Origin of the sequence: Cohnella zeiphila (genome assembly GCF_014212055.1) — a bacterium.
Taxonomy (GTDB): domain Bacteria; phylum Bacillota; class Bacilli; order Paenibacillales; family Paenibacillaceae; genus Cohnella; species Cohnella zeiphila.
The window spans coordinates 1-57,671 of sequence record NZ_JACJVO010000016.1 but is presented as its reverse complement, the minus strand read 5'-3'; the positions used below and the strand labels follow the sequence as shown (position 1 = coordinate 57,671).

At 56.0% G+C, this 57,671-nt stretch carries 51 protein-coding genes (1 of these 51 running past the window's edge); 48 read left to right on the top strand and 3 right to left on the bottom strand.

The window, feature by feature from the left end; translation table 11 throughout:
• From H7C18_RS13290 to H7C18_RS13225, 14 genes are all read left to right on the top strand, one after another.
• A protein-coding gene (locus H7C18_RS13290) for a hypothetical protein (RefSeq protein WP_185129561.1) crosses the window boundary here: on the top strand, nt 1–37 show its 3' end. The gene continues 254 nt to the left of window position 1, outside the view; only the last 37 of its 291 coding nucleotides appear in the window; the start codon falls outside the window, past its left edge; the stop codon is at nt 35–37.
• Nucleotide 38: 1 nt separating this feature from the next.
• Nucleotides 39–629 carry a phage adaptor protein gene (locus tag H7C18_RS13285; protein WP_185129560.1) on the top strand — a complete coding sequence of 197 codons (591 nt, stop codon included), beginning with the start codon at nt 39–41 and terminating at the stop codon, nt 627–629.
• Between the two features lie 3 nt (nt 630–632).
• Nucleotides 633–2,255, top strand: coding sequence for a hypothetical protein (locus H7C18_RS13280; protein ID WP_185129559.1), 1,623 nt, complete (start codon nt 633–635; stop codon nt 2,253–2,255).
• 9 nt (nt 2,256–2,264) lie between these two features.
• Entirely contained in the window at nt 2,265–3,383 is a 1,119-nt protein-coding gene (locus H7C18_RS13275) for a hypothetical protein (RefSeq protein ID WP_185129558.1), read from the top strand.
• Between the two features lie 11 nt (nt 3,384–3,394).
• Complete coding sequence (locus H7C18_RS13270; RefSeq protein ID WP_185129557.1) at nt 3,395–3,733, top strand: hypothetical protein; 339 nt, start codon at nt 3,395–3,397, stop codon at nt 3,731–3,733.
• A gap of 1 nt (nt 3,734) precedes the next feature.
• Nucleotides 3,735–3,893, top strand: a complete 159-nt coding sequence (locus tag H7C18_RS13265) for a hypothetical protein (protein ID WP_185129556.1) — start codon at nt 3,735–3,737, stop codon at nt 3,891–3,893.
• The gene (locus H7C18_RS13260; protein WP_185129555.1) at nt 3,883–5,502 is read left to right on the top strand and encodes a GumC domain-containing protein; all 1,620 of its coding nucleotides are present in this window, start codon (nt 3,883–3,885) and stop codon (nt 5,500–5,502) included. Before H7C18_RS13265 ends, H7C18_RS13260 begins: the two co-directional genes overlap by 11 nt.
• A 12-nt stretch (nt 5,503–5,514) precedes the next feature.
• A complete protein-coding gene (locus H7C18_RS13255; protein ID WP_185129554.1) occupies nt 5,515–9,462 on the top strand; it encodes an LPD38 domain-containing protein in 3,948 nt (1,315 codons plus the stop codon).
• A gap of 64 nt (nt 9,463–9,526) precedes the next feature.
• A complete protein-coding gene (locus H7C18_RS13250) occupies nt 9,527–10,135 on the top strand; it encodes a hypothetical protein (protein ID WP_185129553.1) in 609 nt (202 codons plus the stop codon).
• A gap of 474 nt (nt 10,136–10,609) precedes the next feature.
• Nucleotides 10,610–11,179: a hypothetical protein gene (locus H7C18_RS13245; RefSeq protein WP_185129552.1), complete on the top strand. Its 570-nt coding sequence runs from the start codon at nt 10,610–10,612 to the stop codon at nt 11,177–11,179.
• A gap of 14 nt (nt 11,180–11,193) precedes the next feature.
• Nucleotides 11,194–12,072: a peptidoglycan recognition protein family protein gene (locus H7C18_RS13240; protein ID WP_185129551.1), complete on the top strand. Its 879-nt coding sequence runs from the start codon at nt 11,194–11,196 to the stop codon at nt 12,070–12,072.
• A gap of 218 nt (nt 12,073–12,290) precedes the next feature.
• Entirely contained in the window at nt 12,291–12,452 is a 162-nt protein-coding gene (locus H7C18_RS13235) for a hypothetical protein (protein WP_185129550.1), read from the top strand.
• Entirely contained in the window at nt 12,449–12,679 is a 231-nt protein-coding gene (locus H7C18_RS13230; RefSeq protein WP_185129549.1) for a hypothetical protein, read from the top strand. The genes H7C18_RS13235 and H7C18_RS13230 overlap by 4 nt, the downstream gene beginning before the upstream one ends.
• Complete coding sequence (locus H7C18_RS13225; protein ID WP_185129548.1) at nt 12,676–12,927, top strand: hypothetical protein; 252 nt, start codon at nt 12,676–12,678, stop codon at nt 12,925–12,927. The genes H7C18_RS13230 and H7C18_RS13225 overlap by 4 nt, the downstream gene beginning before the upstream one ends.
• Nucleotides 12,928–12,934: 7 nt before the next feature.
• Here H7C18_RS13225 and H7C18_RS13220 read toward each other — a convergent pair whose 3' ends face one another.
• Nucleotides 12,935–13,336, bottom strand: coding sequence for a YhjD family protein (locus H7C18_RS13220; RefSeq protein WP_185129547.1), 402 nt, complete (start codon nt 13,334–13,336; stop codon nt 12,935–12,937).
• Between the two features lie 94 nt (nt 13,337–13,430).
• On the opposite strand from H7C18_RS13220, the gene H7C18_RS13215 reads away from it, so the two are divergent.
• The 24 genes from H7C18_RS13215 to H7C18_RS13100 all read left to right on the top strand — a co-directional run bounded on the left by H7C18_RS13215 (nt 13,431) and on the right by H7C18_RS13100 (nt 45,679).
• Complete coding sequence (locus tag H7C18_RS13215) at nt 13,431–13,883, top strand: hypothetical protein (RefSeq protein ID WP_185129546.1); 453 nt, start codon at nt 13,431–13,433, stop codon at nt 13,881–13,883.
• Entirely contained in the window at nt 13,880–15,286 is a 1,407-nt protein-coding gene (locus H7C18_RS13210) for an ATPase, T2SS/T4P/T4SS family (RefSeq protein WP_185129545.1), read from the top strand. Before H7C18_RS13215 ends, H7C18_RS13210 begins: the two co-directional genes overlap by 4 nt.
• A gap of 10 nt (nt 15,287–15,296) precedes the next feature.
• Nucleotides 15,297–16,220, top strand: coding sequence for a type II secretion system F family protein (locus H7C18_RS13205; protein ID WP_185129544.1), 924 nt, complete (start codon nt 15,297–15,299; stop codon nt 16,218–16,220).
• A gap of 20 nt (nt 16,221–16,240) precedes the next feature.
• Nucleotides 16,241–17,131, top strand: coding sequence for a hypothetical protein (locus H7C18_RS13200; RefSeq protein WP_185129543.1), 891 nt, complete (start codon nt 16,241–16,243; stop codon nt 17,129–17,131).
• A 43-nt stretch (nt 17,132–17,174) separates the two neighbouring features.
• A complete protein-coding gene (locus tag H7C18_RS13195; protein WP_185129542.1) occupies nt 17,175–17,324 on the top strand; it encodes a hypothetical protein in 150 nt (49 codons plus the stop codon).
• Nucleotides 17,325–17,625: 301 nt separating this feature from the next.
• Complete coding sequence (locus H7C18_RS13190) at nt 17,626–17,772, top strand: hypothetical protein (protein WP_185129541.1); 147 nt, start codon at nt 17,626–17,628, stop codon at nt 17,770–17,772.
• Nucleotides 17,769–18,194: a hypothetical protein gene (locus H7C18_RS13185; protein WP_185129540.1), complete on the top strand. Its 426-nt coding sequence runs from the start codon at nt 17,769–17,771 to the stop codon at nt 18,192–18,194. Before H7C18_RS13190 ends, H7C18_RS13185 begins: the two co-directional genes overlap by 4 nt.
• A 37-nt stretch (nt 18,195–18,231) precedes the next feature.
• A complete protein-coding gene (locus tag H7C18_RS13180) occupies nt 18,232–18,714 on the top strand; it encodes a hypothetical protein (protein ID WP_185129539.1) in 483 nt (160 codons plus the stop codon).
• A 58-nt stretch (nt 18,715–18,772) separates the two neighbouring features.
• On the top strand, nt 18,773–19,975 hold the full coding sequence (locus H7C18_RS13175) for a M24 family metallopeptidase (protein ID WP_185129538.1): 1,203 nt from the start codon (nt 18,773–18,775) through the stop codon (nt 19,973–19,975).
• Between the two features lie 450 nt (nt 19,976–20,425).
• Entirely contained in the window at nt 20,426–21,370 is a 945-nt protein-coding gene (locus H7C18_RS13170) for an ABC transporter permease (RefSeq protein WP_185129537.1), read from the top strand.
• 13 nt (nt 21,371–21,383) lie between these two features.
• The gene (locus tag H7C18_RS13165; RefSeq protein ID WP_185129536.1) at nt 21,384–22,313 is read left to right on the top strand and encodes a carbohydrate ABC transporter permease; all 930 of its coding nucleotides are present in this window, start codon (nt 21,384–21,386) and stop codon (nt 22,311–22,313) included.
• Nucleotides 22,314–22,370: 57 nt separating this feature from the next.
• Nucleotides 22,371–23,909, top strand: coding sequence for an ABC transporter substrate-binding protein (locus H7C18_RS13160; protein ID WP_337913439.1), 1,539 nt, complete (start codon nt 22,371–22,373; stop codon nt 23,907–23,909).
• A gap of 131 nt (nt 23,910–24,040) precedes the next feature.
• On the top strand, nt 24,041–25,798 hold the full coding sequence (locus H7C18_RS13155) for a sensor histidine kinase (protein WP_185129535.1): 1,758 nt from the start codon (nt 24,041–24,043) through the stop codon (nt 25,796–25,798).
• Nucleotides 25,773–26,534 (top strand): response regulator transcription factor, encoded by a 762-nt coding sequence (locus H7C18_RS13150; protein WP_185129534.1) that lies wholly within the window; start codon nt 25,773–25,775, stop codon nt 26,532–26,534. Before H7C18_RS13155 ends, H7C18_RS13150 begins: the two co-directional genes overlap by 26 nt.
• A 6-nt stretch (nt 26,535–26,540) precedes the next feature.
• Nucleotides 26,541–28,073 (top strand): ABC transporter substrate-binding protein, encoded by a 1,533-nt coding sequence (locus H7C18_RS13145; RefSeq protein WP_185129533.1) that lies wholly within the window; start codon nt 26,541–26,543, stop codon nt 28,071–28,073.
• Nucleotides 28,074–28,219: 146 nt separating this feature from the next.
• On the top strand, nt 28,220–30,034 hold the full coding sequence (locus H7C18_RS13140) for a sensor histidine kinase (protein WP_185129532.1): 1,815 nt from the start codon (nt 28,220–28,222) through the stop codon (nt 30,032–30,034).
• A 9-nt stretch (nt 30,035–30,043) separates the two neighbouring features.
• Nucleotides 30,044–31,645: a response regulator gene (locus H7C18_RS13135; protein ID WP_185129531.1), complete on the top strand. Its 1,602-nt coding sequence runs from the start codon at nt 30,044–30,046 to the stop codon at nt 31,643–31,645.
• Between the two features lie 124 nt (nt 31,646–31,769).
• On the top strand, nt 31,770–33,143 hold the full coding sequence (locus H7C18_RS13130; protein WP_185129530.1) for an ABC transporter substrate-binding protein: 1,374 nt from the start codon (nt 31,770–31,772) through the stop codon (nt 33,141–33,143).
• Between the two features lie 11 nt (nt 33,144–33,154).
• Complete coding sequence (locus tag H7C18_RS13125; RefSeq protein WP_185129529.1) at nt 33,155–34,039, top strand: carbohydrate ABC transporter permease; 885 nt, start codon at nt 33,155–33,157, stop codon at nt 34,037–34,039.
• A 24-nt stretch (nt 34,040–34,063) separates the two neighbouring features.
• Nucleotides 34,064–34,891: a carbohydrate ABC transporter permease gene (locus H7C18_RS13120; protein WP_185129528.1), complete on the top strand. Its 828-nt coding sequence runs from the start codon at nt 34,064–34,066 to the stop codon at nt 34,889–34,891.
• Nucleotides 34,892–34,906: 15 nt separating this feature from the next.
• Complete coding sequence (locus H7C18_RS13115; RefSeq protein ID WP_185129527.1) at nt 34,907–36,568, top strand: S-layer homology domain-containing protein; 1,662 nt, start codon at nt 34,907–34,909, stop codon at nt 36,566–36,568.
• Nucleotides 36,569–36,583: 15 nt separating this feature from the next.
• Nucleotides 36,584–40,834 (top strand): discoidin domain-containing protein, encoded by a 4,251-nt coding sequence (locus H7C18_RS13110; RefSeq protein ID WP_185129526.1) that lies wholly within the window; start codon nt 36,584–36,586, stop codon nt 40,832–40,834.
• Nucleotides 40,835–41,057: 223 nt separating this feature from the next.
• Complete coding sequence (locus H7C18_RS13105; protein ID WP_185129525.1) at nt 41,058–45,029, top strand: discoidin domain-containing protein; 3,972 nt, start codon at nt 41,058–41,060, stop codon at nt 45,027–45,029.
• A gap of 275 nt (nt 45,030–45,304) precedes the next feature.
• Nucleotides 45,305–45,679, top strand: coding sequence for an ATPase (locus tag H7C18_RS13100; RefSeq protein WP_185129524.1), 375 nt, complete (start codon nt 45,305–45,307; stop codon nt 45,677–45,679).
• Between the two features lie 70 nt (nt 45,680–45,749).
• Here H7C18_RS13100 and H7C18_RS13095 read toward each other — a convergent pair whose 3' ends face one another.
• On the bottom strand, nt 45,750–46,835 hold the full coding sequence (locus H7C18_RS13095; protein ID WP_185129523.1) for an EAL domain-containing protein: 1,086 nt from the start codon (nt 46,833–46,835) through the stop codon (nt 45,750–45,752).
• 186 nt (nt 46,836–47,021) lie between these two features.
• Between H7C18_RS13095 and gatC the strand changes: the two genes are divergently transcribed.
• From gatC to H7C18_RS13055, 8 genes are all read left to right on the top strand, one after another.
• A complete protein-coding gene (gene gatC, locus H7C18_RS13090; RefSeq protein ID WP_185129522.1) occupies nt 47,022–47,309 on the top strand; it encodes an Asp-tRNA(Asn)/Glu-tRNA(Gln) amidotransferase subunit GatC in 288 nt (95 codons plus the stop codon).
• Nucleotides 47,310–47,368: 59 nt separating this feature from the next.
• Nucleotides 47,369–48,817 carry an Asp-tRNA(Asn)/Glu-tRNA(Gln) amidotransferase subunit GatA gene (gene gatA, locus H7C18_RS13085; RefSeq protein ID WP_185129521.1) on the top strand — a complete coding sequence of 483 codons (1,449 nt, stop codon included), beginning with the start codon at nt 47,369–47,371 and terminating at the stop codon, nt 48,815–48,817.
• Between the two features lie 18 nt (nt 48,818–48,835).
• Nucleotides 48,836–50,278 carry an Asp-tRNA(Asn)/Glu-tRNA(Gln) amidotransferase subunit GatB gene (gatB, locus tag H7C18_RS13080; protein WP_185129520.1) on the top strand — a complete coding sequence of 481 codons (1,443 nt, stop codon included), beginning with the start codon at nt 48,836–48,838 and terminating at the stop codon, nt 50,276–50,278.
• 172 nt (nt 50,279–50,450) lie between these two features.
• The gene (locus H7C18_RS13075; protein ID WP_185129519.1) at nt 50,451–50,933 is read left to right on the top strand and encodes a GNAT family N-acetyltransferase; all 483 of its coding nucleotides are present in this window, start codon (nt 50,451–50,453) and stop codon (nt 50,931–50,933) included.
• 81 nt (nt 50,934–51,014) lie between these two features.
• Complete coding sequence (locus tag H7C18_RS13070; protein ID WP_185129518.1) at nt 51,015–51,716, top strand: MgtC/SapB family protein; 702 nt, start codon at nt 51,015–51,017, stop codon at nt 51,714–51,716.
• Nucleotides 51,717–51,756: 40 nt separating this feature from the next.
• A complete protein-coding gene (locus H7C18_RS13065; RefSeq protein ID WP_185129517.1) occupies nt 51,757–52,395 on the top strand; it encodes a DUF6677 family protein in 639 nt (212 codons plus the stop codon).
• 111 nt (nt 52,396–52,506) lie between these two features.
• On the top strand, nt 52,507–52,938 hold the full coding sequence (locus H7C18_RS13060) for a Fur family transcriptional regulator (protein WP_185129516.1): 432 nt from the start codon (nt 52,507–52,509) through the stop codon (nt 52,936–52,938).
• A 204-nt stretch (nt 52,939–53,142) separates the two neighbouring features.
• Nucleotides 53,143–54,885 carry a glycosyl hydrolase family 18 protein gene (locus H7C18_RS13055; RefSeq protein ID WP_238357685.1) on the top strand — a complete coding sequence of 581 codons (1,743 nt, stop codon included), beginning with the start codon at nt 53,143–53,145 and terminating at the stop codon, nt 54,883–54,885.
• 85 nt (nt 54,886–54,970) lie between these two features.
• On the opposite strand, the gene H7C18_RS13050 is transcribed toward H7C18_RS13055, so the two are convergent.
• Nucleotides 54,971–55,351 carry a YgzB family protein gene (locus H7C18_RS13050; protein WP_185129514.1) on the bottom strand — a complete coding sequence of 127 codons (381 nt, stop codon included), beginning with the start codon at nt 55,349–55,351 and terminating at the stop codon, nt 54,971–54,973.
• Between the two features lie 171 nt (nt 55,352–55,522).
• On the opposite strand from H7C18_RS13050, the gene H7C18_RS13045 reads away from it, so the two are divergent.
• Nucleotides 55,523–56,416, top strand: a complete 894-nt coding sequence (locus H7C18_RS13045; RefSeq protein ID WP_337913434.1) for a nucleotidyltransferase-like protein — start codon at nt 55,523–55,525, stop codon at nt 56,414–56,416.
• A gap of 134 nt (nt 56,417–56,550) precedes the next feature.
• Nucleotides 56,551–57,360, top strand: coding sequence for a hypothetical protein (locus H7C18_RS13040; protein ID WP_185129513.1), 810 nt, complete (start codon nt 56,551–56,553; stop codon nt 57,358–57,360).
• Nucleotides 57,361–57,671: the final 311 nt, after the last annotated feature.

Here is a 57,671-nt window from a genome sequence, read left to right as displayed (position 1 = left end):
ACTAAAGAAGCGCGGTAGACCGGCTAAGGGGGCATAACATGGGACGCACTCCTATTTCTGGCCTGATTGCAAGAGGTCAGAATCAAAACTCCTATAACAATTCCGGTATTGATACGCCGGCCAAGTGGGTGGACAGCTTTAACGCAGCTCTCCAAGACTTGGTTCAGGATATCGGGCTAAGGGCTATGGTGGAAATCCCCTACGTACCTGGCACGACATCCTATCAACTTCCTGATGACTTCTTCGAAGTCGAACAGGTTTGGGACAACTTCTGGTGCCGGTTCTATCCGCGTCAGGACATCGATCCTGCTATCTGGAATTATGGTCCGTACGGATTCGATATCTCGTTCGATGGAACGCATCACAACATTGATTTTGGGACGGATATCTCATCGACTACGTTCAGAGTATACTACATTCGATACCCGGCGCTACTTACGACATCAAACATCAACGTAGATACACCAGAAGTTCCAACGATTGGTGAGAATGCGTTGATCCTTTATGCGATCGCAAAGGGATTGCGCAACAATAATCAACCGGGCCAAGCCACAAACTTGGAGCAGATGTACGAGAACGAGCGAAAGAAGATCAGGGATGAAGCACAGCGAAGGCGGATCGGGGGATAAGGTATGGGACGGATGGATATTAACGGCAGTCCAACTGTAACGATGGAAATCAACGGTTTCAAGGGGATTAACAATGCGACGCAATTCAGCCAAATAGACATCCGTCAGTCCCCCAAGATGCTGAATCTGCTGCCAGGTAAGGTTGGAGGACTGCGTAACCGTGATGGTACAAGGCCGCTAACGTTTTTCCCTACGCCTGGACTGAAACGGATGGGACGATTGAGGAAGAATCAATCAACTACTATCGTAGCCGCAGCGAATACAACGCTTTATGAATACTTGTCAAATTCCTGGACTCCTGCGTTCATGAATGTGTTCCTTGATAGTCCGGATATTGATACGGTGCAGTTTAGGGATTCTAGTGCAAATGAAGTGCTTATTATCACTGATGGCGGAGGATTGAAATATTACGATGGTATTTCAGTTTCACTGGTTCCTCCTGCCCCTAACGATCCGTCGCCAAATCCAGTGAATGACCTTCCGAATATTAATACAAATAATCCACCAGTAGGCATCACTACACACAACAATAGATTAGTTATTTGGCCAAACAACAAAGATATCATTTTTCATTCGAGGCCTGGATATTACGATTACTTTCCCGCGAACGCGTTCCAGCGCTTCGTTAACGATAACGATACCATTCAGACGTGTATATCGTTCGGTTCATCGCTTCTTGTTTTCATGCGTCGCTGTATCGGCGTACTGTTCGGAGACGGATACTTAGGGACCGATCAGGATTGGTATCAAGACTTTCTAGACACCACAGACGGATGCGTAAACGGTCGTAGCGTTCAGATCGTGGTATTCCCTAACGGGGAAGAGAGAGTGTTCTACCAGACCGACAAGGGTGTCTCAGCGGTATATAACGTGGACACTAAATCACTTGATAACTCAACCCGTCTGGCTACCGTAAGCATGACGGATACAAAAATAGATTGGAATGCGCTCGGCATTACAAAGGCCGAATGGATGGGTGCTGTATCGTACTTCTATCAGGGACGATATTGGCTTATCTACAAGCAAGGAACAACCTATCAAGGACTAGTGTACGACACGACATCCAACGAATGGTTCCCTGTCAATAACATCGATGCCAACGATTTTTATGGGGGCACGATTGACTCAGATACAAGCGACGATTATTTGTGGTTCATTACGGAAGCCGGACATCTGAAACGATTCCAAGACTTCCCGGCTATTGGCGTTGCAAACTATGACTATCAGGACATCAACCTTTTAACGGGAACGCCGGTCCAATGGGAATGGTATTCGAAACTCATGAATCCACAGATAACCGGGTTTGATCACTTTTGGGACATTCTCATGATCGAGGCCCAGCAATTCGAATATGACTCCGTGATAAACGTCGAGGTCAATACATTTAACGACCGGTTCACACAGCTACGAGCGGTTAAGACGGAAATCATGATTGTGAACGTATCTGTAATCGGACAGGCACAGATCGGAAACGACAACCTTACAGACATCATCAATAACGCCAAGCGCATAAGGGCATTCGTCAAGGGCCAATACGCGCAAGTGCGGCTATGGAACGATGATGGAATGCCAGCAGAAGTATTTGATATTCGGTTTGAAGTCAGGCCACAAACTGCATACGGATGAGGTGATGAGATGCCCGCAGGACCGGTCAATAGAACATTGTTAGAAAGTTATTATCAGAATCCCGGACAAATCTACGATGACACCATGACAGAAGGGGCATATGGTGTCCTTGCTGATCAGATTGACCAGAATTATTACCAACTTTCGAGTCTGATAAATTCCGGTGTTTTGTCTCCATACCTAGCCAACATGAACGCACAAGGATTTATGAACTCTAATTTCGATATCTGGCAGCGTGGAGACAGTTTCACGGGGACAAATATTTATACTGCGGATCGCTGGGTAATCGGTAATGGTGGGGGAACTACAACAGTAACGAAAGTTTCTGTCACTCCAGGAGATGCGTTCAGCCCATATAAATACTTCCTCAGGTTCAGTCAAACATCGGCAGGAACATCAAGTCCCACTTTGGCACAGCGTATTGAATCTGTTCGAACATATGCAGGAATGACGATTTCCGTCCGTGCAAGAATTCGATCCGTTGGTGCTGGACCATATACAGTAGGGGTATTTGCGATTCAATATTTTGGCACGGGCGGGAGTCCGTCATCTGCGGTAAATACGCATATTGGTGACATCGTTGTGACAAATGATTTACAGGATTTAGTAGTTAGCGCTACTTTACCAACAGTTGTTGGTAAGACAATCGGGACAGACAGAAATGATTATTTGGCAATTCAATTTAACATGCCTTCTAACTTTATTTTTGATATGGATTTTGCCTACGTCCAAGTGAATATCGGTGAGTCTGCACTACCTTATCAACCGCGAAGCATCGGAGAAGAGTTACTACTGTGCCAAAGGTTTTACGAGAAAAGCTATGATCTATCAACTAAACCCGGAACTGCTGTTTCGCTCGCTGGATCTGACATGGGTGGGGCCCTAGATACAGCGTCGCTAACCTTTAGCACTCCATTTAAGGTTAGGAAGAGGACTAGCCCCACAATACAGGTATATGCAGACGACGGAACCGCGGGAGCGATTAGAAACGTATCTACGAGTTCTAACGTTACGTCGGCGGTAATTGGCCAATATAACGAAAAATCATTCAGAGTGTTCTTCAATACCTCTGTCCTGACTGCCGGAAACTTGGTGGGTTATCACTGGACAGCAGATGCCGAACTGTAGGGAGGGCCAACATGGACGGAAACAAGTTATATATCCGAATTGACAATCAACAACGGATCATAGACGGATATGCGGAATGGCAGACAGAGAAACGAAACGATGATGAGATACTGATTACCGAATCCGGACCTCGTCAATTTAATCTTTATTGGGCAGATTCGTTGTACGTTGAGGATGGAAAGTATAAAGGACAATACCGGTTTAAATGGACGGATGGACAACGAGTGGAGAGGACGCAAGAAGAATTGGACGCAGAATGGGCAGCGCGTCCGCCTGCTCCTCCTTCACTTCAAGATCAGATCAACCAAATAACGGTCACGCTCGGAGACTTCATCTTAGGGGGAATGTGACATGTCATTTTGGGCGCAATATGTAGTCGCTAAAGAGGAACAAGGTGTCAGTCGGGCCGATTCGCTTGCGAAGATTGAAGCGAAATACGGCGCGGAATTCCGTGCGTCAATAGAAGCAGAACTCCCTAAGCCGGAGGAAGGTGTAACGGATGGCAATTAGCTCTACAATTCAGGCTGAACTCCAACGTAAAGCCGCTGCGGGAATACCGCTCACAAACCCTACAGCAGAAACAACGGCGGCCTATAACGCCGCTAAGGCCAAATTAGCGCCAGTCAATAACACAACTACCAATACCAACAATGTAGCGGTTAAACCGGCTCCTACGGCCCCTATAGCTAATGCTGCGACGGGCGGAACGGCAAGTGCTACAGGATACGGCGGGGCTACGTATGGAACAAATGGCGCTACTAACGCGGCCATTCTTGCGAATCAGAACAAGTTGGCGACCGATAAGAACTTTCTACAGTCCGAAATAGATCGTACCCTACAGACCATCAAGGACCGGGAAGCGCAGGGGCTTGATACTTCGGCACAATATAAATACCTGAATCAAAACTTGGGATACAACAATACAACGGGAACTGGCGTAGGAAGCCTGAATGGAACGAACATTTTCAATCCTGGATCCTATGGCGGCTACGATCCAACAGCCGAAGAACAAGCCTATCTTGCCAATCAGATTGCAGCTTACAACGGACAATCGGATGCCGCTAAGCTCGCCGCACAATATGGGATCGATCAGAACAACGCCGCTTTGAATGAACAGTTAGACAAACTCAATCAGCAAAAGGCAGTAGACACGAACGCAGCTCAGGAGCTTCAAAACAGGCGCGGCGGATTCTATAGCGGGGGCCTTGATACGCAATTGGCGTCTATCGATTCGGGCTATGCCAATAACGTGAACACGCTGACCAGGGACGTAGCAAGCCGCAATCAACAATTGTTGGACCAATATGGTAATATGGCTAATACGATTGCGGAACAGATCAACAACTTACAGCAGAACGCGCCGGATATTCTGCGTTCGAGGATCCAAGATTGGATCAATAACGAGCGCAATTATGGATTGGACTACGCCAACACATTCGGCAGTTTGAACGGGAAGCAGACGCTAGGGGCGGAGGAACAGCAGTTTAACCAAGATCTTGCGAACCGTCAGCAAGACCTAAACGAGCGGCAACAGGATTTGACCGAGACGCAAGTAATGGCAGAACTGACCGGGAAGCTTCCGGACGGAACGCCCACGAATCAGTATCAACAACAACAGTTGGAGAATTACTGGACCGTTGCGGATCAGACGGGGGTTATTCCGAACGTGCTGGCGGATATGTATGGATTGCCACACGGTACATCGACATTTGAAGCAAAACAAGCAGCTATTCAGAATGCGCAACAACAGCAACAAATCGGAATTTCTGCACAAAATGCCCGTACATCTTCCGCCAGTGCAGCTAATTCTGCTTCTAACGCTCGTTTCAATCAGCTTATGGACGTTTGGCAAGCGACAGGCAAGGCACCAGCGGGATTAGAACAGTATGGGATTCAGGCAGGTCAGGCGTTGCCGACAGAATCTAAACCAACACCGCAATCATCTCTTTCGAACAAGCAATCTACGGATAATCTAAACCAAATCCTAGATGACTTAAGTGATCCAAACATCACGAAAGCGGAGGCGCGACAACTGCTAAATGCAAATGCCGCCAACCTAACCGATTCGGATTACAAGAAATTGAGCGATGAAATAAATTCACGCACCTTTAAACAATAGGCGGTGAATAGAATGGTTGTACGTCTTAAAGATATACGGACCGGTACGGACGAGGAGCAAAATAACAGAGGCCTCGTCCGTCTTTCTGATATCAGGACTGAGGAAAACCGAGCAGAATACAAGCAGAAAAGCGATAAGTTAAAATCCGTCGGCCTGGACAACGCGAGCGTGATGAATTCGTTCAAGAACATGGCCGCGAATCCAAGTGCGATTAAGGCGCCTACTACAAAGACAGAAGCAACGACGACCAAGAAGTCATCCGGCATAAAGGGACTTGCGGATAAGATCGGACTGACAAAAGATTTGAAGCTCCTAGGACAGGCTGCAAGCGACGTATTTAACGCTCCGGGAAATCTGATTAGGTCGGCCGACAAGTCCGCTCAGAACCTCGTTACGAAGCTGCCAGGGGCCAATAAAGGTAAACCTTTGTATGATAATGGTGAATCAATTGGCCAGCATCTGCAAAGCACGATCGGAAAGACGAATATTCCGGGTGTTACGAATGGGCCAGTTGCAAACTTTATACGTGGCGCGGCGGATGCTTCCGACTTTGGCGTAGGTCGTGCTCTTGATGAAGTATTGGGCAATCAACAGGCATTGCAGGGGCGCAACACAAAAGCAGCTCGGGTCGGCGAAATCGCGGGTACGGTTGCTCCGCTGGGTGCTCTCGGTGCTAGTCTAGTTTCCAAGGGCGTAAAGGCGGCAGCGAATAGCCTTAAGGGAACGCTTGAAGATGTAACGAGGAATCAGCTTCAAGCTCTTAAGGCGGCGAATGTGAAGGAAATCCCATCACGTCTTACGGTTCCTGGCGCACAGCAACAACTTGATAAGGTCATGGAAGAGATTCGACCAATCGTCACGGAACGGATTACGCCGCCGCTGGAGAATGAAAATGAACTTGCAAAATGGGTGCGGACGAACTTCGATCCGAATATCTCGTTGAACGAGGTTCGCAAGCTCACTTACAACGACCTTCATGACATGGCTTCCGAGTTGGCAAAGCGTCCGGACTTCACCTATAACGAAGCCGTCAGAGTCGCCGGAGAGCGCGGATACGACTTGCCCGCATTGTTGGAGGGGAAAGGGAATACGATCGCTCAGAAAGGCGCACAGATACGAAGTCAACGCGCATACGGGGTACGTATGGATGAACTTCCAAGTGTTCGACGGAATGGCCCGAATCTCACGCTTCCGGAAGTACAAACGCAGCCCAATAACATGAGTTGGTTTCAACGTTTATTTGGTAATCAGGGGTTAGGTATCACGGCTGGCGGTGGTACTGTAAAAATCGGTACGCAACAGCAGATTGTAGGAAAAGCAATCAAGAACGATACTGAAGGCATTACGAACGCCGTTAAAACCGCCGGGCGTAACACATATCAAACACTCGTTGACTCGCTCAGTCCGATTAAACGTGTATTCGGCCAACAAGCCTATGACATCGCCATGGATTCGAACCGTGCAAGCAATCTTGCAAACACGATTATTCACGATAAATTCGTGGATCCGGAAGGCAATGTACTCGGAAAAGGGATGTCGGAGATATTTAAACAGATTCCGCGCGGACTGGATAATGAGGCGGTTGATTACCTTATCCTCCGAGACGCTAAAGACCGGGTAGGGCGCGGAGAGAAAGTCTATGAAGATCGTCTTGGCATGAACGATGTCACGAAGATCAATCAACGGATTGCAAACTATGAGGCTAAATATCCAGCATTGAAGAACCTTGGGACTGATTGGGACGACTTTACACGGAATATCCGCCAAGTGTACGGGCTTGATTCTGGATTGTTAAACGCTGATCAAGTCGCCGCAATGGAAGCAGCTCGCCCGAATTACGCGCCGATGCGGCGGCAATTCAAACTTTCTGAACGTGTTAAACGTTCATTTGGTGGAACGAATACCGGATTCAGCGGACAAAAAGCACCGATTCAAGCAGTATCTCCAACCGGTTCGGCTCGTAAGATCGTGGATCCGCGTCGGACAATGATGGAAGCAACCCAAAAATGGGTTCAAAACAGCATGAACAACCGGGTCATGCAATATATCGGTGATGAAGTTATGGCAAATCCCGACGCCTTAAAGGACATTGCAGAAATCGTTCGGACGGAAACAAAGACGGCCCCCAAGCTTGCTAAGGCTTTTGCAGATGCAGACGAACTGAAGGATGCAATTGCTAACGGTAATGAGGAAGAGTTCCTAGATGACCTTTCGAAACAATTCCGGAAGCTATTCGATAAGTCTAAAGCCGGCGACGATACGGTTCTAACGTACATGAAGAACGGTCAACCGGTGGCGATTCGAATCAAGGATCCGGAGTCTATTCGGGCACTTGCTTCTCTTGGTCCGCAACAAACCGGAGTAATCGTAAAGGCGCTTGGCGCACTTAGCAACCTTACGAAACGATCGGCTACCGGACTGCTGGCTCCGCTATTTGCGGTCCGTCAGCTTACCGTAGACTTACCGCAAGCATTGATCCAATCACCTAATGCAGTTGCACATTTGGGCGACTATGCTCATGCATTAGTAAGCAGTATGGTTGAAGCAATTCCAGGACTCAGAAAGACGAAATTAGCCGATCTTGCGAACGATTTCCGGCGTACTGGTGGCGTCTATTCATCTCTTCTCAAAACGGAAAAAGGCGTAAACAAGAGCATGAAGTCCTTGAAACGTAACGCCTTTCTTTCGCCTGAAGGAATCGCCCAAGGAGTGACATCAGCCGTTAAGGCTCCGTTTAAGGCTTTGGAGAAATTCGGGGATGTTGCAGAGAATCTGAATCGTATGGCAGCTTTCAAAGGCTCTATGCGCTCAGCAGGAGGTGTCAGGACACCCGAGAATGTACGTGATGCTATTACAGCGGCTAGGGAGATAACAACGAACTTCTCTCGTAAAGGAACCGCGGCGAAAGAACTGGAAAGCCTGATTCCTTATAATAACGCTGCTGTACAAGGTCTGAGACGCTTCCTGACGGCCTATAAGAATCATCCGATCAAAGCGACGATTGGTACACTATCGCTTGCTGTAGCGCCGAAAATGCTTGAATACGCAACGTTCGGAAATGATCCAGACTATCAAAATATTCCGGCTCGCGACCGTTACCGCAAATTGTTCATTGCCAAACGTCCGGATGGTTCTTTTGTAAGTCTCCAGATGCCGCCAGAGTATAACGCAATAGGCGCTTTCACAGAAGACCTGATGCGCCGATTTATCGGAGACGATCCACAGTCCATGAGAGGCGTTGCAGACGCCTTAATGAACGCTTATACACCTCCTGCGGTGGCTGGACTGGCGCAAGGTATTACGCAAGGTGGCGGACTCGATCAAAGCATATGGGGCGGAATCAATGCCACATCGCCGGGAGCCATAATTGGAACGGCAGCAAACCAATCCTTTACCGGTTCTCCAATCGTTCCGCAATCCATGCAAGACGTTTCGCCACAATTTCAATACGATGAAAAGACGACAGCGGCGGCGAAAGAACTTGGAAAGGCGCTTAACTGGTCACCCAAGAAAATCGATTATCTGCTCAGGCAGTACACGGGTGATATTGGCCGCTATATCCTGCCTCTTACGTCTACAACCGGCAGTGCAGATACGGTTAAGTCGTTGGCAAAGAACTTCATCACGGATCCGGTTTATACGAATACTTTAGCAGATCAGTATTATCGTGCTAAGGATCTTGTAAGCAGAGTAGAGGCCGATAATAAAGCAGTTGGTAAGGCGCTGCCGTCCTGGTATTCAGACAATATCCATAAGCTGATATCATCTACCGCTAAGGGAACAACGGGTGCACAGCTCAAAGAACTGAATACGCAGAAGAAAGCACTTAATGCCGATAATACGATGAGTATTGACGAAAAGGCTCGGAAGCTTCGAGATATCCAAATGCAAATCAATAGCATTTATACGGACATTTTATCTCAATTAGAGGAGGCAAAAGTACCAATAACCGGAAGATAACTATTGACACTTCCTGTCACACGTGCTAAGTTCAAGCCAAATGACGAAGAAAGGAACGGTTTGGATGAAAAAGAAAATTTTATTCGTAACCCTCCTTAGCTTCCTCGTGGTCGGATCAGCACAAGCAGGGTCCATATGGGGGCAGTTTAAGGGAAATCCTATCGTTAATCTTAAACTAAACGGCAAGGAAGTTGGGAGCGACAAAGTACCGGCAATCGCAATAGATGGACGGACGTATGTACCACTCGTTACGATCGGTGACTTGGGACTGTCTTATAGCTACGACGCTACGACGCAATCGGTTAACGTTGTGAATCCGGCAGCGGATACGACGGAACCTACGCCTACGTCGACTCCTGATCCAACAGGTTCACCGGAGCCGACACCGACACCAGATCCGACTGCTACGCCAACACCAACGCCGAGCCCGACACCGGATCCAGAAGCTACTCCAACGCCGACACCATCGCCCACTCCGACACCTACGCCGACTCCAAGTCCGACGCCTACGATTCCGCCGATCAATGATACTCCGGAGCTTAAGGATGCGGCGTGTCAGCAAGCTAAGGCAGATTCTGAATGGGCGCTGGAACAATACCGTGAGGGCAAAATTACCTATACAAATTATTCGAAATATCAAGACCGAGTAATTATGGTTTGCCCCAAACAGTAATCGAATTGCACGTCTAAACACGCTATGTTATGCTTATAATGAATCAGAGGACGGCGCCACCCGTCCTCCTGCAACAGACTTGGGCAGTTGCCCCCATATGCACGGAAGCCAACCCGCCTGGCCGTCAAACCTTGGGCGGGTTACTTCTTGTTCCGGAACGTAAGCACAGCAACAACTAGCATCGCAAATGCTATAACGTCTTGGAAAGAGAAGTTAGCCATACGCATCACCCCCTTTCGAGAGGCAATGCGGCCCAAGTGTTGCTAGACCATTATACCATTTTTAGCCTCCTATCAGGGGGCTATTTCTATTTCAGGAAGGAGACCTACAAATGATATCCATGGTGGTGAAACTATGCCGCTGCTGCGACGAAGAAGTAGACAAATGCAGATATATCACACGCCTCCGTAAGTTTGGAATCGGACCAGACAACGACATCATAAATGCACTCTCATATGAGGTAGTGGTGCCATCATGTACGAATTCTACGAATGGATCCGGGATCACCGGCACAATCCCTTAACATGGGCCGCATTGGTGCCGCTCATTATCATCATTGCCGATAAGCTTGGCCGGGAGTTTATAACCGATCAGTTTAAGAAGCTGCTGCATGTGCAGGGTAAAGCAGATTTCAAAGAATATATCGCCAATCAGAAACGGATTGAAAGGAAGGTAGATCAAATTGCTTATTACCTTGGGGTGCCGGAATGGAATGTAGAAGAGACAGTTTATACAGAAAATACGGCAAAGAATTCGTCGATCTTATCACGCTTGGGGCGATTAAATGCCCTGTATGCAAGAAAATCCACTATGCAGAGGAGAAGAACAATGAACAACACATCCATTAACTATGTAACGCTGGTTGTCGCTTTATTGGGTGCCGCTAAGATTATCTTGGAATCTTTCGGAATTACAGTCATTACCGACGATGTTATCGACCAAGCTTCTAACGCTGTAGCTGGGATTGTAACCCTCTTAGGCGTAATCATGAGCCACCGTAAGAAAGAAAACATCAAGGACGTTACGATTCAATCAGAGGCATGATTGGGGTGATAACATTGGATAGCATATTGAAAGCAGAACATCCGGCAATAACGCCAACTGAACTGCGTAGCGTGCCGATCATCGACTTGAGGGGAAAGACGCCTACGAACGCCAAGTATACGTGGTCTTCTCTAAAGGGATTCCGGGATATGAGTACGGTCACAGACATCATAATGCACCATTCAGGGATGTCTAAGCTATCTTCTGTCGCTTATGACGATATTACTTGGATCAATCGGATAGCTACCGCTCATATCAATAGCACCAAGAACATCCCCGGAGGCGATCCCGGCTTTCCATATGCGCTATTTGTCCGAAACGGAAAGCTGTATGTCGTCAATGATGTGAATTACCTGACCTATGGCGTTTCTGATCACAACGTACAGAGCGTTCATATTTGCGTGGATGGGGACTATGCCAATTACGATAAGCTAGCTGATCAAGACAGGAAGGCGCTATACGCTGCATATTTCGTCGTTAAGGCTGCACTTCCAGCGTTTAAAAATCTGTTCTCTCATAAGGAACTCGCCCCGACCTCTTGTCCTGGTTACGATATGGCCCAGGTTAGATCGTATATCGACAATGTTGAAGAACAAATGGACTATAACGCCTCTCAAAGCGCCGACAGGGTTACAGCCTACGCCTTCGCCGAACGCGTGGATGACCTAGGCAAACGCCTAACCGACCCCAAATGGGGCCCAGAAGCGCGGCGTAAGGTCATGCTGCTTGCTCCTGCGATTAAAGAGACAGCGGGAGATGCAAGAACCGCAGAATCGATTGTAGCGCGTGTGACGGACTTGTACAAAAAGGCGCTGAGCGGTAATTTTGCGGATGAGGCGACGCGGAAACTGCTCATATGCGCGGATGCGGGGAAAGAATTCGGCTTGATTTAAACCATTCACTTTACAGTTTTGCTGTTTTTCCTTAATCTGCTTTACATCGTAGGTGTAAAGTGAATTACGGATAATCTTCAAAAGTGTAAAGTGAAGTGGTATAATAAAGATGCGCGACGGACCCGGTGTGTGCAGGATAATCCGCCGCGCTTTTAATTTGCCCATAATTATAGTCATATGACTAAAAGAATGTTATAATTAGGTAAAGGAGGTTTATCATGATACGCAATAAAACGATAAAATTTAACCTTGATAAACCGGAAGAACGGGAGCTATGGGTATGGCTTAGTAAGTTGCCGCATGGTGAATTTAGTACAGAAACGAAAGAACAATGGAGACAGGTAATGTTGTGGCAGAAAGAAAAGGAGGAACACAAATGAAATTAGAGGACATTTTAAAATCATATAATGCTGAATTGAAATACCCAGAAATAAAACCAAATGAAATGGAACTGCTACAATACTTGCAGGAAAAGCTCATGGATCGCTCTATTCCAGAAGAAAATAAAGTTGACATTAGAAAACAATATGAAGAACTCGTCCGACTTATTGCTATTAATATGCCAATGCCACATATTGTCCTTACTCCTAAGGAGGAACAGAAGTGAGCATAATAGACGAGATAAGGGATACACATAAATGGGTGAAGAATATAAACGAAAATGAACCACAGAAAAACGAAACTGCTCAATATTGGACTGAAAGATACATCAAGGACGTTCAATATCTCTTATCTAAACTAGAGATTGCGGAGAAGGCATTAAAAGAAATATCAGAATTTGATAATGACAGGCCTGATTGTTATCCATTGTACAGAATTGCAGATGCAGCATTAGAGAAATTAAAAGAGGGATGAATCAACGTCATCCCTCTCTTTGTACCTTCGGAATCTTATATGATGTAGGAATAACCTTATCCTTTTCCTTCATATAGGCTTCAAACATCTTAGAAATTTCATCATCAACGATACTGCGCTTAATGCCGAATACTTCCTTGGCCCCGCGTTGATTAACGTGGGCGTATAATACATCGTCTTTATCCTCGATCCAAAGCGCTATACCCATTTTCCGCAGCTCCAAACCAATTTCCTTCAATCGGTCCCGGAATTCGCGACCCATACCCTTTATCATCATGACAATCATGTCTCGGAGCGCTACACGCGCCTCCTTAAGCTCCGGTAAAGCATCATTCTTTAACCCCTCGATAAACACGTTAACGTACACATACTCCCTTATTAGGTTAGTGGTCTGTTCGTCGAGTTCCATGGGGATCACCTCAACGACATTATAAAACAGGAACATTCGTTCTGCAAATGGCCAATCATCGTTAAATTATCCGCATAAGTAAACATTTACGGACGTGAGCGCTTATTGGGATAATGCGGCGACCGTGTGCGCCATGCGCGAAGCGGACCACCGATGTCTCGTGACGACGGGCAACCTGTCGCATTTCCAGGAGGACGTGAACCGGTGGACCGGGCAAGTCGGCGGCCAGTTCGGTTTGGCGCAGGAGCAGTTCCAACTCGTGCTGATGAGCGGCTATTATCCGCATACGGGAGGGTTTGGCATGAAGGAGATTCGCAAAGAGACAGGCATCTTGTCGTTCACGGAGCTGAAGCTGAAGGAAAGTCTTCATCTCCAATTGGATAGCGGCCGGTTGGACGAATGGCTGGCAGCGGAAGAGCGTCACGCCGCTTTGTTCGACGAAGTGGCGAATCCGCTGCTCAAGCGGCTCAATTGGATGGATCGCCTGCAGAAGACGGACCGGCCGTGGATTCGCAGGCTGATGCTGCATCGTAGGAGGAACCGGTGAACCGGGCGGAAGAAGCCCCCCGGCGTTTCTCTCCGAACGCTTATGCCGCCCGGCTGCTGGAAAGCCGGGAGACGGATCGGCCGGAAGAGCAGGCGGCGGAGAGCGGCCGCGAGGATTTGCAGGCGCTGATCGAAGAGGCGCGGCAGACGCTGGCAGCCCCGCGGGGATGGAACGATGAAGAGCGGAAGCAATATGCCGAGAAGCTGAACCGCGCGGTCATCGGGTTCCCCCAAGAACGGGCGGAACTGCTGGCGGTTCTCTCGGATTGGGTGATCAAGAAGAGACTGCAGCACTCTCCCTACGGCATACAGCCTTACGCGACGCTGGCCGAAGCGCTTTTCGCCGAGGTGATCGGCCTCAACGTGCTGGAGCTGGTTCTCCGCAACCGGGACGGGCTGGAGGAAGTGCAGGTCGTCGGCACGCGGATCTTCGAAGTTCGCGATGGCCGCGCGGTGCCGTCTCCGTTCCGGTTCGACGATGTAGCGGAATTGGAGCGAATCCAGCAAAATCTGGTTCTGTTCAATAACGATCGCATCAACCCGCGAAAGCGGTGGGCCGAAGTTCAATTGCTCGACGGGTCGCGCGTCACGATGACGGGGTTCGGATTTACCGCCGTTCCGACGCTGACCATTCGTTTCTATACGGTTCGCCGTTTCGAGCTTACTACGCTCTGTCGTCCGGAATATCGGACGATCGATGCCGACGTCCGCGAGGTTCTGCTCGCCATCGTGAAGGCGAGGTTCAATATGGTCGTAATCGGAGCGACCAATACGGGCAAGACGCACCTTATCAAGGCGCTGATCGCCGCCATGCCGGACGAAGAGCGGATCGTCACGATCGAGAACCGGTACGAGCTGCGGCTCGGACGGGATTTTCCGGACAAGAACGTCATTGAGTACGAGGCGGACGAAGAGGATCCGGTACATGGGCCGAGGCAGGCGTTCAAGCTTGCGCTTCGGCAGTCGCCGCAGCGGATCTGCCACGCCGAGATTCGGGACGAGGATGCGAACATTTACGTTCGGGCCTGCACCCGGGGACACGAGGGAAGCATTACTTCGGTGCACGCGAACGCGCTGGAGGACGTGCCGGAGACGATTACCGATATGTGCATGTTGGACGGCAGAGGCATGAACCCCGTTCGTCTGACCCGGCGCATCGCGGAGCTTGTCACCCAGATCGGCTTCGAGATGAGGCTGATGGGCGACGCGCGCAGACTCGTGCGGGTAGGAGAATTTGCTTGGGAGAACGGCGAGGTTGTCGTTCGGGATTTGGTTCGCTACGACGAGGACCGGCACGCATGGCGGCTGCCGCTCGATTTCTCCCCGAGGGCATGGGAACGGCTGCGTCGCAGCAATCCGGAGGACTTCGAGAGGCTTCGCCGGAAGGGAGGGATTTCGCATTGAGACGAAGGCTTTGACGATTGCGGCTGCCGCCGTCCTGTTCCTTCTGCTGTTCGTGCTGCTGCGCGCGCTGCTGCGCGCCGGTTGGGGGCGGTCCGATCGGCGGAGAAGGCTCAACGTTCATCGGCAGCCGTACTGGACTCGACTGGCGGAACGCGTGCTGTCCCGCTTCGACAAGCCGTACCGGCACGTGACGGATTTGCTCTCCGCTGCCGGCTGGAAAATGGAGACGCCGTCGTTTACCGTCCTGTCGATGCTGCTTGGATTAGCAGGGGCGGCTGCTGGCGTCGTTCTGTTTCGCTCGTTCCGGCCGGTGCTGCTGCTCACCGCGATGCTGGCGCTTATTCCCTATTGCCTTTTGCGCTTCCGGCTGCTCAACCGGCAGATGGCATCCCGGCTCGATTTTCTACCGGCGCTGGAATGGTTTTACCAGTGTTACTTGGTCACCGGGAGAAGGCAGATTCGCGCCGCGCTGCAGAGGACCGTGGAGGAGGGAAGGCTGTCTGGAGAAATTCAAGCCGTTTTCGACCAGTTGTACCGCCACTTGTCCGTCAAGGGAGACGACGAAGGGAGCCTGCGAAGGTTCGCGCTCGCGGTCGGGCATGTATGGGCCGAATACTTCGTCAATATGCTGGGAGTCGCTCTTTCGGAAGGGAATGACATTTCGGATAACTTGAAAGAGCTGATCCAGGATATGCGCAAGTCCCGAATGGACGATCAGGCGGAGAGGCATCGGCTCCTGGAGATTCGACTGGCCAACTTTTCCCCGCTTCTGTTTCTGGCGATTTTTCTCACCGTCAACTTTCGGATGAGCCCGGAGGACAGCTTCCGCTATTATGTCGCCGATCCGGTGGGCCGGGGAATGCTGCTCAACGCGCTCGCGCTCATTTTCGTGTCGCTGCTGATGGGGCTCTATTTGTCCCGCCGCAAATTGTGACGACGTGGGGGAATGGCTTTGTGGACTACGATTTAGGCCTGTACCAGTGGCTCGGATGGACGGTACAGTTCGCGCTGGCGGCAACGGCAATCTTTTTCCTGCTCCGCGCGTTAAGTGCCCGTTCGCCGCGCTTTCGAATCTCGCGCCGGCTGATGCGCAATCGGCAGCCGCCGCGCTGGTGGCTGCGGAGCATGGGAGCGGATCGCGATTCGCCGGCGCTTCGCGAGCGGGCCTCGCTGCTGGCGGGATGCGGAATTCGCCTCGCGCCGGAAGTTTACCTCGCCGCCCGTCGCAGCCTGCAACTGTTGCTGCCGGCGATTGCCGTCGCCGCCTACGGGCTCGAAAGGGCGGGGGCGTTGGCCTCGCTGGATTTCGGCTACACGGCCGCCGTGATGGCGGCAGGTCTGCTGCTGCTCTTCTGGGAGCGAATGTTTTTGGAAGCTTACCGGCGCTTCCGTGCGGACCGAATTCGCAAGGAACTCGTCATCGTCAGCAGCCAATTGCTGTATTACTCGGGATCGCGGCTTCATCTTCACGGCAAGCTGACCCGATGCTTGCCGTTTACGAAGCTGATGCGATCCGACCTGCAGCTGCTGCTTAACGAATGGTATCATCGTCCGGACTCGGCGTTGGCCCGATTTCGGGAGCGGCTCGGCACGACCGACGCGTACGGTTTCGTCGAGACGATCCGAACGCTGCGGCTGGGCGAGAGCGAAGAAGTATACGACATGATGCGGGAGATGGCCAAGGAATACAAGGCCAAGATCGAACTGGCCAAGGCGGGGCGCAAGGAGACAGTCTCGTACGTTCTGTTTGTCCTTGCCGGCATTCCGATTCTCTACACGTTCCAAATCTTCCTTTACCCCTGGGTTCAGCAATCCCAGCGACTGTTCGACCTGTTGAATTCCTAAGCCATAATCCGGTCAGTGGATGCGAAAGAGAGGAGGTGGGGAGATGCGCAATATTCTGATTACGGTCATGATGCTCATCGTTGTCGCCTTGATTTTCACCAACGTGATCGCCCAAGACACGACGGGAACGAGAGCGAGGATCGAAACGCAAGGAACGACGACCAATACGGCGCTTAGCACGCTCGCCCCATGATCCGGCCGGAAGGCGGTCGCAGACCGGAAGCGGCGGCCGAATCATAATGCAGGCAAGTCTGCCGTCGTCCCCCGAAAGGCCGACGGGGCATGCAAGCATCGGACCGCCGACAGGGCCGGCATCTTTGTTACGATTCCCAGTCGGGATCCTGGGGTCCCCGTATTGGTACGACGATGGAGTCCGGCGCCGCGGCTTGGTTCGCAAACGACGATACCCGCGCCTCTGTATCGGCCGCCGAGAATGCCGGCATGCCGGTTCGATTCGGCCGGACGACGGTCCTGCGTGGAAGGAGGCTGATCGCGTGAGGCAAATTTTGATGACGGTACTGCTCATCATGACCGTCGTGTTGATCTATATGAGCGTTGTGAAGGGGAGCGGGGGCACGAATGAGCAAATCCGCAACTCCGGGTCCGCTATGGCGGAAGCCATCTCGCGAATCAATCCATGAAGCAGATTCTCGTCTTTTTATTGTTCGCCGCCATGTTCTGCTGGCTCATGTTTTCGCCGGTCTATAAACATGTGGTGGTCATTCGGCAAGCGCTGCTGCAACAGGAAGTCGACTACCTGCTTGAAGTGGGAGCAAGCGGCCGATACGGCTATATTGACGGCGCGATGGTCAACGATTCGAAAAGCCGACTGGAGCAGAGAGGCTTTACTGCGTCGCTGTTAAGCTATTCGGTGGTCTCCACCTCCGGAGCCGAAGCGGATCAAGCTTCCCGGCCGCTGCCGAGGGGCGTCGGCATCCAGCTGACGATCCGTTATCCGTACGAAGGAATGATGGATATCGATCGGCTGATCGGCCTTGCTCCGCCTTCTTCGTCCGACACTCTCTCGGCGTCCGGCATGAAAATGAGCGAATACGTGCCCTGAAACAGAGCGCCGAAAGGGAAGGAACGGGGGGAGAACGATGCACAAGCTCGTGTTCGCCGCGCTGATGATCGTCGTCTGGTGGATGCTGCAAGCCTTGCAGATGGACGAGGAGGCGGCGATGGGCACGCTGCATGAAGGGAAGCGAGCGATTGATCGCGCCGTTCATGCAGCCGCCCAGCAGACGGACCGGGCGAAGCTGGAGTTGGGCATCCTGTCGATCGACAAGGCGTTGGCGCGGGCAGCTGCGGATGAGTACCTGCAGGCCAATTTAAGGTTGAAGACGGATAACACGCCTCGCGACGATGCTTTTCTGAGAGAAAGCGTAGAAGTGGAGGTGTTCGAGGTCATCGACGAGACGGAGACGTTTCCTTATGTTTATCGGAACCCCCGTTACGACTACGAAGTGACCTTGAACCGCCCGGGGGTCGTCATGATCGCCCATTTGAAGTATCCCCGTGCCTTCAACGTGCTGGATCCGGTGGAATGGGACTTGAAGGGTTCCGCGGAGATGGTCTATTAGCGGTTGACGCGCGTCCCGTTTCTTTGCTGTAATGGGAGAAACGGAAGGAGAGACGCGAATGAGCGAAGCGTTGAGAGGTGAGACGGCGGCGCGGCGTGAACGTCTGCAGCAGGAGCTTGTCCGCCACGGGTTAAGCGGCTGTCTCGTTACGCAGAATGTCGGCATCTATTACTGGACGGGCTCGATGCAGACCGGCTATCTGTTTGTGCCCGCCTCCGGCGAGGCAACTTACTATGTGCGCCGAAGCGTCGTACGGGCGCAAGCCGAGTCGACGGTACGGACGGTTGAGCTAGGGTCGTTTCGCGGCTTCGGCGCCAAGCTGGCGGAGGATTACCCCGCCTGTTTCCGCTTCGGGACGCGAGCGGTACTGGGGGCCGATCTGGACGTGATGCCGGCCCAATTGTATTTGCGGCTTCGGGAGCTTCTGCAGAACGCGGAGTTGACGGATGCTTCCGCCCTGCTCAGGCGTGTTCGCAGCGTCAAGTCCCCCGGGGAAGCGGATGCGATTCGTAAAGCCGCACAGGTGGCGGCAGTCGCACTGGACGAAGGGCTGCGGCAGCTGCGTGAAGGAATGACGGAACTGGAATTGATGACCGTGATCGAACATGAGATGCGCAAACAAGGCCATGTCGGCTTGATGCGGATGCGGGGCTACAACCAGGAGATCATGATCGGCATGATCGCGGCGGGCGCCGCAGCGGCGGAACCATCTTACTTTGACGGCCCGGCCGGGGGAAGAGGCCTTACCGCAGCGGCGCCGCAAAGCGCGTCGACTCGTCCGATCGGCCGAAACGAGCCGATTCTGATCGACATCGGCTGCTGCATCGACGGTTACGTGATCGATCAGACGCGCACGGCCGTCATTGGGACGCTTCCGCCGGAGCTGGCTCGGGCATACGAAGTCTCGGTCGAGATTCTCCGGCGCACCGAGCGCGACCTGCGCCCCAGCATCAGCCCGGAGCAGCTGTATGCGCAAGCGCTCGAAATGGCCGAACAGGCGGGGCTCGCCCGACATTTCATGGGCTACGGAGCGGACCAGGTCCGGTTTCTCGGCCACGGAATCGGGCTGGAGATCGACGAATGGCCGGTCCTTGCCAAAGGCTTCGCGGATCCGCTGGAGCCGGGCATGGTGCTGGCCGTGGAACCGAAGTTTACGTTTCCGGGGCTTGGTGTTGTCGGCATCGAGAATACGTACCTTATCCGCGAGTCGGATTGCGAGTCGCTGACCGTCAGCCCGGAGAAGCTGTTCGTTCTTCCCTAGAACCGCGGTGAATTCATTTCCGAATGAGCAGTATCCAATCCTTTAGCGCGCATAGAGAGGCCGACGCGCTGGAGGATTGTTTGCCGTTGCCAAGTTATTGCTTTCCGCCACTTATACTCGCCCCAACAGCCGACTATGCGCCAAGTTATTCCTTTCCGCCACTTATTCCCGCCTTTACCGCCGACTGCGCGCCATTTTGCGTCCACTGACACCGAAAAATACGATTTCTTCAGAAAAATCTAACGTTTTTTGACTGCGGTCTCATGTTTGTTGTCTGGATGGAAGCGGGGAAGTTTTTTTACAATGTCATCAACCGAATCAAATTGTTCGCGCTACACCTGGAAGCCCTTCCATTTGGATACTGCCTTGGGCGGCAGCGTTTGCTTAATGTCTTAATGAAGGGTTGAACGAATGGAAAGCGCACCGAAAACAACGCAGAGGAGGAAGGACATGAATGCGCAGACCGGCCGGAAGCGCTTGAGAACGCGCTGGCGCAAGCAGGATACCGAATTGACGCTGTTGGCGCTGCCGACCACCGTCTGGTACGTGCTGTTTTGTTTCTTGCCGATGTTCGGCGTTATTATCGCTTTCAAAAACTTCAAGATCTACGGAGGGTTCCTGAGCAACGTATGGAACAGCTCGTGGTCCGGCTTCAAAAACTTCGAATTTCTGTTCAAGTCCAATGACGCCTGGGTCGTCATCCGCAATACGCTCGGGTACAACTTCCTGTTCATCATCCTGAACATCGCGGTGCCCGTCGCGCTGGCGCTCATCATCGGCCAGCTGCACAGCCGCAAGGCGGCCAAGGTTTATCAGACGATGATGTTCCTGCCTTACTTCCTGTCCTGGGTGGTCGTATCCGCCGTCGTCTGGGCATTCCTGAGCTTCGACAAAGGGATTGCCAACCAATGGCTTGCCGGGCTGGGACATGATCCCGTGAACTGGTACATGGAGTCGGGTTTTTGGCCTTATTTTCTCGTTTTCATGAACTTGTGGAAAGGCGTAGGCTACGGCATGGTCGTCTACCTGGCGACGATCGCCGGGATCGACGGATCGTATTACGAGGCCGCCGTGATCGACGGCGCGTCCAAATGGCAGCAGGTGCGGTACATTACGCTGCCGCTGATGAAGCTGGTCATCGTCATGATGTTCATCCTGGCGGTCGGCCGCATTTTCTACACGGATTTCGGCCTATTCTTCCAAGTGCCGCGGGATTCCAACTCCCTGTTCAATGTGACGACCACCATTGACGTCCTTGTGTACAAGCAGCTCAAGACGGCGACGGTAGGGATGGCTTCCGCTTCGGCTTTCGTACAGTCGGTGATGGGCTGCGTGACCATACTGCTGGCTAACTGGGTCGTTCGCCGTGTCGATCCGGATAGCGCGATGATGTAGAGGAGGCGGATCCATGGCAACGAGAGCAAAGGAAGGGAACGGCCTGGACCGATTCAATCGAATCAGTGCGGGAGCGAACGTCCTTTTCCACCTTCTGTTTATTGTGCTGGCGCTTGTCTGTCTCATTCCGGTGCTGGTGGTGCTGTCCGTGTCTCTGTCGAGCGAGGACTCCATCCGTCAATCCGGCTATCACATTTTTCCGAAAGTGTTCTCCGGCGAGGCTTACCACTATATCGCCGGGCAGGGGGCGATGATCGTGCGGGCGCTCGGGGTCTCCGTGCTCGTCACGGCCGTCGGCACCGCGCTGGGCGTTCTGCTGACCGCGTCCATGGGCTTCGTCATCTCCCGTCCCAACTACAAGTTGAAGGGATTGCTAACCTGGATTGTCTTCATTCCGATGGTGTTCAACGGTGGCTTGGTGTCCAGCTATTACATCAACGCGAATCTGCTGGGACTGAAGGACACGGTGTGGGCGCTCATTCTGCCTCTGGCGGTATCTTCTTTCAACGTCATTATCTGCAAAACGTTTTTCAAAAGCACGATTCCGGACGGTTTGATCGAATCCGCCGAGATCGACGGGGCGAGTCAGCTTCGCATCTTTTTCTCGATCGTGCTGCCGATCTCCCTGCCGCTGATCGCGACCATCGGGCTCTTTCTCTGCTTCGGCTACTGGAACGACTGGTTCCAATCGATGCTCTATATCGACAACCAGAAGCTTTACTCTCTCCAGGCACTGCTGAACAGCTTGATGAGCAACGTGGACGCGCTCGCGAAGAACGCTTCCAGCATGGGCGTCAGCTATGCGACGCTGGTCGCGACGATGCCCAAGGAATCCGCGCGCATGGCGGTGGCGATCATCATCGTGGTGCCCGTGGCGTTCGCTTACCCCTTCTTCCAGAAATACTTTATTTCCGGTTTGACGGTGGGCGCCGTGAAGGGTTGATCCGGACTTTCCCGGGTTCCCTATAGATAACACAACATAAAAGGGAGGAACTTGTTTGTGAAAAGAACCATGAAGCTCTCATCCGCTTTCTGTACCGCGGCACTGCTGGCAACCGCGCTGGCGGGCTGCAGCTCCTCGAACTCGAATTCTTCGAACTCCTCGAGCTCCCCGCAAGGCTCCGCCTCGACATCCGCATCCGCTCCCGCCTCTCAGGCGGCGGCGTCGGAATCGAGCAAGCCGGCCGATTCGGCCGACATCCCGACGCTCGTCTGGTGGACGATCGGCGGCCAGATTCCCGCCAACTTCGACAAGGCGATCGCGGCGATGAACGATTACACGGCCGAGAAGATCGGCGTGAAAGTCGACATCAAAGTGGCGAGCTGGGGCGACTGGGACACCAAGATCAACACGATCGTCAACACCGGCGAGCCGTTCGACATCATGTTCACGAATAACAGCAAGTACAGCCAGCAGGTAGCGATGGGCGCGTTCGCCGACCTTACCGATCTGGTGCAGAGCCAGACGCCCGATCTGTATAAGCTCATTCCGGAGAAGGTGTGGGACGGCACGAAGATCGGCGGCAAGATCTACTCCGTTCCGACGTACAAGGACTCTTCGCTGACCCAATATTGGGTGTTCGACGACAAGTACGTGCAGAAATACGGCATCGATACGAGCAAGATCAAAACGCTTCAGGATCTCGACAAGCCGTTCCACGACATGAAAGCCGGCGAGGGCAAGAGCTTCTATCCGCTTTCGCTCACCCAGGGCGACGGATTCAACGGCTTCTTCAACGGCTACGACGATATGACGCTCGGCCTTCCCCCGGTCGGAGTCAAAGTCGACGACGCGTCCCGGAAAGTCGTCTCCGTCCTGGAGCAGCCGGACGTCATGGCGGGCCTGAAGCAGCTTCATCAGTGGTATCAGGACGGCATCATCAACCCGGACGCTCCGACCAAGACGGAAGCGGACAAAGGCCGCCCGTTCTTCGCCGCCCAAGCGTTCCCCGGCGCGGAAGCGAGCTGGCAGATCAACGAAGGCGTCGAGAAGTACGACATGTTCCAGATCTTCGGCCCCATCTATACGACCAGCACGATTCAAGGCTCCTTGAACGCGATCTCCGCGAACTCCAAGCATAAGGAAGAGGCGCTCAAGTATCTGCAGCTGGTCAACACCGATCCGAAGCTGCGCAATATGCTGGCCTATGGCGAACCGGGCGTGGACTACCAAAACGTGGACGGCGAGAAATTGATCGAGCGGACGACCGACACGTGGCCGCTGGCTTCCTACACGCAGGGCACCTTCTTCGATATGGCGGTTACGAAGGGCGCTCCCGAGGATCAGTGGGATCAGGTGAAAAAGCTGAATGAGCAGGCGACCTCGTCCTCCGTCCTGGGTTTTGCCCTCGACATCAGCAAGCTGACCACCGAAGTGGCCAACACGAAGGCGGTTTGGGACAAATACCGCTATGAGCTGCTCACGGGCGCTTCCGATCCGGAGAAAATGGTGCCGAAAATCGTGTCCGAGCTGAAGGCCGCGGGCTTGGACAAGATCATGCAAGCCGCGCAAGAGCAGATCGACGCTTATTTCAAATAAGCCCGGCTGCCGCCGCCGGCGATCGCAAACCCGAACGGAGAATTTGCCGTTCGGGTTGATTTTTCTGGTGGATCGATTATATGGTGGAGATACAGCTGGATGACCATAGTCCGTTGCGGAGGAGACGCCGCATGCGCACCTTTTTGCAAATCAAGATTTATCGCGGCAAATTCATGGCTTATACGGGGTTCGTGGTGTTCATCGGCCTGGCGCTCGGAGCGTTGACCTGCGCGGTGCTGCTGGACCAGTGGGTGGAGAACGCCCGCAACGAAGCGACGAGCGCGTTCAACCGCACGGAGAACGAGCTTCAGTACGACACCGACCGTATCGAGGCGTACATGCAGCGGATTTACTCCAATAGCGGCCTGATCGAAGACGTTCGCTTTTTTCTGGGCAACAGCGCGGAAGGTTATCTGACGAGCAGGCTTCGGAACAGCCATTACGACCAGACGCTGACCTCTTTTCCCGACGACATGAAATCGTTTCTAAGCAACGGCGGGCTGGGCGACATTACGCAAGTCAGCCTGCATACCGAAGGGCAGGGCAACGTGATCGGCTTCGACAGCAACGGCACCGCGAGCTTTCGGTTTCTGGTTCCCGACTCGGACGAGACGTTTCGCGAGACGATCCGGAAAGGGTTCGTTTACCGCAAGAAATTGTTGGATCCGAACCAAATCTCCCGTCAGTTGGGCGAATTCCGCTTCTTGATCAGCAGCGAGAGAATCTTCGATACGGTGCAAAATTACCGCTTGCAGACCGCGGCGGCCATCAGCGCATCCGGGGACGTGTACCTCATTGCCGGCGGCAGCGGCGGAACGGAGGAGCTGGTCCGCCGGGCGGCGGCGGAAGGACGTTCCCGCGGTTATCTGCGGGCGGGCTCTATGGACCGCGTGTTTTTCGCGACATTTCACTCCACCGAGTTCGACTATCAGTTCGTCAGCATCGTGGATCTGGCAGCGCTGATCCGCCAGAAAGCCAGCGTTCTTCTCGCCGTGGTGCTCATCGTGCTGGCCGCCATGGCCAGCGTGCTCTTGTTGATCGTGTACAATCTGCGCGAGGACGCGAATTTTCTGCGGCGCATCATTCAATCGATCGGACGCGTAAAGACGGCGAATTTTACCCCGGTAACCCCCGCCCGCTACCGGAAAAACGAATACGGCATGATCGCCCGGGAACTGGACGACATGATTCACCAGCTCGACAAGCACATTCGCACTGAATATTTGCTGAAGCTCAAGCAGCAGGAGACGGAAATGAAGGCGCTTCAGCATCAGATCAACCCCCATTTTCTATACAACACGCTGGAGGTCATCCGCTCGTTCGCGCTGGCGGACCGGTCTGCCGATACGGCCGACGCGATCGCCACGCTGGGCGCGCTGTACCGCGAGATCGTGAAGAACGAGAACATCATTCCGATCGGCAGCGAGCTGGCCCTGCTGCAGAAATATTTGAAAATCATGGAATGGAAATATCCGGATCGTTTCTATTATCAGCTGAACGTGGACGAGGCGCTGCTGTCGCTTCCCACCGTCAAGTTCTGGATGCAGCCGATCGCGGAAAACTTCTTCGTTCACGGCTTCGATCCTGAAAGCGAGTTCAATCTGCTCGTCGTAAGCGGCTCAGAGGCGGAGGATCGGTTCGTACTGGAGTTTCTGGACAACGGGCGCTCGATCTCGGCGGAACGTCTGGCCGAAATCCGGCGCAATCTGCTTCGGGAAGACGCCGCCTCGGACAGCATCGGACTGCGGAACGTGAATACGCGGCTGCGCTTTTTTTACGGAAAGGGCTTCTCCATGGAGATCGCCAACAACGAGGAAGCCGGCGTCAAAATATCCGTGATTCTCTCGAAGGAGGCGCTTGGCCTTGTACAAGCTTCTGATTGTGGATGACGAGCCTCAAATCCTGGAAGGCATGAGGCGAACGCTGGATTGGGAGAGCTACGGCTTCGGACGGATCGAGACGAGCGAGACGTATGAGGGCGCCATAACCAAAGCGGTGGAGTTCATGCCGGACCTCGCCATCTTCGATGTATGTATCGGCAAGGATCGCGGGTACGACGCCATTCGCAAGCTGAACGAGCTTAGGCTGCCGGCCAAATATATCATCATGAGCGGCTACGGGGAGTTCGAGTATGCCCAGGAGGCGATCCGCTGCGGCGTCAAGGACTATCTTCTCAAGCCGGTGGAGCGCGCCAAGCTGCAGGGCGTGGTGGAGAAGATTATCGTGGAAGATTGGCACGGAACGCTGGAAGGCTCCGACCGCGGCGACCGGAATGCGGACCCGGTGCTGGGCGTACGCTACGACAGCCTGTCCAAGCTGACGAACCGCATCCTCATGATGGTGAAGGCGGAGTACGCCCAGAATATGAGCCTTAAAGGAGTGGCGGAGCGCTTCCGGATGAACGGGACGTATCTCGGGCAGCTGTTTCTGAAGGAGACGCAGATGAAATTTTCCGAGTATTTGATGGCCTACCGGATGCTTCGCGCGCAAGAGCGCATTCTGACCACGGACGAGAAGATCGCCGCGATCGCGCTATCCGTGGGCTACCCCAACCTGAACTATTTTTACACTCATTTTCACGCCTATTTCGGGAAGTCGCCTTCGGATTTGCGGAGAAAGGAATAGACCGGCATGAGAAGGCAGCAGCCGCTTCCGGGCCGCCTTGTCGTCTTCTTTCTGATAGCCGCCTCGCTGGCCATTTCGTCTTCGGGCTGCGCGTCTTCGTCCGAAGAAGGCGGGAACGCTCCGAACCCGGGCCATCTGGTGAACCTGATCTATTATACGATCGGGGAACCGGATCGGGACCTGAAGCTGGTGAACGACAAAATCAACGAGATTCTGGCCCGCAAGATCGGCGTTACGGTCAGCTACATCAAAGTGGGCTGGCAGGAATACGACGACCGGCTGAACACGCTGGTCTCTTCGGGGACTCCGTTCGATATCGCCTTCGCTCCGGAATACGCGACGTATGCCCAACGCGGCGCCTGGCTGAGGCTGGACGACTATCTCGCAAGCGTGGGGAAAGACATGTACGATGCCATCGATCCGAACTTCTGGCAGGGCATGCGCATGGAGGACGGAGGCATCTACGGCGTTCCGACCAACAAAGAGCTGGCCGTGCTCCAGCAGTGGATGTACCCGGATTCGCTGGTGCGCAAGTACGGAATCGACATCTCGAAGTACGACACCTTGGAATCTCTCGAACCGCTGCTTCAGATGATCAAGGAGAAGGAACCGTCCTATATTCCGATGGAGCTGGATAAGGAATCCCAGAACTTTTTCCAGTTGTACGACGACGAATACGTCCAGGACAAGACGCTTCCGCTCGTCGTCCGCTCCCAGGATCCCGACTCTCCGGTGCTGAACCTTTTCGAGACCGACGAGGCCCGGAAAATATTGAATACGCTCCGGCGCTATTACAAGGCGGGTTATATCAACGAGGACGCCGCGATGCGGGAAAGCCGGGGACTCGAGTGGGGGGAGAAGGTTTTCTGGAAAGCGGCGGGAGGAGGACCGTTATCGGAGAGCAGCTGGAGCAAGGACCGCGGCTACAAGGTGGTCGCTCAACCCGTCACCCCCGCCCTCGTCACGACGGAGTCGGTGCGGGGCGGCGTCATGGCCATAAGCGCCGATACGAAGCATCCGGTCGAGAGCGTCAAGTTTCTCAACCTGCTGAACACCGACCCCGAGGTTCGCAACCTGTTCAACTATGGGATAGAGGGGGTGCACTATACCTTGGATGCGAATGATCAGGTGGTGCCCATGTCCCCCAAAGGTTCGGGAAGCGGCCAGGCCCAGGAAGCCCCGTCGGGCTATGCGGGGGTGCAGTATACCCAAGGCAATTGGTTCATTCTGAACACGATGGGCGGATCGTTCCCGGACCCGCCGGACAAGTGGGACCAATTCCGCGCCTTCAACGCCAAGGCCGTCAAGTCGAGCGTGCTGGGCTTTACGCCGGACTTGTCCCGGATGCCGATTCAGATCCAGAACGTCCGGATGGTATGGGAGAAATACTACCCCAGCCTGATGACCGGCAGCGTGGACGTGGACACGGAGCTCCCCAAGTTCAACCAGGAGCTGAAGCAGGCGGGCCTGGACGAGCTGCGGGCCGAGGTGCAGAAGCAGTTGGACGCTTGGCGCGCCGTTCAACGATCGGAGCCTTGAAGCAGGTCTGTTGCGGATTTTCGCCGCAAGGCTCTATAATGAGCAAAGGAATCGGCAAGAACGGACGGGCGTTCCGACAACCGAATCCTAGGCCTTCGGCCGGCTCAACGGTTGCAGGGGAACGACGGATTGCGAGGCTGACGGCGATGCGGGGTCTGATTCGGAACGCGTATAACAACCGAACGCTCAGGGACAAAATCCTTCTTCTGAATGTGCTTATGATCGTATTCGTGCTGTCCGTCTTGGCGTACTTCGCCAATCACATCTCAAGCGGCATCATTATCGACAAGACGGAGCAGTCCGCCGTGCGTGAACTGGAGTTGATCGACTCCAACCTGTTCACGCTCATTCGCAGCATCGAAGATTATTCCAAAGTCGTCGCCTCCAACAACAGAGTGCAAGAGCTGCTGGGGGAACTGGCGGATCGAATCGACGGCGGCGGGCAGGCCGAAGGCGTCACCGACGTGCTCAGCATGAGGCCCGAGATGTACGCCGCCCTTGCCAACGTGATCTCCCCCAACACCCCCATCTTCGCTGCCTCCATCTTTATCGACAATCAAGAGATTTACAGCGACCGCATGATAGACAGCGCCAGCATCCGCAGCATAGCGGATGAGAAATTTCTGGAGGAAGCATCGATCAGCCAGAAGCCGACATGGTCGGATCTGCTGAAGTTAAGGCGGAATGACGGAAGGGAAGAGAACGTCTTCGCGGTCGCCAAGCTCGTGATCGATCTGAATACCGGCCGGAAGCTCGGCGTCGTCGTCCTGTTCATCGACGAGCAGACCATCTCCGGCATTTTCTCCGAGAATCGAAGCAGCACGGACAGCAAGCAGTATATCGTGAAGGACGGAGGCCGGATCATCTCCGCGGAGAACAAAGGCGACTTGAATCGGCAAGTTCGGGATGTCGTCCACATTCGCGCGGACCAGTTCGAACGGCTCGGGCGGGAGAATAAAGTGATTCTGTCCCGGCAAGGAGAGAAGTCTCTGTTGTCCATGCAGGAGTTCCAGAAGATCGACTGGAGAATCGTCAGCCTGGTGCCCATGCACGAGATCGCCAAAGACGAGACGATCATCCGGCGGCTCATACTCATTGTCGGTGCGCTGTGCCTCGCTTTCGCCTTCGTCTCTTCTTACTACATCTCCAATACGGTAACGATGCCGATTCGGAAGCTCGCCGCGATCATGAAAAAAATTCGCCAAGGCGATATGGACGTAAGGGCGGAACCGGCGAGCAATCATGAGCTCGGGATGCTGACCCGCGGATTCAACAGCTTAATGGATCGGATCCAGGAACTGCTCAAGGAAGTCGTCACCGAACAGAAGGCCAAACAGGCGTTCGAGTTCAAGCTGATTCAATCGCAGCTCAATCCTCACTTCCTCTACAATTCGCTAGAGACGATCCTGTCGCTGAACAAGCTGGAACGGTACGAGGAAGCGATGCAGGTGACCCGGACGCTGGCCGATTTCTACCGGAGGTCGCTCAGCGGAGGCCGGGACATCGTTCCCATTCGCGACGAGATTCGGATCATACGCGACTACCTCCAAATTCAGAAGCGGCGCTATGCCAACTACATGGATTTCTCTCTGGACGTCGAGGAGGACATCATGGATGATTCCGTTCCCAAGCTTACGCTGCAGCCTTTGGTGGAGAATGCCATCTATCACGGCCTGAAATCCAGGGGCAACAGAGGAAAGATTGCCATCAGAGGGTATCGCGACGGGGACCGGATCGTTCTCGAAGTGTTCGACGACGGGATCGGCATTCCGGAAGAGAAAGCCGCCTTGCTTCTGCATGGGGAACCGAGGGACGGAAAGAGCGGAGGCTTCGGTCTGAGCAGCGTCGACAGAAGAATCAAGCTGCTGTTCGGACCGGAATACGGATTGCGAATCGCAAGCGAGATCGGGAGCTTCACCCAGGTGAGCGTCACGATTCCCGCATTCAAGACGGAAGGGTGAGCGCGTCTCATGCTTAGGATCATGCTGGTTGACGATGAAAGTCTGTTCCGGGAGGCGTTGAGGAAGACGATCCCGTGGGAGTCGCTCGGGTACGAGATCTGCTGCGAGGCGGAGAACGGAATCGACGCGCTGGAGAAAATCCATCAATACAAGCCCCATGTGGCGCTTGTCGATATTAATATGCCGATGCTGGACGGCATCGAGCTGGCGGCGGAGATCAAGGAGAACGGGCTGAACGTTACGGTCATTATCATTACGGGCTATGAGGAATTCGCCTATGCCCGTCAAGCGATCGAAGTCGGCGTCGAGAATTATCTGCTCAAGCCGGTTCAGGAAGAGCAGCTGATCAAGGTGCTGGCGTCCGTCAAGAAGAAGCACGAGATCGCGATGGAAGAGTGGAAGCAGCAGGTGAAGGTGCATAAGCCGCTGCTTAAGGAGATGCTGCTCAACAACCTGCTGCAGGGGACGAAGGTGCTCGCCGCGGAGCAATGGAATCAATTGAAGCCGTCGCTCGCCATCGATCCCGACGCGGAAGCGTACCGGGTCCTGGCGGTAGAGATCGCGGATCCCAAGGAAGCCGGGTGGAACGACGAGGAGAAGCGGCTTTGGGCGTTTGCGGCCGCGAATATCGCGCGAGACGTCCTGGCGGCGGAGTGCACGTTCGACAGCTGCCAGGATGCGGATCGCCTCTGCGCGGTCGTCGCCGCGGCGGACGCGCGGGCGGGATGGCCGCTGGACCTGGCGCGGCTCGGCGAGAACATTCGCCAATCGCTTCTCAAGTACGCGAAGCTTGACGTTGCGGTCGGGGTCAGCCGCATGCGCGTAGGAGTCGGTCGCTTGCCCGAATCGTACCGGGAAGCGCTCTACGCCTTGAATCGTTTGCGTATATCGGGCAGAAACGGGGTGCTTGTCTACAGCGACGCCCCCGTGTCCGACGAAGCCGCTCTCCGCATTTTCCCGGTGGAGCAGAGGCAGCAGCTTCTGATGGGGGCGAGAATGAACGATTCCCAGTGGGTCGGCGATTTGATTCGTTCGATATTCGGCGAGATCAGGCAGGCTCATGCCCCCGTCGAATTGGTCGTCAATAAGTGCGTCGAGCTTGTATCGACCTGCCTGGAATTCGTCGATGGCACGGGAAACGAGATGAAGGGCGTGTTCGGGGAGGACAGCCGGCTGCTCGGCAACCTGTATGAACGAAGGTCGATCGACGAATGGGAGCAGCGGGTCCTCCGCATTTATAGCCGGGCGATGGCGGCCGTTGCGATGCAGGAGAATCAAAGCGCTTCCAAGACGGTGGAGAAGGCCAAGGACTATATCGATCGCAATTTGGGAAAGTACGACTTGAAGATCGACGAGATCGCCCGCCATGCGTATATCGGATACGGCCGCTTATGCGAGCTGTTTAAAAGGGAAACGGGAGTGACGATCAACAACTATATGACGGACGCCAGAATCCGTCAGGCGAAAAGGCTGATCGACGAAGGCTGCCGCAGCGTTTCGGCCGTATCGGCGCAGGTAGGCTACGCGGACGCGAATTATTTCGGCAAGTGCTTCAAGAAGAAATACGGCATCGCGCCGGGGAATTATATCGACAAACTGCTAGCGAAATAAAAAAGAGAAAATTCCTTATGACAGGATAATATTCCCTTCTTATGTCCGCCCAATGAACTTATGATGGATGAGAATTCACATAAGGGTCCTTACGCGAAGGGCAATTCGAAGGGGAGGATACAAGATGCGGAAATACGCAAAGCGGGGACTGTTGGCCGGGGCCGTCTTCTCGGCGCTGTGGCTGAGCGCTTGCGGGAACGACGGCAACAATGCTTCCGGAAACGACGGCGCCAAGCCAGGCGAATCTTCGTCAAGCCCGACGGGGCAGGCGGAGCAGACGCAGACGGAACCGGCCAAGGGAACGGAGCAAAGCGCGGAGAAGGTCAAGCTGAAGCTGATTACGATCAGCTCGGACGAGAGCCGGCAAGCCATCATGAACGATTACATCAAGCCGAACTTGGCCAAAGATCTGCCGAACATTGAAGTCGAATTCGAAGAGACGGCGGACGTGGCCGCGAAGATGAAAATTTACAACGCTTCGGGAGATTTGCCAGACGTATTCTGGAGCGGTTCGGATTATGCGCCTGCGATTATCAATGCCAACAACCAGCTGGATTTGAAGCCGTACATTACGAAAGACGGCTATATCGACAACTTCAACGTGAAGGAAGCGCTGGAATACAGGGGAGGCATCTATGCGCTCACCAGCGGCGCGGATACGTACTTCAACCCTCGCATTTTCTACCACAAGGATATTTTCGCCAAGAACAACATCGCCGTCCCGACGACGTTCGACGAACTGGTGGACGCGTGCAAGAAACTGGCCGCAGCGGGCATTCAGCCGATTTCGACGCCGGGCAAAGGGGGATGGTCCCCCGCCTTCTTCCTGATCCAAAGCATGATTCAAGTTGAAGATCCGGCCGTCATGCAGGACTTGGTCGCGAACAAGACGGACTTCGCCAATCCGGTCGTCAAGAACGCGCTGGACCGCGTGGCGACGCTTGCGAAAGCGGGCGCTTTCGGCAAAGGCGCCGCCAACCTCGATTACGGCCCGGCCAAGGAACTGTTCACCCAGAACAAAGCGGCCATGTACATGATGATGTCGTGGGAATTGCCGGATCTGGAGAAGAACGTGCCGGACCTGGATTATTTCCTCTGGCCGAAAGCGAGCGACAAGTTCGATCCGGCGGGCGTCGTGCAATATTGGGGAACTCCGCTGGCCGGCTATGCGGTAAGCGCGAAGAGCGAGCATCTCGAAGAAGCGGTGAAGCTGGCCGAATTCCTGAACAAGCAGGACGCGCTGTACTTCAACAGCACCGGCGCGAAGGTCAACTTCAAAGTGCCGGAATCGGCGCCGGCCGCGCCGCTGCAGCAGAAGAACCTCGACGACTACAACAAAACCGCGCTCAAAATCCCGACCTTGTTCTTCAATATGGACCCCAAGACGGCAGCGGAATACAACAACGCCGGATCGCTACTGATGACGGGCGACTATTCGGCGGACGAGTTCATTCAAGATTTCAACGAGACCTGGCATAGCAACACTTTTTTTAACTAAGGGGAAGTCCGATGGTTCGATTTTTCAGCACGAAAATTTCCATTGCCGTCTTTGCGTTCCCGGCGCTGATCGCGTTCACGGTGTTTGTCATCTATCCGTTGATTCCGGAGGTCGTGATCAGCTTTCAGAAGCATAACGGCTTCCGGAGCGACGGCTTCGTCGGGCTGGCCAATTATTATGAAGTCTTGTCGTCCAAGTCGTTCGGGAAGTCGGGTCTGAACACGCTCATCGTGGTGCTGATGTCCACCGTGTTGGCGCTGCCCTTGTCGCTGGCGCTGGCTTTGCTGCTGGGCTCCCAAGGCCAGGGAACGCGCAGGCTGTTCAAGGCGTTCGGAATGTTCCCGGCGATCCTGTCCGTCACCGTTATCGCCCAGATGTGGCTGGCGATCTATGAGCCGGAGTGGGGGCTGCTGAACAGCGTGTTCAAGGCGATCGGGCTTGAAGATTGGGGAAGAGAATGGCTGACCGACCGAGGCACGGTCATCTACAGCATCGCGGTCGCCTTCCTATGGCAGTATATCGGCCTGAACACGCTGTTGTTCTATACCGGGCTCAAATCGATTCCCCAGACCTATTACGAAGCGGCGCTGATCGACGGGGCCGGTCCGGTCAAGAGCGCCATCCGAATTACGATCCCGCTCATGCAGGACGTCATCAAATTCGTCTTGGTTATCTCCATTCTCGGCTCGATGGGAATGTTCGCCCATGTCGAGGTGATGACGCGCGGCGGTCCGGGGTATTGGTCGAGAACGATCGTATACGAATTGTATTACAGAGCTTTCATGTCCTCCGATTTCGGCGCGGGAAGCGCGGTAGCCGTTCTGTTCGTGATCGGGTGCCTGGTCGTTACGCTGCTGCTCAATCGATTCGTCGCCAGAGAGAGGCTGGAGTTCTGACGATTTTCGCAGGAAGGTGTTCGCATGCGCAGGAAGATTTACCGAAGGACGATTCAACTGTTTCTGATTGCAACCGGCCTGACTTTCATTTTTCCGCTGTACTGGATGCTGAATCTGTCGTTCAAGAGCAAGGAGGAAGTGTACGACAACGCATTCGGCTTGCCGCGGAACTGGTTTTTCGAAAATTATGAGAATACTCTGAAATCTTATCATTTTTTCGTCTACTTCAAGAACAGCCTGATCTACACGGCGGGCACGTTATTGCTGGTCATTCTGTGCGGAAGCATGCTGGCCTACTGCCTGGCGCGCATGAACTGGCGATTCGCCGGGGCGGCGTTAAGCTACATCTCGCTCGGGCTCGTCATTCCCGTCCAGGTCGTCATGATCCCGCTGTTTATGATGACGATGAGTTTGAAGCTTCAGAACACCTATCCGGGACTGATCATCCCGATGTTCTCGTTCGGGTTGTCGGCTTGCGTGCTCATGCTGTACGCGTTCTTCCGAAGCTTGCCGCGGGAGCTGGAGGAGGCGGCGTGCATCGACGGCTGCAACGTCTATCAGAGCTACTTCCGGATCATTCTTCCGATCGTCAAACCCGCTCTTGCGACGCAGTGCGTGCTCGTCTTCATGAACGTGTGGAACGAGTTCCCTTTAAGCTACATCTTGGTGACCAAAGAGTCTTACCGGCCGCTGACCGTCGGGCTGGCGAACTTCTTCCTGCAGATCGGAGTGACCGATTGGGGCCTGATCGGAGCCGCGATGATCATGACCAGTCTCCCGACCATCATCGTTTACCTACTCGGCAGCGAGAAGATCGAGCATGCTTTGACGGCAGGGGCGATCTTGAAATAAGGAGTGACTTGTGAGATGAAGCGAACAAGCCATCGAGCGGCCGTCGGCATCCTCTTCGCCGCCCTCGCGTTCGGAGCCTGGAGTCTTCCGTCCTTCGCGCCGGGGGCGGCTGCGGCCGGGGAGGACGCGAGCGCGCCGCAGGCCGAGTCGGGCGTTACGGTCCAAGCGTCGGCGGATCCGGCGACCCGGCAGGTCCGTCTGTACGGAACGCTGTCGTCCGGCGAAGGAGGCGCGGTTACGGTGAAGGTGCTGGACGCCGCCGGCAGCGTCGTCTATCTCGACCAAGCGATAAGCGGATCGGGCGGCGCCTATCAGTTCATTTATGAGCTGGACGCCGACGCCGAAGGCACTTACCGGGTCCAGGTTGGAGGAACGGGCGTACCCGCGCCCGTCCAGACGGAATTTACGTATACGAAGCCGCAAGACCCGCCGCCGCCGAGTAACGGCGGAGGCGATACCGGGACGGCGCCCGTCGTTGTCGGCGGCGGCAGCCGGGTGGAAGCGGGCGGCGAAGGAATCCTGATCGGGCAGCCCCGTCTGGATGGCGCTTCCGGGCAAGCCGTGCTTGACATTCGCGCGGAAGATCTGGAGGCCGCAAGAAATCAGGCGGTTCCGGACCGCAGCGGCGTCCGAACCGTCACGATTCAGGTGAAGCCGCTGGAGGGCGCGCATGCTTATGTGCAAAGAGTGCCGGCAGCGGCGATCTCCTCGGCGTCTCCCAACACCCGGTACCGGTTCGAGACCGGCGCCGGCAGCTTCACGGTGCCCGCCGACATGCTATCGTCCGAAGAGGTCCGGCCCGGAGATACCGTCGATCTGATCATCCGCCCCGTCGAACGGAGCGATCTGCCCTCTTCCTTGCGGGAACAGATCGGGGACAGGCCCGTCGTCGAGATCGTCGTCGCCGTGAACGGGAACGCCCGCGCATGGAGTCATCCCGGCGCTCCCGTCACGGTCTCGATTCCTTACCGGCCGGCCGGAGAGGAACTGGCTCATTCCGAACAGATCGTCGTGCTGTATCTCGACGAATCGGGAGCGGCCGTCCCGGTCACGAGCGGGCGATACGACGATCGGACTGGAGAAGTCGTCTTCGAGACTTCTCATCTCAGCCGGTACGCCGTTGCGTATGCGAGCAAAACGTTCGCGGACTTGACGCATGCCGAATGGGCACGGCATCCGATTGAGGTGCTGGCCGCGAAAGGCGTCGTTAACGGAACATCCGATACGGTTTTCTCGCCCGATACGCGAATTACAAGAGAAGACTTTATCGCCATGCTTGTTCGCACGCTAGGCCTTACCGCCGAGGTTACGGGGAATTTCGCCGATTTGCGGCCGGGGGACTACGCTTACGAAGCCGTCGGTGTCGCCAAAGCGCTCGGAATCGCGCAAGGGATCGGCGATAGCCGGTTCCATCCGAAGGAATCGATCACCCGACAGGACATGATGACGCTGACGGCGCGAGCGCTGACGAAGTTCAGGGACTTGCCGTCCGCGGAACCGGCGTCGACTTTGGAGCCGTTCCGCGATCGGGCGGATGTCGCCGGCTATGCGGCGGACGCTGTCGCTGCCTTGGTACAGAAGGGGCTGATCGAAGGCGCCGCAGGACGATTGAATCCGACCGGGCCGGCGACGAGGGCGGAAGCGGCCGTGTTCCTTTACAGAGTCTACAATTTATAACGGGAGGTCGATCTCGTGAATAACCGCGCAATCTTGCAGGGGCCATGGTTCAAGAAGCTGGCGATCGCATGCATGGCTGCGGCCAGCCTGGCCGCGCTGCCGGCCGGTCCGTCGGCTCATGCGGAGGAAGGAGGGATCGTCAGCCTTTACGTCTCTCCTTCCGGGGACGACGGCAACGATGGCTCGCTGGCCCACCCTTATCGTACGCTGCAGAAGGCCCGGGATGCCGTGCGGAATTTGAACGACGACATGAGCGGCGACATTGTCGTCTATCTGCGCGGCGGCACTTATGATGTCACCGACACGATAGCTTTCGACGAGACGGATTCGGGCACGAACGGGCACGACGTCATTTACCGCAATTATCCGGGAGAGACGCCCGTCATCAGCGGCGGCGAGCGGATTGGAGGATGGACGGAACAGAACGGCGTCTACCGGGCCGATGCGACGGGGATGAAATTTCGCGATTTGTGGGTGAACGGCAAGCGCGCCGTCCGGGCCCGATCGCAATCCTTCAAGATTAGAAGCTGGGACGATGCCGCTCAATTGATCAATGTGGACGCCTCCGCCGTGGACGCTTGGGGAGGGAAGCTGGACCCGCAGCTGGAGATCGTGATCAACCAGCACTGGGTTCGCTCCTACTCCAGGCTCGACGATTTCAGCGTCCAGGACGGCACCGCTTCCCTTCTCATGATGGAGGAGGCGAGGAAGAAGCTGTTCGGCGACACGTATCCGGACCGGGCGGCCAACCAAAGCATCCGCTTCGAGAACTCGCTTCTGTACCTGGACGAACCGGGAGAATGGCTGCTGGACGAAGCGAGCGCGACGGTCTATTACATTCCTCTGCCGGGCGAGACGCCGGAGAGCATGGATGCGCGGACCGGAGCTCTCGAGACGTTCCTGGACTTCAAGGGATCGGCGCCGGGCAATCGCGTGCACAACATCACGGTCAGCGGCCTAACGTTCGAGTACACGAAGTACCAGTATCCCATCGACAAAAACTACGTGAAGCCGGGTCAGGCCGGCTTGGCGGACGGCGTGTACGACGGCTCGAGAAGACAGCCTGCCGCCATCCAGCTGGAAGCGGCGGACCGCATCACGCTGGAGCGGAATGTCATTCGCCATACGGGAGCGACGGCCATCGATATCAGAGGCAGCTCCGGCGATAATCGCGTGATCGGCAATGCAATTACGGATATCGGCGGCAGCGGCATTTTCGAAGGCTTGTTCTCCGAGCCCGGAGCCAATACGACGGACCCGACGCGCATCACGAAGGGGAACGTCATAGAGAACAACTACTTGAACGGAATTTCGCTCACCTCGTGCGGAGTAGGCATCATCTCCGGATTCTCGCAGAACGTGACGATCGCTCATAACGAGGTGGCGAATACCGACTACAGCGGCATCTCGATGGGGTGGGGCTGGACCGCCAACGACACCTCTCTCCTGAACAATAACGTCGAGGACAACAACATTTACGGCGTCATGAAGGCGCTTGCCGACGGCGCGGCCATCTACACGTTAAGCAAAACTCCGAACAGCCAAATCGCCGGCAACTACATTCACGACATCGACAGCAGCGAGTTCGCTTCCAATTACCCGGTCGCAGGCATTTACCTGGATCAAGCGACATCGGGCTACAACATCGCGAACAATGTCATGACGCGGGTCGGACAGACGTTCTATGCCAACGTCGTGGCCGACGACGGGAACACCTTGACGAACAACGATTCCCAGGATCCCGCGATTATCGCGAACGCCGGACTGGAGCCGGCCTATTGGGATATCGTTCCGGGCGCCGAACTCGACCATGACGGCAGGGAGATCGCCGCAACGGAGCGGGGCAGCGTCCGGATCGACGGAACGGTCGCTTCTTCGGAGACGGCGGGCAGCACAGATGTCTCGATTACGAGAAATGATGCTGCGGTCTGGTCGGGCCATGTAGCGGCGCAAGCTTCGGCGTCCTTCAACCTCAATATCGACGTCGAGCCGGGAGACGTGATCCGCTTCGGCCCGCAGACCGGCGTAACCTGGCATTCGGAGGTCAAGCCCGAAGCGTACACGCCGAATCTGGTCATCGACAAGGTAACCTTCGACGGAATGGCGGACGGTGCGCCGAAGATCGACTATCGCAACCGGATCTATACCGTGTTGGCAAAGCCGGATGTCGACCTTGGCGACCTGGACGTTACGGTTACGACGCCGCCGGGCACCCGAGCCGGGCGAATCGGCGGGGATTCGCAAGATTACAGGGCCGATGCCGTCTTTCGGATTCGGCTGGACGAAGGGTCTAACAATCCGGATTTCGAAGGCGGCGTGAAATATAAGGATTGGAAGCTGAAAGTGCTGCGAGACTCGGAGAGCGTCTCGGTGGACGGCTATAATCTGGCGAACGAGCTGAACGACGTCGACAATTGGACGACGGCCGGCGGTTCGAAGAAGGTCGTGGACAACGGGATTCAATTTAACGGCGGCTACGCCTTGTACGAAGGGAAGAAATTCAACGACGAGCTGGCCACGTTCCATATGAAAACGAGCGACAGCGGCTGGCCGAGCATCGTCTTCCGCGTGCAAGACGGCGGCACAGACCCGATCGGACCGGGCAATGCCAGCTATATTACGGTCATCAAGTCGACGGGCATCGAGCTGCAGCGGTTCAACGACGGAGTCCGGACCGTATTCTACGGGAACGTGGGCGGACTGCCCAGCGTGTTCGGCGACGCCATCCCGAATACGATGTTCGACTTCGACAAGGACAATCTCGTGCAAGTCGGCGCGATGAACGCCGATGACGGCGTCCGGCTGGTCCTGTATATCAACGGCAAGCTCGTGTTCGATTGCAAGGACACGGCGGACGGCAGAATCGAAGCGCCCGGGTATTTGGGCACGTACCAGGCGGACAATTCTGTCACGCTGAGCCGGGCTCCGCAAGCGGGCGGAGGAGACGGAGAACCGCCAAGCGTAAGACCGCTGCTGGAGGTGGAACTCGGGAAGGCGAAGGCGCTGCTGGACGGAGCGGACATCGGCGACGGGAACGGTCAGTACCCGCAGTGGGCGAAGGAATATTTGCAATGGCGGATGGGCGAAGCGCAAAGCCGCTATAACCAAGCCGAGGCGACGGAGGAAGAGCTGAACGCGGGGCTGTCGGACTTAAAGGCGGCCGAGGCCGCCTTCGCCAAGTCGCGGAACGTGCCGGTCAATGTCGCGCTCGGCAAGCCGACGACCAGCTCCGAAGAGGGAAAGATCCTCGTCGGATACGGGCCGGATAAAGCCGTCGACGGCGTCATCGGCTTCGGCAACGGGTGGAGCGCGGAGTCGGGCGTCTGGCCGGACGGCAAGAGCATCAAGCCGTGGTTGACGATCGATCTGCAAGCCGCTTATTCGATCAGTGCGGCGGAAGTCGTCGCGAGACCGAACGGCAATTACGACGGGGAGAGAAAGACGTTCGAGATTCAGGCTTCCAACGACCCCGATTTTGCCGAAGGTCAATATACCGTGCTGGGAAAAGTCGACGCCACGCCGTTCGAGGGGGATTCCTGGCGGCTGGACGTGACGGATCCCCAGCCCTATCGCTACATCCGCTATGCGAAAACGAACGTCGATTACGCCTTCGTATCGGAGCTGAGCGTGTGGAGCGCAAGCAAGCCGGAGCTTTATTCGGTCGGCGGAACGGTGAAGGACTCGGCGGGCAACGGCGTATCCGGAGCCGAAGTCGACGTCTATTCCGCCGCCGCCGATTCAGATACTCCTCTGGGCACGGCGGTTTCCGGAGATGACGGCTCCTATGCGGTGTCTCCGGCCCTGCCGGCCGGCAAATACTTGGTGAAGGCGACCGGGGCAGACGGCCTCGTCGCGGAGCAAACCGTGTTCCTGCCGTATGCGGATGCGACCGACGTCGATCTGGCGTTGCTTCCGGATCTATCGATCGAGCCGGGCAGGTGGAAGATCGAATCGCCGCTCCTTACGGATGCGTCGGGCCGTCCGCTCCTGCATCTGGAGGCGTCCGGGAAAGTCCGCGCGGACGTGAAGATCGCGAACCTGCAGGCGGAGCCGCAAGAAGCGACCTTGATTCTGGCGCTGTATGCGCCGGATCATTCTCTCGCGAGCTACGCCGACGGGAAGATGACGGTCGCGGCGGGCGGCACGGTCCATTTACAGACCGGGCTTCAACTGCCGGGCGAGGTTGACGGTTATACGCTGAAAGTGCTGGTGTGGGACACCCTGGAGGGAATGCACCCTCTCGCCGGCGCGGTTCCGCTGCCGTAACGCGGCCGTCGGATGCAGAGTCCCCTGCCCCTGCGGCGGGGGACAGTCGCCATGCGCCGATGCGCCTTGAATGGCGAAAATCCTCTTGAAAGGGGGGATGCGACGGGAAAATCGAGGAGAATTTTTTCGCGAATAAGAACGGTCGTTTACCGGTAGGCGTGAGTTCGCAAGGCACTCCGGATGAGCCGATCATCCCATTATCGCGACGAAATGAGGGAGTGTAATGAACAAGCTGAACAAAGTCGGCATCCTTGCCGCAGTCGCCCTTTTGTGGAGCGCGTTATCCGCTTTGGACATGCCCGCGGAGAAAGCATCGGCTTCGACGCTGGATTTCAAATTTTGCCTGACCAGCGACACCCACATGCCGACTAGCGATGCCAATCTCGCGACGGCGCTCCAAATTTCGACGGCGCAGTCGTGCGAGGCTTTCGTCATCACGGGGGATCTGACGGATGGAGGCACGGATGCGCAGTACGACGATCTGATGTCGGTCATGAACGCGAACGCGCACCCGCCCGCTTACTTTATCGTCGGGAATCACGATGTCCGGTCGACGGCAGGCACGTTCCCGCAGTTGGAGCAGCGCTTCGAGACGAAGACGGGCATGCCCGGCATGTATTACGACGCGTGGGTACATGGCTATCATTTTATTTTCCTCGGCACCGAACAGAACGAAGGCAGCGACGAAGCGATGATCTCCGATACGCAGCTGAACTGGCTGGACAGCAAGCTGGCCGAGAACGCCGATTACGACAAGCCGATCTTCGTCTTTATCCATCAGCCGCTTCAGGAGACGGTGAGCGGCACTTATATCCAGGACAATTACGGGCTTAAGGGATGGCGCGACGGCGTCCGCCAATGGAGGCAGATCAAAAACATTTTGCAAAAATATCCCCAGGCGATTGTGACCAGCGGGCATCTTCACCGATCTGCCAGCCTTTATAAGGGAGAGAACGTCTTCGTCAACGCGGGATCCACCACGCCCGTAGGCGGATCTCCTCAAGAGATGATGGTCTACTCGGTTTACAACGACAAAGTGGATATTCAGGCGCGCAAAGTGACGACGAACAGCGTCGTTTGGACAGGCTCCGTCCCCGATTCGTTGAACGCCGCTGCCTTGCAGCAGGATGTGACGGATGCGAACAATTTGCTGAGCAGCTCGTCGGTCGGCGACGGAACGGATCAATACCCTTCCTGGGCGGCCGAATATTTGCAGCAGGCGACGGGCGGCCTGAACGCGCTGCTGGCGGACCCGAACGCGACGGAATCCGCGCTGGGCGAAGCCTTGATGGCGCTGCGGAACGCCAAGCGCACGTTTAGCGCTTCTCGCAATTCGGTGACCAACATCGGATTGCACAAGCCGGTTGCCAGCTCCGACGGTACAGGAATCGACCAGTCCTACCCGCCGGAGCAGGCCGTCGACGGCGGGGTCAATTTCACGAACGGCTGGAACGCCAAATCTTCGTCGACCGGCAGCGCCTGGATCCAGGTGGACCTTGAAGCCGAATCCAAGATTACGAGAGTGGAGATCGAAGCCCGCCCGACCAGCACGTACGACGGGGAGAGGAAGAACTTCGAGATTCGGGCTTCCAACGACCCTTCCTTTGCGACCTATGACGTGCTGGGCAGCGTCGGGGGAACCGCCTTCGCCGCCCCGACCTGGGGGCTGGATCTGAATACGTCGAACACCTATCGGTATGTTCGGTACCAAAAGACCGGGGCGGAATACGTATTCCTGACCGAAATGCGAGTGTTCGGCATCGCGAAAGGGAAATACCCGATCAGCGGCCATGTCGTGGATGAGAACAACCAGCCGGTCGGAGGCGCGACGGTAACCCTTCATCCTTTTGGGGACGATTCAGGGAACCTGGGCACGGCCGTCTCCGGACCGGACGGTTCGTACGCGATATCCGTTCCGCAGCTGTCGGGCAAGTATACCGTCAGCGCGGCGAAGGCGCCCTATGAGCCGAACGACGCGACCGTTATCGTTCCGATGGCTCCCGTCGCCGATGCGGATGTCGTTCTGGCGACAGGCGGGCAAGGCGGCGTTCCGTCCGACTTCTACGTTTCGCCGGCCGGTACCGGGACCGCCTGCACGGAATCGTCCCCTTGCTCGCTCTTGGACGCAAGGGACAAAGTGCGCGCCGTCAATGGGAGCATGACGGGGGATATTGCCGTTCATCTGGCGGACGGAACCTACACGCTTGGCTCCACGTTCGCCTTGTCGGAAGCGGACTCGGGCGGCAACGGGTACAATGTGATCTACGAAGCCGCGCCCGGCGCTCATCCGACAATTAACGGCGCCTACCGGGTTACGGGCTGGACCTCTACCGGAGGCGGCGTCTATAAAGCGAGCCTGGCCTCTTACGGTTCCGTGCGGCCGCTGAGCCTTTACGTCAACGGCAAGCCGGCAATCCGGGCCCGAACGCCGAACGTCGGAAGCTACTACCGCGTGAAGAATTGGGACATCCCGAACCAGAACGTGCTGCTGAACAGCGGCGAGATTGCCAATTGGAACCATTTTACCGATGTCATGATGGTGGTCAAGAAGCACTGGAACGAGTCCAAGTTAAGATTGTCCTCATTCTCGCTGAGCGGGAACGTCGCCGCCGTAACCGTCCAAAGCCCGGAGAAGGCGAATAACTTCGGCCTGGCATGGCCGAACATGGAGACGGACAGCGACGGCCAGCAAAGCTATTATTTCGAGAACGCGAAGGAATTTCTGGACGCGCCGGGCGAGTTCTACATCGACAACGCAACGAACGAATTGTTCTACATGCCTCGCGAAGGCGAGAATATGGCGACGGCGAACGTTCTGGCGCCGCGTCTGCAGACGATTGTGCAAGTTGCGGGCTCGTCCCTGAACGCACCGGTTCACAACATCCAGTTCAAGGGGCTCCGTTTTGAAGGATCCACCTTTACGGGGCCTTCAAGCAGCGGCTACGTCGGGGTACAGGCGGGACATTCCGTGGAACAGAACATGCTGCCGGGCGGCGTGGAAGTGAAGAACGCGGAAGCGATCCGTTTCGAGAGAAATACTTTCCAGAACATGAGCGCCTCGGGATTGTCCCTGGTGTCCGGCACGCATGACAACGAAATCGTCGGCAACGTCTTCCGAAATATCGGAGGCAACGGAATTCAAGTCGGGGCTTCCCTCGTTCAGAATCCTGCCGATAGCCGGGAGAGCAGCAGAAACGATTCGATCGAGAACAATTATGTCACGGCCGTCGGGCAGTATTATTCGGGCAGCGTCGGCATTTTCGCTGGTTTCGTCGACGGCATCGCCATCGAACATAACGAAGTGGCTTACGTGCCGTATACCGGAATTAGCGTAGGCTGGGGATGGACGGGCAGCGACACCGCGCTGCAGAACAATCGGATTCGCTATAACGACGTCCACCATACCCTGCAATACCACGACGACGGCGCCGGCATTTACACGCTGTCCAAAGCGCCCGGCACCGTGATCGACGCGAATTACATCCACGATAATATCAAAGGCGCCTATCACGAGCCGAAAGCATGCGATTTCGGCACGCAGGATCCCGCTTGCTATCCGATCGCCGGAATTTATCTGGATTCGAACAGCAGCGGAATGACCGTATCCAACAATGTCATTGCGAACACGCCTATGAACGTGCACCTAGGCTATCAAGTCGATACGCTGCCGAATACGCTCACGAACAACGACGGACATTCGCAGACGACGATCGATCAGGCGGGCATCGAGCAGGCCTATCGCGATATCAAGACCGGAATCGCGCCGACCGAGCTCGCCGGCGGGCGTACGGCGACAGCTTCGTCGACTTACGCGGGCGCCGGCGGCTTCGGCCCGAGCGCCGCGGTGGACGGCAACGCGGGCACGGGATGGGCTCCGGCGGGAGAGACCGGCTCGCCTAACCATTGGTGGCAGGTGGATCTCGGCGCTGCCCGTACGATCTCGCAAGTGGATCTCGTCACGAGACAGGATGTCGATCAGCCTTCCACGAGGCGGAACTTTGAAGTCAGGGCGTCCAACGATCCGAACTTCGGAACCTATGCCGTCTTGGCCGGCCAGACGGCGTCCAGCCTTCCCTATCAATCGACCTGGATCACGCCGGTGTACGACAACGCCATGCCCTACCGCTATATCCGCATCGTCAAAACCGTCAACGAGTATTTCTTCCTTTCGGAGGTCAAGGTGTTCGGTTATTAAAAAAGGGGACGGCGATCGAAAGCTCGCCGTCCTTTGCCGCGTTAACGGGAATTTGCGGCGAGGTTGGAATTAAGGTTATCCACAAGGTACGCCTCTTTTTTACGGAGTTGAGGGGGGACATCTTACATTTGTATGGGATCCGAGAATATATTGAAAGTAAAGGGGCGACGAGGGACCTATCATCAACTCTAGCAAGCTGGGCCATTTGCATTGAAGGGTCAATATTTAGTAGGATAGAAAGAGGACTTTCTTTTCGTCTAGAGGAGGGGAACCTCATGCTGAAATTGGGGGAAAAAGTCGTTATCGTCGGCGACCGCTTCGAACAGAATCTGCCCGTAGGAGACTACGGTTATCTCATCGCTTACGATCGCAACGGCGACAGCGTGTTCGACTATATCGTCCGGGTTCCGAAGACGAACCGGCAATATTACGTCTCTTCGGAAGACGTCGAGCTGGAGGAGACGCTTCTTCGGCTGGAAGCCGAGAGAATCGAACGCGAGGCGCTGATCGACTTCGCGCTGGCGACGCGGAACGAAGAGCTGTTCCGGCGCATCATGAACGGAGATAGCGCGCCGAAGCCCGAGAGCGACAAGGAAGTGCAGAGCCGGGAAGATTTTATCCGGCAAGTGAACTTGAAAGCCTGGATCTAAGCGAATAGCCCCGACATGCAAGCCCGCGCCGATCGTTGTCCGATCGGCGCGGGCTTTGTCGTGAATGAACTTATACGCGAACCGGTGCCGGAAGGGGCACCGGGGACGGAATGCCGAACAAGTAGCCTTGCATCAACGGAACGCCCGACCGGGCGAGATACTGCCAATCCATCTCGTCTTCCACCCCTTCGGCCAGCACGACCCCGTGGAAGCGGGAAGCCTTGTCGAGAACCTCGTCGATGTGGCGCTGTTTGTCCGCGTCGGCATGGCAGCCGGCGATCCACTGCCGGTCCAGCTTCACATAGTCCGGACGCAGCCGCTCCATCGCTTCGACAGTCGCGAATTTCTCCCCGACGTCGTCCATCGCCAGCCGAATTCCTTCCTTTCGGTACAGCTCGAAAATATCCAGCCAATGACGGAGATCGTCCATTCGTTCGGTCTCGACGACCTCGAATACGAAATCTTCCGGATCCATGCCATACTCCCGTATGAAGCGAAACGTATCCATCAGGCACTCGGACGGCCGATACAGCGACGAAGGAAGGAAGTTGACGAACTTTTTGATTCCCGGTTCCGTGTGATTGGCGGCCAGCCGGATCGCGCTGTGACGCGCCTCCCGGTCAAGATACGAATGCAATCCCGCCTCGCGTGCCGCATCGAACAGCTTCGCGGGACGAAACGGCGGCTGCTCCGGCAGCGGGCGCAGCAAGAATTCGTAGCCGATTCGCCGCCCTCCCGGCTGAACGATCGGCTGCATATAGCTGGTGAAGCGCCTGTTGACGATGAGGTCCGCGGCGCGGTCGTGTTCCGTGTCGACGAAGAGGAATCCTACCGGCAGCCATCCGTCCGCCGCGTCCTCGTCCGGCCCGTCCTGCCCTCGTCCGGATTCGCCTTCCGGAGGATCGGAATAGACGATCCGGCACCGGACCGCTTCGCGCTGCGCCTTGTCCAATCGGCGGTGAAGCGAGTTGACCAGGCGAAGAAAAGGCTCGCTCCGGTCGAATTCCAGCTTCCAGACCCGGCCGTCCTCTCCTTCTTCGCTTTTGCCGGTCAACTGCTCCAGCAGCTCGCAAGCGCCGGGATCGTCCGAGGCGAACTCGACCAGGCCGGCGTCGCGCAGCGGAATCCGGCGGTTGTGCTGATGGTATCGCGGCATCGAATGATTACCCCCCGAGTCTCGATTCACTATGTCTTTATTATTCCCATTCTGGGCGGAATATGAATCAGGCGCCCGGAAGAGCCTGCCGGCAAAGGAATTCGGCTCGCGGCCTCATTGAGTTCATTCTGCTTGTCCGATATAATAATATGATCGAACACCGATACCGAGGAGGATACCGGGAACATGAGCATCACGGTCAAAGACGTGGAGCACGTCGCGAACCTGGCTCGGCTCGAGCTGGCCGAGGCCGAGAAAGAGCGGCTTGCGGTGGAGCTGAACGCGATTCTGAAATATGCGGAGAAGCTGAACGAATTGGACACCGAAGGCGTCGAGCCGACCAGCCACGTGCTGCCGCTGTACAACGTCATGCGGGAAGACGAGGTGCGGGAGTCGCTGCCGCTGGATAAGGTGATGGCGAACGCGCCGGAGGAAGAGGACGGGCACATCAAGGTGCCGGCGGTCCTGGATTAAGAGGGCGGGAATCAAGCCTGCCGGATACGGATTGATATCGCGCGAGGGAGGAACCCGATTTGTCGCTGTTTGATTTGCGGTTATCCGATGTACATAACCGTCTTCATCATAAAGAAATCTCGGTCGCCGATCTGGTGGAGGAGTCGCTGAAGCGGATCGGCGAGACCGACGGGAAGATCGAAGCGTTCCTGGCGGTCGACGAGGAAGGCGCGCGCAAGCAAGCCGCCAAGCTGGATTCGTCCGGCGAGGAGCGCGGCTTGCTGTTCGGGCTGCCCGCCGGCATCAAGGACAATATCGTCACGGAAGGGCTGCGCACCACGTGCGCAAGCCGCTTCCTGGCCAATTACGACCCGATCTACGACGCAACCGTCATTCAGAAGCTGCGCCAGGCGCAGTCGGTGACGATGGGCAAGCTCAACATGGACGAATTCGCGATGGGCGGCTCCAACGAGAACTCGGCGTTCCATCCGACCCGCAATCCTTGGGACCTGGAGCGCGTTCCCGGAGGGTCCAGCGGCGGTTCGGCCGCATCGGTCGCGGCCGGTCAAGTGTATTTCTCGCTCGGTTCGGACACCGGCGGCTCGATCCGCCAGCCGGCCGCCTACTGCGGCATCGTCGGCTTGAAGCCGACATACGGCCTCGTATCCCGCTACGGCCTCGTCGCCTTCGCTTCGTCGCTCGACCAGATCGGGCCGCTCACGAAGAACGTCGAGGACGCCGCCTACGTGCTGCAGGCGATCGCCGGCCACGATTCGCGCGACTCCACGTCCGCGAACGTGGACATTCCCGATTACGTCTCCGCGCTGACGGGCGACGTCAAAGGCTTGCGCATCGGCGTGCCCAAGGAGTACATGGGCCAAGGGATCGACCCGCAGGTGAAGGAGCGGGTGCTCGAAGCGCTGCGGACGTTCGAGGCGATGGGCGCCGTCTGGGAAGAAATCTCGCTGCCGCATTCGGAATACGCGGTCGCCTCCTATTATTTGCTCGCTTCGTCGGAGGCATCCTCCAACCTGGCCCGCTTCGACGGCGTGCGCTACGGCGTGAGGGCGGAAGATCCGGCGAACCTGCTCGATCTGTACCGCCGTTCCCGAAGCGAAGGGTTCGGCACGGAAGTGAAGCGGCGCATCATGCTCGGTACGTACGCGCTCAGCTCCGGCTACTACGACGCTTATTATAAGAAAGCCCAGCAGGTCCGTACCCTGATCAAACGGGATTTCGATCAGGCGTTCGAGAAGTACGACCTGATCGTCTCCCCTACGGTGCCGACGACGGCGTTCAAGATCGGGGAGCAAGTGAACGACCCGCTGACCATGTATTTGAACGATATCTGCACGATTCCGGTCAACCTGGCCGGCGTTCCGGCGATCAGCGTCCCTTGCGGATTGGCGGACGGCCTGCCCGTCGGGCTGCAGCTCATCGGCAAGCCGTTCGACGAGCGGACGGTGCTGCGCGCCGCCCACGCTTTCGAAGGGCAGACCGAACATCACAAGCTGCGCCCGGCGCTGTAACAGGAAGGAGCGAACGTCATGTCCATTCTGGCCCCTTTTGAAACGGTCATCGGACTCGAAGTGCACGTGGAACTGCATACGAAGTCCAAAATTTTCTGCGGCTGCTCGACCTCGTTCGGCGCCCCGCCCAATACGCATACTTGTCCGGTCTGCCTCGGACATCCGGGCGTTCTGCCGGTGCTGAACCGCCAGGCGGTAGAATATGCTATGAAAGCGGCGATGGCGCTCAACTGCGAAATTGCCGAATGGTGCAAATTCGACCGCAAAAACTATTTTTATCCGGATTCGCCGAAGGCGTACCAGATTTCGCAGTATGACCAGCCGATCGGCAGCCGCGGCTGGATCGACATCGAGGTGGACGGAAAAACGAAGCGAATCGGCATCACGCGCCTCCATCTGGAGGAAGACGCCGGGAAGCTGACCCATATCGATGGCGGCTTCGGTTCGCTGGCCGACTTCAACCGCGTCGGCACGCCGCTCGTGGAGATCGTGTCCGAGCCGGACATCCGCTCTCCGGAAGAGGCGAAGGCTTATCTGGAGAAGCTGCGCGCGATCATGCAGTATTGCGACGTGTCCGACGTGAAGATGGAAGAGGGCTCGCTCCGCTGCGACGCCAACATCAGCCTCCGTCCGCGCGGACAGGAAGCGTTCGGCACGCGGGCGGAGCTCAAGAATATGAACTCCTTCCGGGGCGTGCAGCGCGGATTGGAATACGAGCAGGTCCGCCAAGCCGAAATTCTGGAGAGCGGCGGGGAAGTCGTTCAGGAGACGCGTCGCTGGGACGAAGCGCAGGGCAAGACGTTCACGATGCGCGGCAAGGAAGAAGCGCACGACTACCGTTACTTTCCCGATCCGGACCTTGTCCGGCTGCATATCGACGAGGAATGGAGAGAACGCGTCCGCGCTACGATTCCGGAGCTTCCGGACGCCCGCCAGCAGCGCTATGCGCAGCAATTCGGGCTTCCTTCCTACGATGCGGGCGTTCTGACTTCGCAAATCAAGCTCGCCGACTTTTTCGAGGAGAGCCTGAAGTACACGAGCGACGCCAAAGCTTCGGCGAACTGGATTATGGGCGATCTGCTCGGCTACTTGAACGCGAACAATCTGGAGCTCGCCGATGTCCGCATAACCGGCCAAGGTCTCGGAGAGATGATCGGCCTGATCGAGAAAGGAACGATCAGCTCGAAGATCGCCAAGACCGTCTTCAAGGCGATGCTCGAATCGGGCAAATCTCCGCAGCGGATCGTCGAGGAGCAGGGTCTCGTGCAGATCAGCGACGAGAGCGCGATCGTGGCCATCGTCGACGCCGTGATCGCGGCCAATCCGCAATCGGTCGAAGACTACCGCGGCGGCAAGGACAAAGCGATCGGGTTCCTGGTCGGGCAGATCATGAAAGAGACGAAAGGCAAAGCCAATCCGGGGATGGTCAACAAACTTCTGCTGGAGCGGCTGAAGGCATAGCACCATGGACAAGCGGCAATCCACCGACGGGGGAATGCCGTTTTTTCTAAGGAAGATTAAGTTCCCGGGGTCCCTGCAAAGTACCTGGGTAAGCTTCGAAGCGAAGCCCCGCTTTGAGGGGTTATCTTGCGGCTGGATGATCGTCTATTCGTCCAAAAGGGAGGGACCGAGGATGAAAGTCATGCGCCTGGAACATCGGCTTCGAGATACGGCGGAGCAATTATGGAGCTTGCAGCATGCGTCTTATCGGGTGGAAGCGCAGCGGATCGGCGTGGCCGATCTGCCTCCCCTGCTCGAGACGATCGGGGAGATTCAGGAGAGCGAGCTGACTTACTGGGGCTGCCAGGACAAGGATGGGGACTTGGCGGGAGCCGTATCGGTAGAGCGGGACGGAGACGCGTTCACGATTGCGCGGCTGATGGTGCACCCGAATCATTTCCGCGAAGGAATCGCCAGCCGGCTCATCGCGGCCCTGTTCGACGAGTATCCGGAAGCCCGCTGCTGGGAAGTGACCGCCGAAGCCCGCAATCTGCCGGCGATATCTCTGTATGAGAAGAGCGGGTTCCGCTGCGTCGAGACCTTCAAGCCGCGGGAGGACATCTTCATGGTCAAGCTCCGGCGAAGAAGCGGAAGAAGCGCGCCTCCCCGACCCTAGTCGGAAGGCGAACCCGACGCAAAGCGGTTGAGCGGCAAATCGGCATCATGATAGAATGGGCGAAGGAGACGGGATGTCGACATGGGGGTTAATCCGTGGATCATCGATGACTGGCATCTTGCGTTCCGGCTGCTGCTGTCCGTCCTCTTGGGCGGATTGATCGGCTACGAGCGGGAGCGCAAAAATCATGCGGCCGGTCTGAGAACGCATACGCTCGTATGCATGGGATCTTGCCTGATTATGATATTATCCATTTATGGCTTTACCGATTTTATCGGGCAACCGAACGTGAACCGCGATCCTGCCCGTCTGGCCGCGCAGGCCATTACCGGAATCGGTTTTCTCGGAGCGGGAACGATCATGTTCACCGGCAAGTCGATCACGGGGCTTACGACGGCCGCTTCCCTTTGGGTTGTGATGGCGATCGGCCTGGCGGTCGGCGCCGGATTTTATTTCCCCGCGGCGGTCGCCGTGCTTCTCGCGCTGTTCGTGCTCTGGGGCCTCAACATCGTCGAGAAGCGTTACGTCAATCAGTTCAAGGAACACCAATTTACGATCCTGATGGATCGCGCTCTCGTCTCGACCGAGCAGATCGAGACCATCTTCCGGCAGAAGGAAGCGAAGCTGCTGCGGGTTCAATTCGACGAAGTCGCGGCCGGCGACGGCATCGCGACGCGGGAACGGTTGAGGATGAGCGTAAGGCTGCCTCATGCGGAGCTGATTCTGCCGCTGGCGGACCAAATCGGCAGATTGACGGGGGTATCCTCCGTATCGACGGATTAACGGGCGAAATAACGTCCGGCAGGGAAGGAGCGGGATGACCATGGACTCGAACGAAAACCAAAGAACGCCGCCTCCGGATCCGTATTCGGCGAACGAGGGACCGGGGGGCATGATGCCTCCCCCGATCGTATACCCTCCCCCGGGGTATCCTCCGGAGGGAGGCCGGGCCAAGAAGCTGAAATGGCTGGCGGTCCTGCTCGCGTTCTGCTTTCCCGGAACCGGGCATATGTATTTGGGAATGATGTCCCGGGGCGTCGTGTTCATGCTGTTGCTCGCGATGGACATTTGCGGCATCGTGTTTTTCGCCCAGAACGGGCCCCAGGGAAGCGTGCTGATCATCGTGATGCTCAGCCTTCTCATTCCCATTCTTTATGCGTATAACGTCTTCGACGTGCTGCAGAAGACCGACGCCGTCAATGAACGTCACGCGGCCGGTTACCCGCCGGCGGCCGGCTGGAACGGCCAGCAGCCCGCGAGCGGCGGGCAGCAGCAGGTTCCGATCGTCGGCATCATTCTGCTCGCCGCCGGCGGCTTGGCCCTGTTCTCCACCGCCAACACCGAGTGGACCCGCTGGCTGCTTCACTCCTCCGGCTCCATGACCGGAGCGATCGTCCTGCTGGTGATCGGGGCCGTCGTCTGGCTCTGGGAGAGGCGCGGAAGATCGGGCAAGCAAGACTGATCCGGGGTTTCGCGGGCTTTCTTGCCCGCTGCCGCGGGGCCATCTTCCATTGACAATTCTGAAAACGAACAAGTACAATGAGGCTAACTTCTACGAAAGGCTGTGAAGAGCATGGATACCCGGGTTCATCAGGCCGTGGACCAGCTCAAGTCCGGAGGAGTCCGGATGACGCCTCAGCGATACGCCATTTTGCAGTTTTTGATGGAATCGCGGGAGCATCCGACCGCCGACGATATTTTCCGGGCCATCTCTCCTCAATACCCCAGCTTAAGCGTGGCGACCGTCTACAACAACTTGAAGCTGTTCGTGGATGCCGGGCTTGTTCGCGAGCTGACGTACGGAGACGATTCCAGCCGTTTCGATGCCGATTTGTCGGATCATTACCACGCGATTTGCACCCGATGCGGCAAGATGGTCGACTTCGACCACGAGCCGGTTCGGGATGTGGAAGAGGCGGCGGCCCGCAGTACGGGCTTTCTTGTGCATGGCCACCGGATGGAAGTTTACGGAATCTGTCCGACCTGCGCCGCTTTGCGCTCATAGATTCGGAGATAGACGCGCGCCAGGCTAACCCCTACGCGCGTTTTTGCTTGCCGATAAAGAATCGATTTGTTCCGGTTTCCCGCAAAGTACCTGAGTAAGCTTCGAACCTAATCCCCGCTTTGCGGGGTTCTCTTGCAACCGATACGGTCCGTTTGTCGTCCAGTCTATTAGACCTGTCAGTGGGAGAGTGAGGCATTGGACACGATGTTGATGACCGGTCGACACCGCCCCCGTCCCCGGAGGCGAAAGGGACCGATCTTTATTTTTTTGCTCTTGTTTATATGCTCTGCCGCATTCGTTTATTTATGGTGGGGCCAGGAAAGGCCGAATACATCGCACGTTACGCCGGAATACCGGTCCGAGCCGCACCCGATCATGCTGGACGGAGAGTGGAGCAAGACGTCCGCTCTCGGCGACGGAGACGGGCTGCTGATCCCGATCGAGATCGCGCAGAAGCTGCTGGGCGACGGCGTTCGGTATGAGGCCCAGTCGGAATCGATCATTCTGACTACCGAATCCAAGGTGCTGCATTTCAAGACCGGCGAGCTGGACGCGACGCTGAACCGCAAGCCGTTCGAGCTGAGCTTCGCGGCCAAGAAGTCGGAGTCGGGCGATCTGTTCTTGCCGCTGGCGCCGCTTACGCAGCTGTACGGTATCCAGGCCGATATCGGGAAGGATACCGGTATCGTGACGCTGCATCAGCCCAAAGATATGCTGCAGAAAGCGAAAGTGCCCGGAGAGGCCGCCGGCGGGAAAACGGAACCGTTGCGCTCCGGCCCCAGCAAGCACGATCCGATCGTCCAAGACGTGGCTCCCGACGCCGAAGTGGTCATTTGGGGCGAGGAGGACGGTTGGTACAAGGCGCAGACCGCCGATGGCGACATCGGTTATATGGCGAAGTCGGATCTGATTCTGGACGGCGTGGAGCAGATTCCCGCCACCACGGCGGACGAGCCCTTCGTCTCTTGGAAGCTGACCGGCCGCAAGATCAACCTGACCTGGGAGGCGGTATACTCCGCGAATCCCGATACATCCAAGATCGGGGAGCTTACCGGGGTCAACGTCGTGGCGCCGACCTGGTTCGAGCTTCAGGACGGGACCGGCCAATTCCATAGCATGGCGGATTTGTCCTATACCTCCTGGGCGAACAAGAACGGCATGCAGGTTTGGGGCGTATTCAGCAACGGGTTCGAGCCTTCAAGAACGCATACGGCGCTGGCGAATTACGACACTCGCTTCAAGATGATCCAGCAGATGCTTGCCTACGCCAAGTCGTTTCGCCTCCAGGGCATCAACCTCGACTTCGAGAACGTCGAGACGGCGGACAAGGACAATCTGATCCAATTCGTCCGCGAATTGACGCCTCTGGCGCACGAGCAGAACCTGGTCGTCTCCATCGACGTCACGCCCAAGTCCAACAGCGAGATGTGGTCGCTCTATCTGGACCGCGGCCGGCTGGCTCCCGTCGTCGATTATATGATGCTGATGGCTTACGACGAGCATTGGGCGGCCAGCCCGGTGGCTGGCTCGGTCGCATCGCTGTCCTGGACCGAGAGCTCCATCAAAACCTTGCTTACGGAAGACAACGTGCCGAAGAACAAGCTGATTCTCGGGATGCCGCTGTATACCAGGGAGTGGACCGAGAAGCCGAACGCCAAAGGCGGCGTCGACGTCTCCTCCAAAACGATGAGCATGACCGCGGTGCAGAAGCTGATCAAGGAGAAAAACCTGACCCCGAAGCTGTCGCAGGATACCGGGCAGCACTACGTGGAATTCAAGGAAAACAACGCGACCTACAAAATATGGATCGAAGACGCTACCTCTATTCGGGAGAGGGCCGAGCTGGTGAAAAAGTACGATTTGGCCGGTGCCGGCACTTGGCGGCGCGGCTTCGAGACTTCCGATATTTGGGGCGCTTTGGACCAGACATTGCAATCCCATCCTTAACGAGAAAAGGCGCAGCCTGCGGAATTCCGCAGGCTGCGCCTTTTTCATGCCGGTTACGAAGAATCGTGTCACTTTTTGGGGGATTTCACGAGTGAGACAGCGATTTGTCCTTGCGCTTGGCTGCCGTGGCCGATACGCCTTCTCTCGCCTCGTCCGGGTCCCAGGTCAGAATCGTATGGCAGTACATGCAGCGATCCGTCTTGCCGAGCATCTTCGTCCGTTTGCCGCACTCCGGGCATTCGATGACCGGGGCGCTCGTCGACAGCATCCCGACCCAGAAGTAGATGATCATGCTGGCGGCGCAGGTCAGCAGCCCGAACACCATGAAGATGGCGGCGATGATCTTGCCGATCTGTCCGAACAGAATAATGCCGCTCGTTCCGAGCACCATCAGTCCCATGCCGCCGAACACCAACAGCAGCCCCCAGGTGCGCATCGTCGAGATTTTGCTGGCTCTGAATTTCATTTTTTATCCCATGCTCCCGTCATTATCGTACAGCTTCGGCAGGAAACCGCAGCCGCTCTGTAGAATGTGTATTACACTCGCAAAATCCATTATATCCTACATTTTGCGGTCAGGCCACTTTCTCCGTCCGTTCGGCGAAAGCGGTTTATTGCGCGCGGGGTGGTGACAACCGTGAGTCGTTTGGACGCCAGCGGACTGTTCTACACGGATTTGTTCAGCCGGGAGGAAGGGCTGGTCAGCCTGCTCCTGGTCGCGAATCCGTATTCTTATAAAACGATGATCGACGGGATGGATCGTCTCGTTCTGGCCGTATTCAGGCAGGCGCCCGACCGGGAGACCGAGCACTGGATGTGGTGCGAGACGCGAATTCTCGTACTGCGCGTGACCGTCGAGCAGCTGGAGCGGTCACTGGCCGGAGATGACAGCCCGGGTCTCGTGCAATGGCTGGCTCATGGGGACATTTTGCTCGATTCGGACGGCTATCTGAGGGCGTTGAAGGAACGTTTGGAAACATGGGGGGCGAACCTCAAGGAACGGAAGCTGCTTTGCGAGTTCTCCCAATTTGCCAAGACGTACCTGCAATCCAAGCAGGATTTGAAGGACGGGCAAATTCTCGACGCTTACAGTCATATTCTGGCCTCCCTGCATCACTGGGCGCATATCGCCCTGATCGAAGAAGGGATGCACCCCGAGCTGACGGTATGGGTTCAGATGAGGAACGTAAACCCGGGTATTTATAAGCTGTACGAGGAACTGACGACGAATCAAGAGACCGTTGAGCAGAGAGTGCAGCTGGTCATCCTTGCTTGCGAATTTTCCGTGTTTACCAAAATGAAGTCTTCCTGTACGCTGCTGCTTCGTCTGATCGGAACGAGGACGGAAGGCTGGACCGTATCGGAACTGATGCATCATCCCGAACTTGAGGGGCTGAAGCTCGATTTGTCGCTGCTGCTGCAGAAGCTCGCCAAGAAAGGCTACTTGCGGGAGATTGCCAAGCCCCATCGCGAAATCGGTCTGGGAATTCTGGAGCTTCGGTACGCGTCGGCAATAGAACGGGCGGAATAAGAAGAAAGATCCAACGATCGGCCGAGCGCGGGGAAGCATCTCGCGATCGGCTTTTGTTGTTGACTTGAGGCAAATTATTTCTTAAGCTGTAAGTACTGATAATGATTCTCATTGTGAAAAGGGGGCGAACGCTCATGCCGAAGCAAGTGTTGTTTCATCGGTCTTCCGTGAAGGTGAAGGAGGATCGGACGGTCATCGCGGCCCCCATCGGCAAAGGAATTTGGCGAATGGGACCGGAAGGCGAGTGGACCGTTCTTACGCAGGGGCTGCCAAAGAACGTACATGTCAACCGGCTGCAAAAAGGAGAGACGGATCTTTACGCTTGTACCGCGCAAGGCTTGTTCCGTCTCGGGGAAGACGGCGGCCAATCGCTGGACATACCGCTTGTCTGCTATCAGTTCAAGGAGCTGGGGGACTTGGCGTTCGTCGCCACGTCTCGCGGATTGTGGAGCAGAACCGGCAGGGGATGGATCAATGTAGCTTCCGCGCAGGCCGCCGTATACGACTTTCTGTACTTGCCCGAATATTTGTTTTTGGCTCTGGACGGGGGCATCGCCATGTACGACCGAATGGCTTGCACGTGGGCGCAATTGCCCGTAGGAGCAAGAGTGACGGGGCTTGGCGTATTCCGATCCAGATTGATCGGAGTGACGGAGCAAGGCGAACTGGCACTCGGCGATCGGCGGGGCGGCTTTGAGAAGGTACGGTTTCCCGGCCTCTTCCTATTCAACGTCATCTCGACGGACGGATCGGTCTTTTTGTGCGCGGACCGGGGATTGTACCGGCTTGGCGAAGTCGGGGGACGTCCGGTTCTGTTCTCCCTCAGTTTGGGTACGCCGATTACGGATTTGGATATCGGAGGCGGCCGAGCTTACGCCGCGACGCTGAACGAAGGCGTGAGAATATGGGACGGGTTTCGAAGCGACAAAATGACTGAAAATTAGTTCTTTAACGGATTGTCGAAATTAGCGTTGACTGGGGCCCGGGTTCTGTGTTAAATTAGTTCTCGCCGCCGCAACAGGTAACGAAATGGCGGTCGCCGAAATCGAAATATAAGGACTGTAACAAATTGGTCCTTGCATGAAGATGGGCGAATGTGATATATTATGAAAGTCGCTGCTGAAACGGCGGCGGCCAGAAATGGAAGACCTTGTTCCTTGAAAACTGAACATCGAGCGTAATTGGAATCGTCGATCGGGAGCTTCGGCTTTCGGGAGACAAACCAGCAAGGAAATGAGCCATATGGCTCTCTGAT

Coding starts and splice junctions, on each gene's coding strand:
- H7C18_RS13195 (WP_185129542.1), top strand. CDS start 17,175: ATGCGCAATATTCTGATTACGGTCATGATGCTCATCGTTGTCGCCTTG.
- H7C18_RS13285 (WP_185129560.1), top strand. CDS start 39: ATGGGACGCACTCCTATTTCTGGCCTGATTGCAAGAGGTCAGAATCAA.
- H7C18_RS13275 (WP_185129558.1), top strand. CDS start 2,265: ATGCCCGCAGGACCGGTCAATAGAACATTGTTAGAAAGTTATTATCAG.
- H7C18_RS13040 (WP_185129513.1), top strand. CDS start 56,551: ATGCCGAAGCAAGTGTTGTTTCATCGGTCTTCCGTGAAGGTGAAGGAG.
- H7C18_RS13170 (WP_185129537.1), top strand. CDS start 20,426: ATGAATGCGCAGACCGGCCGGAAGCGCTTGAGAACGCGCTGGCGCAAG.
- H7C18_RS13050 (WP_185129514.1), bottom strand. CDS start 55,351: ATGAAATTCAGAGCCAGCAAAATCTCGACGATGCGCACCTGGGGGCTG.
- H7C18_RS13185 (WP_185129540.1), top strand. CDS start 17,769: ATGAAGCAGATTCTCGTCTTTTTATTGTTCGCCGCCATGTTCTGCTGG.
- H7C18_RS13175 (WP_185129538.1), top strand. CDS start 18,773: ATGAGCGAAGCGTTGAGAGGTGAGACGGCGGCGCGGCGTGAACGTCTG.
- H7C18_RS13075 (WP_185129519.1), top strand. CDS start 50,451: ATGAAAGTCATGCGCCTGGAACATCGGCTTCGAGATACGGCGGAGCAA.
- H7C18_RS13155 (WP_185129535.1), top strand. CDS start 24,041: ATGCGCACCTTTTTGCAAATCAAGATTTATCGCGGCAAATTCATGGCT.
- H7C18_RS13095 (WP_185129523.1), bottom strand. CDS start 46,835: ATGCCGCGATACCATCAGCACAACCGCCGGATTCCGCTGCGCGACGCC.
- H7C18_RS13165 (WP_185129536.1), top strand. CDS start 21,384: ATGGCAACGAGAGCAAAGGAAGGGAACGGCCTGGACCGATTCAATCGA.
- H7C18_RS13120 (WP_185129528.1), top strand. CDS start 34,064: ATGCGCAGGAAGATTTACCGAAGGACGATTCAACTGTTTCTGATTGCA.
- H7C18_RS13105 (WP_185129525.1), top strand. CDS start 41,058: ATGAACAAGCTGAACAAAGTCGGCATCCTTGCCGCAGTCGCCCTTTTG.
- H7C18_RS13060 (WP_185129516.1), top strand. CDS start 52,507: ATGGATACCCGGGTTCATCAGGCCGTGGACCAGCTCAAGTCCGGAGGA.
- H7C18_RS13055 (WP_238357685.1), top strand. CDS start 53,143: ATGTTGATGACCGGTCGACACCGCCCCCGTCCCCGGAGGCGAAAGGGA.
- H7C18_RS13100 (WP_185129524.1), top strand. CDS start 45,305: ATGCTGAAATTGGGGGAAAAAGTCGTTATCGTCGGCGACCGCTTCGAA.
- H7C18_RS13125 (WP_185129529.1), top strand. CDS start 33,155: ATGGTTCGATTTTTCAGCACGAAAATTTCCATTGCCGTCTTTGCGTTC.
- H7C18_RS13280 (WP_185129559.1), top strand. CDS start 633: ATGGGACGGATGGATATTAACGGCAGTCCAACTGTAACGATGGAAATC.
- H7C18_RS13180 (WP_185129539.1), top strand. CDS start 18,232: ATGCACAAGCTCGTGTTCGCCGCGCTGATGATCGTCGTCTGGTGGATG.
- H7C18_RS13245 (WP_185129552.1), top strand. CDS start 10,610: ATGTACGAATTCTACGAATGGATCCGGGATCACCGGCACAATCCCTTA.
- H7C18_RS13260 (WP_185129555.1), top strand. CDS start 3,883: ATGGCAATTAGCTCTACAATTCAGGCTGAACTCCAACGTAAAGCCGCT.
- H7C18_RS13255 (WP_185129554.1), top strand. CDS start 5,515: ATGGTTGTACGTCTTAAAGATATACGGACCGGTACGGACGAGGAGCAA.
- H7C18_RS13250 (WP_185129553.1), top strand. CDS start 9,527: ATGAAAAAGAAAATTTTATTCGTAACCCTCCTTAGCTTCCTCGTGGTC.
- gatC (WP_185129522.1), top strand. CDS start 47,022: ATGAGCATCACGGTCAAAGACGTGGAGCACGTCGCGAACCTGGCTCGG.
- H7C18_RS13265 (WP_185129556.1), top strand. CDS start 3,735: ATGTCATTTTGGGCGCAATATGTAGTCGCTAAAGAGGAACAAGGTGTC.
- H7C18_RS13220 (WP_185129547.1), bottom strand. CDS start 13,336: ATGGAACTCGACGAACAGACCACTAACCTAATAAGGGAGTATGTGTAC.
- H7C18_RS13270 (WP_185129557.1), top strand. CDS start 3,395: ATGGACGGAAACAAGTTATATATCCGAATTGACAATCAACAACGGATC.
- H7C18_RS13065 (WP_185129517.1), top strand. CDS start 51,757: ATGGACTCGAACGAAAACCAAAGAACGCCGCCTCCGGATCCGTATTCG.
- H7C18_RS13230 (WP_185129549.1), top strand. CDS start 12,449: ATGAAATTAGAGGACATTTTAAAATCATATAATGCTGAATTGAAATAC.
- H7C18_RS13135 (WP_185129531.1), top strand. CDS start 30,044: ATGCTTAGGATCATGCTGGTTGACGATGAAAGTCTGTTCCGGGAGGCG.
- gatB (WP_185129520.1), top strand. CDS start 48,836: ATGTCCATTCTGGCCCCTTTTGAAACGGTCATCGGACTCGAAGTGCAC.
- H7C18_RS13130 (WP_185129530.1), top strand. CDS start 31,770: ATGCGGAAATACGCAAAGCGGGGACTGTTGGCCGGGGCCGTCTTCTCG.
- H7C18_RS13145 (WP_185129533.1), top strand. CDS start 26,541: ATGAGAAGGCAGCAGCCGCTTCCGGGCCGCCTTGTCGTCTTCTTTCTG.
- H7C18_RS13070 (WP_185129518.1), top strand. CDS start 51,015: ATGGGGGTTAATCCGTGGATCATCGATGACTGGCATCTTGCGTTCCGG.
- H7C18_RS13115 (WP_185129527.1), top strand. CDS start 34,907: ATGAAGCGAACAAGCCATCGAGCGGCCGTCGGCATCCTCTTCGCCGCC.
- H7C18_RS13235 (WP_185129550.1), top strand. CDS start 12,291: ATGATACGCAATAAAACGATAAAATTTAACCTTGATAAACCGGAAGAA.
- H7C18_RS13140 (WP_185129532.1), top strand. CDS start 28,220: ATGCGGGGTCTGATTCGGAACGCGTATAACAACCGAACGCTCAGGGAC.